Source organism: Mesorhizobium sp. P2_E6 (genome assembly GCF_056403835.1).
Map to the genome: position 1 here is coordinate 1 of NZ_JBFUEQ010000014.1, position 57,671 is coordinate 57,671.

Below are 57,671 nucleotides of genomic sequence, written 5' to 3' on the forward strand. Positions count from 1 at the left end.
TTGGACCGAAAGCGCCATGGTCAAGCACAAGCATGCCGATGTCGGCGTTGCGGTGTCGATCCCCGGTGGCCTGATCACGCCGATCATCCGCAAGGCGGACGAAAAGACGCTGTCCACCATCTCCAACGAGATGAAGGACCTGGCCAGCCGGGCGCGCAGCCGTAAGCTGAAGCCGGAAGAGTATCAGGGTGGCACCACGGCGGTGTCGAACCTCGGCATGTTCGGCATCAAGGACTTTGCCGCGGTGATCAACCCGCCGCATGCGACGATCCTGGCGGTCGGCGCCGGCGAGGAGCGGGCGGTGGTCAAGAATGGCGAGATCAAGATCGCCACCGTGATGTCGGTGACGCTGTCGACCGACCATCGCGCCGTCGACGGAGCGCTGGGGGCCGAATTGCTGGTTGCCTTCAAACGCCTGATCGAGAACCCGATGGGCATGCTGGTCTAGGAAGGGAAAGGGCGGTGCGGACATTCTTCACCAGCCTTTTCGCTTTCATTCTTTCCGGTTTGGCCGGCGGGCTGGTCGCGCAGTGGTTGGCCATCGCCACTGGCGCCGAGGAAGAATACATCCTCGTTTTCATGTTCTCGGTGCTGGTGACCTTCATGGTTACCTTCGTCTTCTTCGTGGCGCAGTTCATGACGGATCCGGTCGCGGCGGTGGCCAGGACGGGTAAGTGGCTGCTGATCGTGTTTGCGGTGATGCTTGCCCTGCTGGTCGCGCTTGTCCTCTACGCCGACAGCGGTGCCGCGGTGGTGAAGAAGGACATTCCCATGGTGGTCGGCTTTGGCCTGTCGGGCCTGGTGACGATCATTCTTCACTGGCTGTTCGTGAGCTGGCGGGTGAGACGCGGTTTGATCAAGGCACAGGTGGGTGTGGGTGCATGAAGACAGTTGTGTGCTACGGCGATTCGCTGACCTGGGGACACAACCCGGAGACTTTGAGCCGACATGAACATGAAGACCAGTGGCCAACCACACTGGCGAGAGCGCTCGGACCGAGCTTCCACGTCATTGCCGAGGGACTGGGCGGCCGCACCACGGCCTACGACGACTTCTTGTCCGGCGCGGACCGAAACGGCGCCCGGATATTGCCGACGATCCTGAGCACGCATTCGCCGATCGATCTGATCGTCATCATGCTTGGCTCCAACGACATGAAGCCGTCGATTCATGGCAGCGCGGTCATAGCGTCCTATGGCATGCGACGCCTCGTCGAAATCGTGCGGGGGCACGCCTATCCATTCGGCGGTGCCGCCCCCAGGATTATCCTGGTTGCGCCGCCGCATATCGTGGAAACCCGCAAGGTGGACTACGCCGAAATGTTGGGAACGGGTGCAATCGAGTCGCCCAAGCTCGCCGGCTTTTATCAAACCGCCGCCAACGAGATGGGCTGCGGCTTTTTTGATGCCGCGAGCGTCGCTAAATGTACACCGCTCGACGGCGTCCATCTCGATGCCGAAAACACGCGCAACATCGGCGAGGCGTTAGCGCCCCTCGTGCGCGGCATGCTGGAATCGTGAATCAAGGAGAAAATCGTGGCTGAGAACTACGACGTCATCATCATCGGCTCCGGCCCGGGCGGCTATGTCACAGCGGTGCGTTCCGCCCAGCTTGGCTTCAAGACGGCGATCGTCGAGCGCGAGCATCTTGGCGGCATCTGCCTCAACTGGGGTTGCATTCCGACCAAGGCGCTGCTGCGCTCGGCCGAGATCATGCACTATTCGGATCACCTGAAGGATTACGGGCTGAAGCTCGACGGCAAGGTCAGCGTCGACACTTCTGCCGTGGTCGACCGTTCGCGAAAAGTCTCGCTGCGGCTCAATGGCGGCGTTGCCTTCCTAATGAAGAAGAACAAGGTCGACGTGATCTGGGGCGAAGCCAAGCTCTCGAAGCCGGGTGAGATCGTCGTGTCCAAGACGGCCAAGACGCCAATGGAGCCGCAGCCGCCGGTGCCGAAAGGCGTCAAGGGCGAGGGCACCTACACCGCCAAGCACATCATTCTGGCGACCGGCGCCCGGCCGCGCGCGCTGCCCGGCATCGAGCCGGATGGCAAGCTCATCTGGACCTACTTCGAGGCCATGGTGCCGAAGGAGATGCCGAAATCGCTGCTGGTCATGGGTTCAGGCGCCATCGGCATCGAATTCGCCTCCTTCTACCGCACCATGGGCGCCGAAGTGACGGTTGTCGAACTCCTGCCTGCGGTGATGCCGGTCGAGGACGCCGAAGTCTCGAAATTCGCGCAAAAGCAGTTCGAGAAGCAAGGCATGAAGATCATCCTCGAGGCCAAGGTAACCAAGGTCGAGAAGGGCGCGAACTCGGTCACCGCGCATGTCGAGATGAAGGATGGCAAAGTCGAGAAGATCACCGCCGACCGCATGATCTCGGCCGTCGGCGTGCAGGGCAACATCGAAAACCTCGGGCTTGAGGCGCTGGGCGTGAAGACTGACCGGGGCTGTATTGTCATCGACGGCTACGGCAAGACCAATGTGCCCGGCATTTATGCCATCGGCGATGTCGCCGGCCCGCCGATGCTTGCCCACAAGGCAGAGCACGAGGGCGTGGTGTGCGTCGAAAAGATTGCCAACTTTCCCGGCGTGCATGCCACCGACAAGCTCAAGATTCCGGGCTGCACCTACTGCAATCCGCAGGTCGCCTCCGTCGGCCTGACGGAGGCCAAGGCCAAGGCCGAAGGCTGGGATATCCGAGTCGGAAGGTTCCAGTTCGCCGCCAACGGCAAGGCCATTGCGCTTGGCGAGGACCAGGGCTTCGTGAAGACCATCTTCGACAAGAAGACAGGTCAGCTGCTCGGCGCGCATTTGGTCGGCGCCGAGGTGACCGAACTGATCCAGGGCTTTGTCGTGGCGATGAACCTGGAGACGACCGAGGAAGAACTGATGCACACCATCTTCCCACATCCGACGCTCTCGGAAATGATGAAGGAAAGCGTGCTCGACGCCTATGGCCGGGCGCTGAACGCGTGATAAATCGGGCCCGCGGGTAATCGATGGAACCCGGCGGCAAGGATGTTCGTTTGCGGATGCATTTTCACCCATCACACAAGGAGAGGGCATATGCACTTGAATGGCGTCGGCTGGATAGCAGCAATCATTATCGGCGGCCTGGCAGGCTGGCTCGCCGAAATGGTCATGAAGAGCAACACCGGCATCTTCATGAACATTGTTCTGGGCATCGTCGGCGCGATCGTGCTGAACGCCATCCTGCAGGCGCTCAACATCGGTGTCTTCGGCATCGGCTGGACCGCCTATCTGATCACCGGCTTTATCGGCGCCTGCCTGCTGATCTGGGTCGGACGCCTGGTGCGCCGTTAATATCGTTGAACAGCTGCTATGCGAAAAGGGCTGCCGCGGCATGCACTGCGGCGGCCTTTTTCTTTGAGTTGAAAAGTCTTAGATGACGTTATGACAGCGAAAGCCGGACTGGCTGTCGCGAACAAACCAGGTTTCCAGATGGTCACTGTCCTCGATACGATTGCCAACGCACCGCGCTTGCGGCATCCGGAAAAGGCGCACAAGCCCGATCAGGACGTGCTGCGCAAGCCCGACTGGATCCGCGTCAAGGCGCCGGTCTCGAAGGGCTATGCCGAGACCCGCGAGATCGTGAAGTCGCACAAGCTGGTGACCGTCTGCGAAGAGGCCGGCTGCCCCAACATCGGCGAATGCTGGGAGAAGAAGCACGCCACCTTCATGATCATGGGCGAGATCTGCACACGCGCCTGCGCGTTCTGCAATGTCGCCACCGGCATCCCGACCGCACTCGATCCCGATGAACCGGCCCGCGTCGCGCACGCGGTCAAGCAGATGGGCCTGACCCATGTCGTCATCACCTCGGTCGACCGCGATGATCTCGCCGATGGCGGTGCGCAGCATTTTGCCGAGGTCATCCGCGCCATCAGGGCGGCCACGCCGTTGACCACGATCGAAATCCTGACGCCCGATTTCCTGCGTAAGGAAGGCGCACTGGAGATCGTCGTGGCGGCCAAGCCCGACGTCTTCAACCACAATCTCGAGACCGTGCCGTCGAACTATCTGACGGTTCGTCCAGGCGCCCGCTATTTTCATTCGATCCGACTGTTGCAGCGGGTCAAGGAACTCGACCCGTCGATCTTCACCAAGTCCGGCATCATGGTGGGCCTGGGCGAAGAGCGGAACGAAATCCTGCAATTGATGGACGATCTGCGCTCGGCCAATGTCGACTTCATGACCATCGGCCAGTATCTGCAGCCGTCCAAGAAGCACCATCCGGTGATCCGCTTCGTCACCCCGGAGGAGTTCAAATCCTTCGAGACGATCGGCCGGACCAAGGGTTTTCTGCTGGTGGCGTCGAGCCCGCTGACGCGTTCGTCGCATCACGCCGGCGACGATTTCGCTAGGTTGCGTGCGGCGCGGGAAGCGCTTCTCAAGAAATCGCTCTAATGCATGTCACCCAAAAGTGACCTCGGTTTTGGGAGAACGACATGCATAAAAACAAGGAATCCAAAGCGCGTCGCATGAATCCGTTTCAACGCAACGCGCTTTAGGGCCGGTTCATGCCGAAATTCGAAGCCACCCGCCGGGTTGCCCATACGCCGCAACAGATGTTCGCACTGGTTGCCGATATCGAGGCCTATCCGCAGTTCCTGCCGCTTTGCGAAGCGCTGACGGTGCGCTCGCGCAAGGAGCGTGACGGACGCACCGTTCTCGTCGCCGACATGAGCATCGGCTACAAGGCGATCCGCGAAACCTTCACCACGCAGGTGCTGCTGAAACCCGACGAGAACACCATCGACGTGAAATACATCGATGGCCCGTTCAAATATCTAAGCAATGTCTGGCGCTTCGAACCCGATGGCGGCGGCTGTATTGTCCGCTTCTTCATCGATTATGAATTCAAGAGCCGCATTCTGGGCGCGGTGATGGGCACCATGTTCGATCGAGCCTTCCGCATGTTCGCCGAGGCTTTCGAGAAGCGCGCCGACGTCATCTACGGTGTTGCATCGTCGGCCTGATGCATGTCGCCCAAAAGTGCGCAGCGGAACTACGACAGGCATAAATACAAAGACTTAAAGCGCATCGCGCCTTAAGTCTGGCCGAGCGCACGCAGTCCCAGTTCCAGCGCATGCCCAACTGTTTCACGGCGGATAAAATCGCGCCCCTTGTCGGCAAACAGCCTGTGCTCGGCAGCCACCGTCTCGCCGTCCAGCCCGACCCCGAACCAGACCAGGCCGACAGGCTTTTCCACCGATCCGCCGCCGGGCCCGGCGATGCCGGTGACCGCGAGCGTCAGCTTGGCGCGCGAATGGGCCAGCGCGCCCTTTGCCATTTCAATCGCCGTCTCGCGTGAAACAGCGCCATGATCTTCAAGCGTGGCGGGGGAAACACCGAGCATGTCCATCTTGGCTTCGTTCGAATAGGTGATGAAGCCGCGATCGACGACGGCGGACGAGCCGGCGATGTCGGTGAGCGCTGCGATGATCATGCCGCCGGTGCAGCTTTCCGCCGTTGCCAGCATGATGCCGCGCTGCTGGCAGGCCTGAAGTAGCGCGTTTGCCAGCTCGTCGTTGGTCATTCCGGCACCTCGCCGGGAAACACCACGCTGGCGGTGGCGATGGCCGCTATGCCTTCCTCGCGGCCGACAAAGCCGAGCTTTTCGTTGGTTGTCGCCTTGATCGAGATGCGATCAGGGGAAATTGCCAGCATCTGTGACAGGGCTGCCGTCATCGCCTCGCGATGCGGGCCGACGCGCGGCGCCTCGCAGATCAGCGTGATGTCGGCGTTGGCGATGCGGCCGCCGCGCTCGCGCACCAACTTTGCCGCATGTTCGACGAAGATACGAGATGCAGCGCCTTTCCACTGCGGATCGGACGGCGGGAAATGCGTGCCGATGTCGCCGGCGCCACAGGTCGCCAGCAGCGCATCGGTCAAGGCATGCAGGCCGACATCGGCGTCGGAGTGGCCCGAAAGTTTCTTGTCATGCGGGATGGCGACGCCGCACAGGGTGACATGGTCGCCAGGTTCGAAGGCGTGGACGTCGTAGCCATTGCCGGTTCTGATGTCGGGGAAGCGCGCACGTTCGCCGGAAAGCCGTTGGTCCGCCATTGCAATATCCCGTGCCCAGGTGAGTTTGACATTGTCCGGTGAACCCGGAACGATCTTTACCGGAATATGCGCCCATTCAGCGATCGCGGCGTCGTCGGTGAAGTCCATTTTTCCCAGGTGATGGGCTTTCTCGTGCGCGGCAAGAATGGGCCAGAACGGAAAGCCCTGTGGCGTCTGCGCGGCGTGAAGTCCGTTGCGGGAAACGGTTTCTCCCACGACGCCAGCGGCCGACTCGCGCTTCAGCGTATCGGCGACGGGCAGGGCGGGCAGCGCGCCCTCGCGCTCGCCGATGGCGTCGATGGTCCGGTCGATCAACTCCGCATCGACGAACGGGCGGACGGCGTCGTGGATCAGAACCCGGCCCGGCGCGTGGCCTCTCAGTGCGAGCAGACCGAGCCGCACCGACGCCTGCCTGGTCGCCCCGCCCATGATGGCGATGACCCGCTCGGCGTTGGCGCCTGCCGCCTGCTGGAACAACTCGTGGTCGTCGGCATGAATGGCGACAACAACTTCGCTGGTCCGCGGGTGGGCCAGGAAAATCTCAATCGTGTGGGCGATGACGGCGTGGCCGCCAATACTTTGATACTGCTTGGGTCCGTTGGCCTGCCCGGCGCGAGCGCCGCGGCCGGCGGCGACGATCACCACGGCGACCTTGCCATCGTCACTCGAATTTTCACTTGCGTCAGTCATGCAGATTGGCTTAGCGCACGATCCCGAAAAGTGTAATCGGTTTTCGGAAAAGATCGTGCGCCAAATATGAACTTCGAAGGCGTCCTTTGCGCCTTCCAAGGGGCGTCTGGCGCCAATTCAGAAGGCCAGCATTTTTCCCAATTGCGCCTTAATGTGACGTCATTCCGCGTTGCACATTGCGCCGGTTCTGGCTAGAGAATGTGCAGCGAACTAATATGCTTGGTTTTTGTGCATGCCTGATGTGACCAAATTGGCCGCGCCACTCGACGTCGGCGGCGTGCAAATTCGCAATCGCGTGTTCCTGGCGCCGATGTCGGGCATCACCGATGAGCCGTTCCGGCAGCGCGCCCATGCCCATGGCGCCGGTCTTGTCGTATCCGAAATGGTGGCCAGCGGCGAGCTTGCCAAGGGCAGGGCCGGTTGCGACCTGCGCATTCGTCATTCCGGCCTGCCGGTTCACATGGTGCAGCTTGCCGGCCGCGAGGCGGCGCACATGGCGGAAGGCGCGCGGATCGCCGCTGGCGAGGGCGCCGACATCATCGACATCAACATGGGCTGCCCGGCCAAGAAGGTCACCGGTGGTTATGCCGGCTCGGCATTGATGCTGGATCTCGACCACGCGCTGTCGCTGATCGACGCCGTGGTCGGCGCGGTCAAGGTGCCGGTCACGGTCAAGATGCGGTTGGGCTGGGACGAAGGCGCACTCAACGCCCCGATGCTGGCGCGCCGCGCCGAACAGGCCGGTGTCAGGATGGTGACGGTGCACGGCCGCACGCGCTGCCAGTTCTACCAGGGCAAGGCCGACTGGCGCGCCATCGCCCGGGTCAAGGAAGCCGTGTCGATCCCGGTCGTCGCCAATGGAGATGTTTCTTCGCCGGCGGAAGCGGCTGCCATTCTCGACCAGTCAGGTGCCAATGCCGTGATGATCGGCCGCGCGCATTACGGTGCGCCTTGGATCGCTGGCAGCATCGCGGCGGCCGCGACGGGCGAGGCAGCGGCCAAGGTGCCGCAGAACCGGATGGCGCTGGCCGACTATGTCGTGGCCCACTACGAGGACATGCTGGCGCTCTATGGCGTCGAAAGTGGCCTGCGCCAGGCGCGCAAGCATCTTGGCTGGTATCTCGACCGTCATGCCGGCGATGTCGCTGACGACAGTCGAAAGGCCATATTGACGGCATTCGAGCCTGCCCGCGTCATCGCCTTGCTGCGCGATGTGTTTTCGCGCGATCCGCAACCGCTGAACCTGCGGAGCGCCGCATGATCGCCGCCGTTGGCCAGGGTGTTGAAATGGCGGATGCCGCCCAGATCGTGCTCAACACCATCCGGCGCCCGGTGATCATGATCAGCGAGCAAGGGTTCATCACCTACGCCAATGCCGATGCCGAGGACTTTTTCCGCTCAAGCGCGACCATGCTCGCCCGCAACACGCTGTCGAAACTCATTCCCTTCGGCAGCCCGCTGCTGTCGCTGGTCGATCAGGTGCGCGACCGCCTCGCTCCAGTCAACGAATACCGGGTCGACGTGTCGTCGCCGCGCCTGGGCATCGAGAAGGTCGTCGATCTCTATGTCGCGCCGGTGCCGGAATTTCCAGGCTCCGTCGTGGTGATGTTCCAAGAAAGGTCAATGGCCGACAAGATCGACCGGCAGATGACGCACCGCGGCGCTGCGCGCTCGGTGACCGGCCTGGCGGCGATGCTTGCCCACGAGATCAAGAACCCGCTCTCCGGCATCCGCGGTGCTGCCCAGCTGCTCGAACTGTCGGCTTCCGACGAGGACCGCGCGCTGACGCGGCTGATTACCGACGAGACCGACCGCATCGTGTCGCTGGTCGACCGCATGGAGGTGTTTTCCGACGAGCGGCCGATCGATCGCTACCCCGTCAACATCCACGTCGTTCTCGACCATGTGAAGGCGATTGCCAAGAACGGTTTTGCCAAGAGAATCAAGATAATGGAGGATTATGATCCTTCGTTGCCTCCGGTGTTTGCCAACCGCGACCAGCTCATCCAGGTGTTCCTCAACCTGGTCAAGAACGCCGCCGAGGCAATCGGCAGTGACCCGCAGGGCGAGATCGTGCTGTCGACCGCCTTCCGGCCGGGCATCCGTGTTTCCGTTCCGGGCACGCAGGATCGCGTATCGCTGCCGCTGGAATTCTGCGTGCGCGACAATGGCTCCGGCGTCTCGGAAGATATCCTGCCGATCCTGTTCGATCCCTTTATCACCACCAAGCCGAACGGCTCGGGGCTGGGGCTGGCGCTGGTCGCCAAGATCGTCGGCGAGCATGGCGGCATCATCGAATGCGAATCGACGCCGCGCGGGACCACATTCCGCATTCTGATGCCGGCCTGGAAAGAGGTGCCATACGGCGCCGATGAAGACGGTGAAGGAGACCGCAAATGACCGTTCGCGGCAATATTCTCGTCGCCGACGACGATGCGGCGATCCGCACCGTCCTCAACCAGGCGCTTTCGCGCGTCGGTCACGAGGTGCGCGTCACTTCCAACGCTTCGACATTGTGGCGCTGGGTGGCGGCGGGCGAGGGCGATCTGGTCATCACCGATGTGGTGATGCCGGACGAGAACGCCTTCGACATGCTGCCGCGCATCAAGAAGGCGCGGCCGGAGCTGCCCGTTATCGTCATGAGCGCCCAGAACACCTTCATGACGGCGATCCGTGCATCCGAAACCGGCGCTTATGAATATCTGCCGAAGCCATTCGACTTGACCGAACTGCTCAACATCGTCAACCGGGCGCTTTCCGAGCCGCGGCGGCCGAAGATCGATGCGCGGCCGGAAGAGCAACCTGACGCGATGCCGCTGGTCGGCCGCTCGGCGGCCATGCAGGACATCTACCGCATGCTGGCGCGCATGATGCAGACCGACCTGACGGTGATGATTTCTGGCGAATCCGGCACCGGCAAGGAGTTGGTGGCGCGTGCGCTGCATGAGTATGGCCGCCGCCGCGGCGGCCCGTTCGTCGCCATCAACATGGCGGCGATCCCGCGTGACCTGATCGAGTCGGAACTGTTCGGCCACGAGAAGGGCGCCTTCACCGGCGCCCAGAACCGCTCCACCGGTCGCTTCGAACAGGCCGAAGGCGGCACGCTGTTCCTCGACGAGATCGGCGACATGCCGATGGAAGCGCAGACGCGCCTGCTGCGCGTCCTGCAGCAGGGTGAGTACACGACCGTTGGCGGACGCACGCCGATCAAGACCGACGTGCGCATCGTCGCCGCCACCAACAAGGATCTGCGCACGCTGATCAACCAGGGGCTTTTCCGCGAGGATCTTTTCTATCGCCTCAACGTCGTGCCGCTCAGGCTGCCGGCGCTGCGCGAGCGCTCCGAGGACGTGCCCGACCTCGTGCGGCACTTTTTCAAGCTCGGCGAGATGGAAGGCCTGCAGACCAAGCGCATTTCGTCGGGCGGCATCGAACTGATGAAGCGCTACCCCTGGCCGGGCAATGTGCGCGAACTGGAAAACCTCGTCCGCAGGCTCGCCGCGCTCTATTCGCAGGATGAGATTTCGGCCGAGATCATCGAAGCCGAGCTCAAGACCGGCGAGCGCCCGGTGGTGCCGGGCGGCGGCAACCTCATTCCCGACGACCTGTCCATCGGCCAGGCGGTCGAGCATTTCCTGCAGCGTTATTTCGCCTCGTTTGCCGGCGATTTGCCGCCTGCCGGTCTCTACCAGCGCATTCTGTCCGAGGTCGAGTATCCGCTGGTCCTGGCCTCGATGACGGCAACCCGCGGCAACCAGATCAAGGCCGCCGAACTGCTGGGCTTGAACCGCAACACGCTGCGCAAGAAGATTCGCGACCTCGGCGTCAACGTCTACAAATCATCGCGACAGCCCTGAGCCCTGATCCGAGCCCGGGCTCTTTTCAGGGGACCATCTCGCGAAAGATTTCCGTCTCGGTCACACTTGTTGCATAATCGCCACAATGCGTTGCATACATCCGACGCAATGATGGCTCTAGACGGCGACATGGCTCCGCAGGCACCGACACTCAACCAACCGCTTTTCAGCGAACCCGGCGCACGCGACGGGCGCAGGCTGCTTGCGCTGCCCGGTGTGGTCGCGGTCGGCGGCGCGCTGGTGACGGCGGCGATCTCGTTCACCATCCTCGTCGGCGCCACGCCGATTACGCCCAACGAGTCGACGACGCTCGCATTGATCGCCCTCAATGCCATATTCGTCCTGTTCCTCATCGCGCTGGTCGGACGCGAAGTACACCGCATCCTGATGGCTCGCCGGCACGGCAAGGCGGCCTCGCGGCTGCATGTGCGCATCGTCGCAATGTTTGCCCTGGTCGCCGCAATTCCCGCCATCATGGTGGCGATCATCGCCTCGATCACGCTCGACATCGGCCTCGACCGCTGGTTCGAAATCCGCACCAAGACGATCGTCAATTCGTCATTGTCGATCGCCGATGCCTATGTCCAGGAAAACGCCCGCAACCTCCAGGGCACGACGCTGTCGATGGCCTATGATCTCGACGCGTCAAGGACGCTCTATGGCCTTGATCGGACTGGCTTTCTCGACCTGATGAACAAGGAAGCCGTGGGCCGGTCGCTGGCCCATGCAGCGCTGATCAAACCCGACGGCTCGTTCGTCATGAGCGCCAAGACCGACACCGATTTCGCCATGCCCGAGCCGCCGGAAGGCGCCGTGGCCAGCGCCTCCGACGGCAAGCCGGTGCTGATAGAGCCGAAAACGCGCAACATCATGGGCGCCATCGTCAAGCTGCGCGAGATCGATGGGCTCTATCTCTACACCATTCGCCTCGTCGATCCCGAAGTGATCAAGGCGCGGCAGATCGTCAGATCCAACACCGACGAATATCGCGGGCTGGAAGATAACAGGCGCACGTCGCAGGTGGCCTTCGCGCTGCCCTATCTGTCGCTGACGCTGATCATCATCCTGTCCGCGATCTGGACCGGCATTGCCGTTGCCGATCGCCTAGTGCGGCCGATTCGCCAGCTTATCGGCGCCGCCGACGAGGTGGCGACCGGCAATCTCGACGTCGCGGTTCCCGTCAGGCCATCGGACGGCGATGTCGCCTCGCTCGGCGACACGTTCAACAAGATGCTTCTCGAACTGAAATCACAGCGCAACGAGATCCTGTCCGCCAAGGACCTGATCGACGAACGGCGCCGTTTCTCCGAAGCGGTGCTTGCCGGTGTCACCGCCGGCGTCATTGGTGTCGACCCCTATGGCATCGTCACCATCGTCAACCGCTCGGCCGAGGCGATGCTGGCGATATCCGCCAACGCTGCACTTGGACAGAACCTCTCCGCCGTGCTGCCGCATGTCGGCCGCGTCTTCGAGATCGGTCGCAAGTCCGGCAAACCCGTCTATCGCGAGCAGGTGACCTTCTACCGTGCCGGTGCCGAGCGAACCTTCAACGTGCAGATCACCATCGAGGCCGGCGACGACGGCGCGGAGGAAAAATCCTATGTCGTGACGGTCGACGACATCACCGATCTGGTTCAGGCGCAACGCTCCTCCGCCTGGGCCGACGTGGCGCGGCGCATCGCGCATGAGATCAAGAACCCGCTGACGCCGATCCAGCTGTCGGCCGAGCGCATCAAGCGCCGCTACGGCAAGGTCATCACCGAGGACCGCGAGGTTTTCGACCAGTGCACCGACACCATCATCCGGCAGGTCGAGGACATCGGCCGCATGGTCGACGAGTTCTCGGCGTTCGCCCGCATGCCGAAGCCCGAAATGAAGGCCATCGACCTGCGCGAATCGCTGCGCGAGGCCTCGTTCCTGGTCGAGGTCAGCCGCGCCGACATCACCTTCGAACGGGTATTCGGCAGCGAGCCGCTCAAGGGCACGTTCGACAGCCGGCTGATGGCGCAGGCTTTCGGCAATGTGATCAAGAACGCCGCCGAAGCAATCGATGGGCTGGAACAGAAGGATGGTTCGCACGGCATAATCCGGATTCAAGCCGGCCGCCAGAATGGCGCGATTCGCATCGACGTCATCGACAATGGCAAGGGGCTGCCGCGCGAGAATCGCCAACGGCTGCTCGAGCCCTATATGACCACACGCGAGAAGGGCACCGGGCTCGGTCTCGCTATCGTCAAGAAGATCGTGGAGGACCATGGCGGCAGGCTGGAACTTCATGATGCGCCCGCGGATTTCCACGGCGGGCGCGGCGCGATGATCAGCATCATCCTGCCGCCTGTGGCGGTCGCGCTTCCGCGTGGCGAAAGCAGGTCGGAAAACGAACGAGAAACTGAAAAGGTCGGTAATGGCGTCTGATATTCTCATCGTCGATGACGAGGAAGACATCCGTGAACTCGTCGCAGGCATCCTGAGCGACGAAGGTCACGAAACCCGCACGGCATTCGATGCCGACAGCGCATTGGCGGCGATCGCCGACCGGGCGCCGCGGCTGATTTTCCTCGACATCTGGCTGCAGGGCTCGCGTCTGGACGGCCTGGCGCTGCTCGACGAGATCAAAACGATGCACCCGACCTTGCCGGTGGTGATGATCTCCGGTCACGGCAACATCGAAACGGCAGTCTCCGCCATTCGTCGCGGGGCCTATGACTTCATCGAAAAGCCGTTCAAGGCCGACAGGCTGATCCTCATTGCCGAGCGTGCGCTCGAAACCTCGAAATTGCGGCGCGAGGTTTCCGACCTCAAGCTGCGCAGCGGCGAAACCTTCGATCTGATCGGCATGTCGTCGGCGATGAGCCAGCTGCGCCAAACCATCGAGCGCGTCGCGCCGACCAACAGCCGTGTCATGATCATCGGCCCCTCAGGCTCGGGCAAGGAACTGGCCGCGCGCGCCATCCACACGCTGTCGGCACGCAAGGGCGCGCCATTCGTCACGCTGAGCGCCGCTAACATCACGCCCGAGCGCATGGAGATCGAGCTGTTCGGCACCGAATCGAACGGTGTCGAGCGCAAGGTCGGCGCGCTCGAGGAGGCGCATCGCGGCATCCTCTACATCGACGAAGTGGCCGACATGCCGCGCGAGACGCAGAACAAGATCCTGCGCGTGCTGGTCGAGCAGCAGTTCGAGCGCGTAGGCGGCACCAAGCGGGTCAAGGTCGACGTCCGCATCATTTCCTCGACCTCGCAGAACCTCGAAGCGATGATTGCCGACGGCCGTTTCCGCGAGGATCTTTACCATCGCCTGGCGGTGGTTCCGGTCATGGTGCCGGGACTGGCCGAGCGGCGCGAGGACATTCCCTACCTCGTCGACAATTTCATGAAGCAGATCGCCCGCCAGGCCGGCATCAAGCCGCGCCGCATCGGCGATGACGCGCTGGCCGTGCTGCAGGCGCACAACTGGCCGGGCAACGTCCGCCAGCTGCGCAACAATGTCGAGCGTCTGATGATCCTGGCGCGCGGCGATGACGTCGATGCGCCGATCACCGCCGACCTGTTGCCGTCCGAAATCGGCGATGTCATGCCGCGCACGCCGAATCAATCCGACCAGCACATCATGGCGCTGCCGCTGCGCGAGGCGCGCGAACAGTTCGAGAAGGACTATCTGATCGCCCAGATCAACCGCTTTGGCGGCAACATCTCGAAAACCGCCGAGTTCATCGGCATGGAGCGCTCCGCTTTGCACCGCAAGCTGAAGTCGCTGGGCGTCTGACAGGCGCGACGTCCGATCGGCCGCGCTTGGGCCAACCATTTGCCGGTTACGGCAGCGGCGGAATCGCATAAGAAAGCCCGAGAATTATCCAGGGGTCGCCAATGCCGCGCATTGCCTATGTCAACGGGCGCTACGTCGCTCATGCGGACGCTTCCGTGCATATCGAGGACCGCGGCTATCAGTTCGCCGATGGCGTGTACGAGGTCTGCGAGGTGGCGCGTGGCTTCATCGTCGATATGCCGCGCCATCTGGCCCGTTTGAACCGCTCGCTGACCGAACTGTCGATTGCCTGGCCGGTGACGCGCGGTGTCCTGCCGCTCATCCTGCGCGAGGTGGTCAACCGCAATCATGTCGCCAATGGCCTGGTCTATGTCCAGGTCACGCGTGGCGTCGCCAGCCGCGACTTTGTCTTCCCGTCGGCGGACACCAGGCCGTCCCTGGTGGTCACAGCCAGGAAAGCCGATCCTGCCGCCGGAGCAAAGCGGGCTGAAACCGGCATTGCGGTCATCACCGTGCCGGAGAATCGCTGGGACCGGGTCGATATCAAGAGCGTCGGACTGCTGCCTAACGTGCTGGCCAAGCAGAAGGCCAAGGAAGCCGGTGCGCAGGAGGCATGGTTCGTCGACAGCGACGGCATGGTCAAGGAAGGCGGCTCGTCGAACGCCTGGATCGTCACCACGGATGGCGTTCTGGTCACCAGGCCGGCCGAGCATGGCATCCTGCGCGGCATCACCCGCACGACCATGTTCGAGGTGGCGGCCAGCCTTGGCTTGAAGATCGAGGAACGTGGTTTTTCCGTCGCCGAGGCCAAGGCAGCGCGTGAGGCGTTCATCAGTTCCGCGACCACAATTGCCATGCCGGTGGTGGCCATCGACGGCGATCCGGTTGCCAATGGACACCCCGGCTCAGTAACACTTTCCTTGCGTAAGGCCTTTTTTGACATTGCGGAAAAAAGTCCAGCCTGATAACCGCACAGGTGGAATGAACATCAATTTATCTCGTTCTGCTTGTCGTTACTGACGACAAGAGGGTGTTTGCGCGCTTGACATGTGCCCGTTAATTTGGCGCATTGGCTTGCAAACCGAAGGGGATCGGCGAAAGACAAGAACAATGGCGGAACGATCGCAAAACCTTCAGGACCTGTTCCTGAATTCAGTTCGCAAGAGCAAGAACCCGCTCACCATCTTCCTTATCAACGGCGTGAAGCTGACCGGCGTGGTCACTTCGTTCGACAATTTCTGTGTCCTGCTGCGCCGCGACGGTCATTCCCAGCTCGTCTACAAGCACGCCATTTCCACGATCATGCCGAGCCAGCCGGTTCAGATGTTCGATGGCGAGGAAAGCCAGGGCGCCTGATTGGCACGTGAGAAAGACGCGGACGCACCAGTTCGCGGAAAACCAGCACATCATCCCGGGACGGAAGCCAAGGGCCCGACCCGGGCCGTTGTCATCGTGCCGGTGCTTACGCGCCAGCCGCGCGGTGACGACGATACCAACCGTCCGCGGCTGACGCGTTCGGCTGACGCTCGTCACGACGAGGCCGTCGGCCTTGCCCGCGCCATCAGCCTTGACCTGATCCACACGGCGGTGGTGACCGTCAACGATCCGCGCCCGGCGACGTTGCTCGGCAGCGGCAAAGTCGCCGAGTTCGCCGAAATCGTCAAAGAGGGTCATGCGGAAGTGGTCATCGTCGACCATCCGCTGACGCCGGTGCAGCAGCGCAATCTCGAAAAGGAACTGAATGCCAAGGTGCTGGACCGCACCGGCCTGATCCTTGAGATTTTTGGCGAGCGTGCGCGCACCAAGGAAGGCACGCTGCAGGTCGAGCTTGCCCATCTCAATTACCAGAAGGGCCGTCTTGTGCGCAGCTGGACCCACCTCGAGCGCCAGCGCGGCGGTGCCGGCTTCCTCGGTGGTCCCGGTGAAACGCAGATCGAATCGGATCGGCGCGTGCTTCAGGACAAGATCATCAAGCTGAAGCACGAACTGGAAACCGTGCGCCGCACCCGTGACCTGCACCGCGCCAAGCGCAAGAAGGTGCCGTTTCCGGTGGTGGCGATCGTCGGCTACACCAATGCCGGCAAGTCGACCTTGTTCAACCGGCTGACCGGAGCCGGCGTGCTGGCTCAGGACATGCTGTTCGCCACCCTCGACCCAACGCTGCGCCGCGTGCGCCTGCCGCATGGCACGCCGATCATCCTTTCGGACACGGTCGGTTTCATCTCGGACCTGCCGACGCATCTCATCGCCGCTTTCCGCGCCACCCTGGAAGAGGTGGTCGAGGCCGACCTCGTCATCCACCTGCGCGACATTTCCGATCCCGATACAGCCGCGCAGGCCGAGGATGTCGAACGCATCCTCGCCGATCTCGGTGTCGATGCCGGCGACGCCAAGCGGGTCATCGAAGTGTGGAACAAGATCGACAGGCTCGACGAAGGCAACAGGAACCGGCTGCTTGCCGACGGCACCGACGCCAGCAAGGCGCCGCCGGTCGCGGTGTCGGCGGTGACCGGCGAGGGCATCGATGCGCTGAAGGCGATCATCGAAACGCGCATGGCGGGCGAACTCGAAGACCTGACGGTGACGATCGAGCCAGCACAGTTCGGTCTTGTCGACTGGCTTTACCGCAATGGCGACGTCGTTTCGCGAACCGACAATGACAACGGCAGCGCCACCATCTCGCTCAAGGCGACGCAAAGCGCCCGCGAAGAAATAGAAAGCAGATTGCGCGCCAAAACCAAAGGGTAACGTCGCTTACTTCACGGTTTTTGCATCCTGCCAGAGCGCTTCCATCTCGGCCAGGCTCGCCTTGTCCAGCGTGTTACCCGACTTTTCCAGGGCCTGCTCGACATAGTGGAAGCGTGAGCGGAACTTCTCATTGGTGCCGCTCAGCGCGGCTTCTGAATCGAGCTTGAGGTGCCTGCCGAGATTGACGACGGCAAACAGCATGTCGCCGAACTCGTCCTTGATCGACGCGGTGTCACCATTGGCCAGCGCCTCGCGCAACTCGCCAATCTCTTCCTCGATCTTGTCGAGGATAGGAGCTGCCTCGCTCCAATCGAAGCCGACGCGGGCGGCCTTCTCTTGCAGTTTCAGCGCTCGCGTCAGCGCGGGCAGGGCGACCGGAACACTGTCCAGAAACCCCTTGCCATTGTCCTCGGGGTCGAGACCGCGGGCGAGGCGGGCGCCTCGTTTTTCCGCCTTTTCCTCGGCCTTGATCTTTTCCCACATGCCCTTGGCCATGCCGGCGCTGCGGGCCTCCTCGTCGCCGAAGACATGCGGATGGCGACGGATCATCTTCGTCGTGATGGCCCGGACCACATCGCCGAAGGCGAATTCACCGGCCTCCTCGGCCATTTGCGCGTGGTAGACGACCTGCAGCAGAAGGTCGCCGAGTTCGTCGCGCAGATCGTCGAGGTCACCGCGCGCGATGGCATCCGCCACCTCGTAGGCCTCCTCGATCGTATAGGGCGCGATGGTCGAGAAATCCTGCTCGATGTCCCATGGACAACCAGTTTTCGGCGCTCGCAGCGCCGCCATGATCTCGATCAGGCGCGAAATGTCATTCGATGGCGTCATGCGACCGATGCTACCGCGCGGCCACTCGCGCGGCCAACGTTGTCAGCCGGCGAGGGGGCCTTGTCCACAGGTGCTGGGTACCCGGCCTGTCAATCAAGAACGGAAACGATCGCCTTGGCGAGTTCGTCCATCCCGTCCTCGGGCAGACCCGCGACGTTGATGCGGCTGTCACCGACCATGTAGATGCCGTGCTCGGCACGCAGCCGCTCGACCTGCGCTTCCGTGAGGCCAAGGCGGGAGAACATGCCCCGGTGGCTGGCAACGAAATCGAAACGGTCGGAATTGGACTGCCGGCGCAGCGCCTCGGCGAACTGGACCCGAAGCCTGAGCATGCGCAGCCGCATCTCCTCGAGTTCGGCCTCCCAGTCCGCGCGCAACGCGGCGTCTTCCAGCACGATACGCACAGCGGCAGCGCCATGATCCGGCGGCATCGAATACATGGCGCGCGCCGCCGATAGCATTTGACCCATCGCCAGATCGGCCTGGGCGCCGTCCTTGGCCAGGATCATCGCGGCGCCGACGCGGTCGCGGTAGACGGCGAAGTTCTTCGAGCAACTCGACGCGACGACCATTTCCGGAACCTTCGCGGCCAGCAGGCGCAAGCCGAGAGCATCGGCCTCAAGGCCATCGCCAAAGCCCTGATAGGCGATGTCGACAAACGGCAGCAGGCCGCGCTCGACCACCAGATCGACAACGGCGGCCCATTGGGCGCTGTCCAGATTAGCGCCGGTCGGATTGTGGCAGCAGCCATGCAGCAGCACCACGTCACCGCTGTTTGCCGTCCGCAGCGCTGCCAGCATGTCGTCGAAGCGAACGGCACCCGAAGCCGCATCGAAATAGGGGTATTCGCGGATCTGCAGGCCAGCGGCGCGCATCACCGGCATGTGGTTCGGCCAGGTCGGGTCCGAAAGCCAGACCGTCGCGTTCGAACGCGTCCGCTTCAGCAATTCCGCCACCAGCCGCAGCGCACCGGACCCGCCGGGCGCCTGTGCGGCGCGGATGCGCGTCATGTCGGCGCCTGGGCCGAAGGCAAGCTTGGCCATCACCGCGTTGAAGCCGACATCGCCGGCCAGGCCGAGATAGGTCTTGGTGTCCTGGCCCTGCAGCAGGCGCTTTTCGGCCTCGCGCACGGCGCGCATGACCGGCGTCTTGCCATCGCGATCCTTGTAGACGCCGACACCGAGATCGACTTTGTCGGGACGCGGATCGGCGCGATAGAGGCCGATCAGGGCAAGGATCTTGTCGGCGGGGGCGGGCTGCAGATCTTCGAACATTGGCAAAGGTTCCGTTGACGCGGCGGAGTGATACGCAAATCGAACGTATTTCGCCAGAGCTTTTCCTGCCGCCTCGGCGTGGCTGTGCATGGACGTTGTCCGAGACGACAAGGCCATCAGGACCTACACGCTACTGTCACATCGGCGTAGTCTGAATAGCCTTTCCAGCACGAAGCCTGAGAATGATGGTGTGAGATAACGATGAGCCGGCAAGAAAAATTCGACCTCGCCATCGTTGGCGCCGGCATTGTCGGTCTCGCCCATGCGCTCGCCGCCGTCCGTCGTGGTCTCAGCGTCGTCGTCATAGACCGTGACGCTCAGGCCAACGGCGCTTCAGTGCGTAATTTCGGCTTTGTTACGGTCAGTGGTCAGGAACGCGGCCAGGTATGGCGCCGTGCGATGCGATCTCGCGACATCTGGCTGGAACTGGCCGCGCCCGCCGGCATCAAGGTCATCCAGCGCGGCTTGGTCGTCGTCGCGCGCCGTCCGGAAGCGCTCTCGGTGATCGAGGCGTTTCTTCAAACCGAGATGGGCGAGGGTTGCCTGCTGCTCGAACCCGATGTGCTTCGCCGCGACCATCCAGAACTGGCGGGCCGGAATTTTGCCGGCGGCCTGTGGAGCCCGCACGATGTGCGCGTCGAGTCGCGCCAGGCCATCCCGCAGCTGGCAACCTTCCTCGCCGAAAAGCATGGCGTCGAATTCCGGCGCGAGACGGTGGTGCGCTCGATCGAGCCGCCCGATATCGAGACAAGCCGGGGTCCGGTTTTCGCCGACAAGGTGATCGTCTGCCCGGGCGACGACCTGGTCACGCTTTACCCCGATCGCATCGCGCGATACGGCGTCACGCGCTGCAAATTGCAGATGATGCGCCTTGCCGATCCCGGCTTCCGGTTGCCGGCAGCGGTGATGTCGGATCTTGGGCTGGCGCGTTACAGCGGTTACGCCGCTTTGCCAGAAGCCGCCGCTTTGCGAAGCCGGCTGGAAGTCGAGCAAGGCGACGCGCTCGACAACGGCGTGCATCTAATCGTCGTCCAGAGTGCCGATGGCACGCTCGTGGTGGGCGATTCACACCACTATGCGACAACGCCAGATCCGTTCGCCTCGGGGCGTGTCGACGACCTCATCCTTGAGGAGTTCAGCGCCGTCTTCGGTGGCCCGCCGCCGCCCGCGCTGGAACGCTGGACCGGCATCTATGCCTCAGCAACCGGCCAGACAATGTTCGCCGACGCGCCGCGGGAGGGCGTGCGGCTGGTCATGATCACCAGCGGTACCGGCGCCAGCACCTCGTTCGCGATCGCCGAAGAGGTGGTCGACGAGCTTTTCGGTTCAACCAAGGCCGACGCCAGGAAGATCGCATGATGCCCACTCAAGGTTTGCTTCGCGCCGTCGTCCTCGACTGGGCCGGCACCGTTGTCGATCACGGTTCGCTGGCGCCGATGGGTGTCTTTGTCGAGGCCTTCGCCGAATTCGGCGTGGCGATCAGCGTCGACGAGGCGAGGGGGCCAATGGGAATGGCCAAGCGCCCGCACATCGCAGCACTGCTGGCACAGCCCAGGATCGCCGCCGCCTGGACGGAGCAGCACGGTCATGCGCCGACGAATGCCGACATCGACGCCATCTATGACGTATTTGTGCCGAGGAACCGGGCTGTGGCGGCGCGGTTCTCGGATGTCATTCCCGGTGTTGTCGACGTGGTCAAGGCGCTGCGGAAGCGCGGCCTCAAGATCGGCACGACAACTGGCTATACGCGCGACATCATGGCGGAGATACTGCCGGTTGCCGCCGCGCAGGGCTTTTCGCCGGATTGCCTGGTCTGCACCGGCGATACACCCGACGGCAGGCCGACGCCGTTCATGCTCTGGAAGGCGCTGACCGAACTCGGCGTCTATCCGCCGTGGCTGTGTGTCAAGGTCGATGACACCGAGGTCGGCATCGGCGAGGGGATCAATGCGGGCGCCTGGACCGTCGGAGTGGCGGTGACCGGCAATGTCTTTGGTCACACGCTGGCGGAGACGCAGGCTATGGCTGCGGATGTGTTCAGGATGAAACGGGCCGAGGCATCGGCCAAGCTCACGGCCGCCGGCGCGCATTTCGTCGTCAAGGGCGTCGCCGATCTGCTGCCCGTGATTGCCGCGATTGAAGGCAAGCTGCGGCGCGGCGAAAGGCCCTGATCGTTCACTCGGCCGAGTGCCACCTGCATTGCAGCACCCTGCGCCGGTATCGCGAGATTGCCCGGTTTGCCGGCGAGGCGAGGGCGGTTGCGAACGATGTCCTCCAGCGATCCGCGAAAAAGATGGCGCGGCTGGGATTAAAATCCCCACATGCTCCGTAAACAGGACATGAAACGGTCGATGCCGCGCTTTGACATCATAGGACAGCTCGGTTCGCTGCGCCGCTACGCGCGCTCGCTGACGCATGACAGCACGGACGCCGAGGATCTCGTGCATGACGCGCTGGTGCGGGCCTATGAACGGCGCGCCACTTTCCGCTCTAGCGGCAATTTGCGCGCATGGCTGTTGTCGATCGTGCACAACACATTCATCGACAAAATGCGCTCCCGCAAATCCGAAGCCGCTCGCCTCGAACAGGCCGGATATCTTGCCGAAGCCAGCACACCGGCGCCGCAGGAACACTCCGTGCGCCTGGCCCAGGTTCGCGAAGCCTTCTTCAGCCTGCCGCAAGAACAGCGTTCGGCCCTGCATCTCGTCGCCATCGAAGGGCTTTCCTATCAACAGGCGGCCGATGCCAGCGGCGTGCCGCTGGGAACGCTGATGTCGCGCATCGGCAGGGCGCGCGCCGCACTGCGCAAGATGGAGGACGCGGCGCCCTCGAAGACGAAAAACCACCTTAGGATCGTTGGAGGACCGTCATGACTGGAACTGTCGATCCCGTGGCCGATACCGAGCTCGACGCTTATGTCGACGACCAGCTCGATGTCACCCGTCGCATCGAGGTCGAGGCGTTTTTGTCCACCCGTCCGGAGGCGGCGGCGCGCGTGATGTCGGATCTGCGGACGCGCGACGAACTGCGTGTGGCTCTTGCCGGGTCCGGGGGCATGGCGCGGCCGGCGACCGCCGACGCCGCGCGGCGGCTGGAGAGGGGGCTTTTCCGCGGCCGCATCTTCGGTGTGCTGCAGCGTGCGGCGGCAGTGGCCGCCTTCGTCGCTGCCGGCTGGCTGGCAAACGGCATTATCGGGCCGATGTCGGTGACCAAGGTCGTCGCCTCGCCGCAGCCGCCCGCCTATGTCGACGAAGCGGTGCGCGCCCATAGGACGACGCTGGTGCGCGAGACCATGCCGTCGCAGCCCGAGGCACCCAACTACAATGCCGGCGAGATCCGCGCCGCAACCGCGATCGTCATGCCGTCGCTGCCCAAGGACTGGAAGGTGCGCGACGTGCAGATCTATCCGTCGCGCTTCGGTCCGAGCGTCGAGATGGCTGTCGAGACGAAGGAGATGGGCCTGGTCTCGCTGTTTGCGATCCGGCCGGGCAATTTCGACGTCGTCAAGCCGACCGTCGCGCCTACGGGTGACATTTCTTCGGCCTATTTCCAGATCGGCGAGGTCGCCTATGCGGTGGTCGGACGAAGCGAGGTCCGCGATCTCGACCGCGCCGCCGAGACGCTCGCCAAAACGCTTTACTGACCGACCCACGCTTTGCTGACCGATACACAAAGGAGAATTCATATGAACACCCCCAATCTGGGATACCGCGTGGGCGCCGGCGCCCAAACCGGCGCGGTCTACGACGAGGGCCTGCGCCAGCACATGCTGCGCGTCTACAACTACATGGGCGTTGGCCTGGTGGTCACCGGCCTGGTCGCCTTCATGATCTCATCGACGCCCGCGCTCTACGTGCCGATCTTCTCCAGCCCGCTGAAATGGGTGGTGATGCTGGCGCCGCTCGCCTTCGTCATGCTGTTCTCGTTCAAGATGCAGACCATGTCGGCGGCCAGCGCCCAGGCGATGTTCTGGGCCTTCTGCGCGGTCATGGGCCTGTCGCTGGCCTCGGTGTTCCTGGTCTTCACCGGAACCAGCATCGCGCGCACCTTCTTCATCGCCGCCACCATGTTCGGCGCCACCAGCCTCTACGGCTACACGACCAGGCGTGACCTGACCCAGTTCTCGTCGTTCCTGATCATGGGCCTGATCGGCGTGGTGATCGCCAGCATCGTCAACATCTTCCTCGGCTCGACCGCGCTGCAGTTCGCCATCTCGGTGATCGGCATCGCCGTGTTCATCGGCCTGACTGCCTGGGACACGCAGACGATCAAGGAGCAGTATGCCGAGAATGTCGACGCGGAATCGCGCCAGAAGCTGGCCGTCTTCGGCGCCTTCTCGCTTTATCTGAATTTCATCAACATCTTCCAGCTGTTGCTGAACTTCACCGGCGAACGCGAGTAACGACTGTCCGCTGTGGGCAGGGGCGAGGACTATCGCCCCTGATGCGGGGAGGTGGCCGGAGGGAGATCCTCCGGCCACAATTCGTTCTGGCAGGACCGGCTACACCTTGAGTCCTCAAGAGCTTTTGCTAGTCTGCCACCGCACCGCCCTTCAATACCGACCGCGCGAGGATATGTGGCACAAGACAGCCAGACGCTTCAGGGCGACGGCATCTCGGCGACCATCGTCGCCCAGGGCGCCGAACTGGTTTCGTTGCAAGATGCCGAAGGATTTGAGTTCCTGTGGCAGGCCGGGCCGGCCTGGCGGCGCCATTCGCCGGTGCTGTTTCCGATCGTCGGCCGGCTGAACGGAGATCGGCTGCGCCATCGCGGCCGGACCTACCCGATGACGCAGCACGGGTTCGCGCGCGACAAGCCGTTTGCCTGGGCGCAGAGCGGGCCACGATCCTGCACGCTGGTTCTCACCGACGATGCCGAGACCCGCACGCACTATCCATTCGCCTTCCGTCTCGCCGTGACCTACACGCTGGACCGCCGGCAGCTTGGCGTCACCTTCGACATCACGAACACCGGCGAAGAGCCGATGCCGGCGTCCATCGGGGCGCATCCGGCATTCAATTGGCCATTGCTGCCCGACCTGGCCAAGACGGACTACCAGCTGACTTTCGCTGCTGCCGAACCTGCTCCGGTCCGTCGCCTGAAAGACGGCCTGCTGTTGAAGACGCCGCAGCCGACGCCCGTCGAAGGCAACATCCTCGCGCTCTCCGAGCAGCTGTTCGACCAGGACGCGGTCATTCTCGACCACCCCGCCAGCACCAGCGTGCGCTATGCCGGCGAGCGTGGTCCGGCGATCGAGATGGCCTGGCAGGGATTTCAGGAATTGGGCGTCTGGTCAAAGCCGGGCGGCGCGCCGTTCCTGTGTATCGAGCCCTGGCACGGCATCGCAAGTCCGGTGGGCTTCGACGGCGATCTTGTCGACAAGCCGGGCCTGATGCTGATCGCGCCGGCCGCCAAGCGGGTGCTGAGCTATCAAATCCGGCTTTTGTGACGCCCGTCATTGACAGCTGAGGCAATAGCGTTGGCCAGCCACACCGGAGGTGTCCAATGAAGCTATACTTCAGCCGCAATCCCAATCCTCGGCTCGCCGTCGCGGTGGCACGCTATCTCGACGCGAATGTCGAATTTGAATTCGCCTCGCCATTCGCTCCGGGGCAGGCCGAGAAATATCGCCTGCTAAACCCCAATCTCTCATTGCCCATACTTGTGGACGACGGCGGAAAAAGCCTCTGGGAGGCAGACGCCATAGCCTGCCGGCTGTCGCGCGACGTGCGTTCGGATTTCTGGCGCACCGGCGATGACGAGCCCGAGATGATCCGGTGGTTGAGTTGGGGCAAGGAGCACTTCGCATTCGCCTGCGACACGGTGCATTTCGAACGTGGCACCAAACAGCGGTACGGCATAGGCCCGATTGATCAACAACGCGTGGAGGAGGGGCTGACGCATTTCCGCACGGCCGCCGCGATACTCGATACGGAGCTTTTCGCACGGGAATGGCTGGTCGGAAATTCGATTTCCTACGCCGACTTCCGCATGGCGACCTTTCTGCCGTTCAACGAGGCCGCCAGACTGCCGCTGGATGACTATCCCTCTGTCGGCCGCTGGTATCGTCGGCTTGAAGAGATCGAGGCCTGGCGCGATCCCTTCAAGGGATTGGACGCGCCCGCATTGCCGCCGGTCCCAGGGTGAGGCCGAGTCTGGGTATCCTCTCGGCAGCGGAGGGAAACTTGTCGGGCCGTCATGCTACGAGAGGAAGCCGGCGTTCAAACCTGCCGGGTGATGGTTTCGATCACATTGACGAGAAGGCGCGGGGCGGTCAGGGAGCGGGCTCACGCCGCCCGGCTCAATCGGGCAGGCCGGCTAGCCGCAGTGCCTCGACATATCTGACGAAATAGGCTGGCCTGATCTGCCCCACCCGGTGCCTGAGGTTGGAGAGGGTCAATTCGGGATCGAGCTGCAGTGACAGCGCGATGTGCTTGCTCGCGGCATCCAGCCTGCCGGCCATGGCGTTGCTGGCTGCGGCCACGCGTAGACCGGTGAGATAATAGGGCTGCGCGCGGGATGCCGCCTCCGCGATCGGCCAGGCGGCATCATAGCGGCCGGCCACGAAATGGGCGAAGGCCGTGAAGCACTGCATGAAGAAAGTCAGCGGATCGAGCGGGCTCAGCCGCCTTGCCCGCGACAGATGCTCGATCGCGATGTCCGGGTCGTCATGGCAGGCTTTTAGGCAGCCGCTGGCGCTCCATGCGGCGGCGCAGTTGGGGTTAAGCACGAGCGCCCGGTCGGTCAGTGCCGAACCGGCCTCGTAGTCGCCGATGACATAGCCCAGTGCGAGGCCGCTGAAAGCCAGCGCTACCGCGTCGTCCTGGCCTGCTATGGTGACGTTGCCGACCAGCCGGGAAACTTCGGCGGCCTCCTTCTGCCGGTCCGTCATCCAGCCGTTCGCCATTCGCCAGAAGTAGCACCAAGCGGCAGCGCCCTGTGCCGCGGCAAAGTCAGGGTCGAGCTCAATTGCCTTGTAGAAATGCGGCAGCGCCTCCTCCAATCCCGCTCTCGTCCAGCGGTAAAGGCTCGCCACGCCGCGTAGGTAATTGTCGTAGGCGTCGAGACTCTCGGTCGGCTTGCGCTTGGCCCGCGCTATCTCGGCCTGTTCGAGCCTGGGCGAAATCGCACCTATGACGCTGGAGGCGACGAGGTCCTGCAGTTCGAACACGTCGGCGACGTCGCCCTCGAAACGGTCGGCCCACAGGCTCACGCCCGTTGCTGCCTCGATCAGCTGGCCCGCAACGCGGAGCCGGCTACCCGCCTTGCGCACGCTGCCCTCAACCACGTAGCGCACTCCCAGCTCGCGCGCCGCGCGCTTTATATCCACAGCCTGGCCCTTATAGGCGAAAGCGGAATTCCGCGCGATCACGAACAGCCAGCTCACATGAGACAGCGCCGTGGTGATCTCCTCGACCACGCCGTCGGTGAAATAGTCCTGCTCGGCGTCGCCGCTCATGTTCTGGAACGGTAGCACCGCGATCGACGGCTTTTCCGGTATGGAAACGACGGGGCGCGCCGGTTCGGCCACCGTTTCCCGCCGCGGCGCCCCGGCTTCGGGCGGGCCGGAGCTGCTGGACGCCTGCTCGTGCCGATGCTTTGCCTCAGGCGCCTCGATACGCTCGACCAGCGCCTGCGTCGCCTCTTCAGGGGCGACGCCGAGCTCGCGCTTCAGCGCCTCCTCGCAGGCCAGGAACTGGCGGAAGGCGTCGTTGGTCTTGCCGCGACGGCGGAAGATGCGGATAAGCGCCCGGTGGGCCTGCTCGGCGCATGGATCGAGCGCCACCAGCCGCTCCGCCAGCCTTTCGCAAGCCATTTCCTCGCTGGCGTCCGTCTCCGGCAGAAGGCTCAGCCGCTCGGCGAGGTCCAGCGCCTTGCGGGCATAGTTCGCCCGAAGCGGCGCAAGCCATTCGTCGATCTCGCCGGGAAACGACAGACCGTCGAGCAAGTCTCCCCGGTAGAGGCTCGCCGCTGTCGCTAGGCTGGCGCCGTCACTGGCTAGGATATTCCGGTCGAACATCCAGATGTCGGCCTCATCGGCATTTGCCGCCAGCCATATGGTGTGGGCATTGCCTTCGACACGTATGGCCTCGTCGCCGGTGGGCGGAAACAGCCGCCTGATGTCCACCAACGCTTGGCGCAGGCTGTTCCGCGCCTGCTGCTCGCCGCTGTCTGCCCATAGCATCGCCGCCACCCTCTCGCGGCGAAGGCCCTTGGGCCCGGCCAGAACGAGCGCGGCAAACAGCAACGACGTCTTGCGCGTCGCGAAGTGCAGCGATTGGCCGCCTGAAGAAACAACCTCGATACCGCCAAGCAATCCGATGTGCACCCCGACCCCCCTGTAGCAGCCTCGGGTAGAATATCACTTCCCCGCGCCGACTTAACGACGATTTAGCGGCTTCGGCAGTGGTTTCTCCTCCGGTTTAACGCCTAGATGAACATCGACAAAGCGCGCCGGTGGGACACTGCCCTCATGAATTCGAACGAGGGAGAATGAAATGACCTCCACCAGCCTCAGGACCTTCCAGCCGACCTCCCGTTTTTCCGTTTTGCTCGCCGGGCATATCGCGCGTGTCTTCGCAAGGTTTCGACGCCGATATCAGGATTTCAGGCAGCGCAGGGCACTTGCCGGCCTGTCTCTGCCGGAACAAAAGGATCTCGGCTATCTGGCGGATGAGGCGCCGGCGGATGTAGCCGCACGCGGCCGGAACCTATAGCAACTCTAGGGAAGTCCGGGCAGATCTGGTCGAAGGGAGGACTTCCCTCTGGGAAGCCCAACGGATGCGCCTGAATTGCTGCCGGTCCGAGGGTGAGGCCCGAGTCTGGGTATCCTCTCGGCAGCGGAGGGAACCTTGTCGGGCCGTCATGCTACGAGAGGAAGCCGGCTTTCAAACCTGCCGGACGATGGTGCCGATCACATTGACGAGAAGGCGCGCCGCGGTCAGGGCCGACAGGCTGTCGATATCGGCGGGAGGATAGAATTCGACAAGATCGAATCCTGCGATCCTGGCCCGCCTGCCGAGGCCCGCGATCAGGTCGATCACCTGCGTGTAGGTGAGGCCGCCGGGCGTACGCGCCGCCACACCCGGCATGATGCTGGGATCGAGGGCGTCGCAGTCGAGCGTGACAACAACCTGCGATCCTTCCGGAATATGCCGCAGCGCGGCTTCGACGCCCTGGGCGTGAATCTCGCGGGCGGTCACGAAGCGACTGCCATAGCGCCGCGCCGCTTCGATCTCGGTTATGCCTGCGCTGCCAACGCTGCGAAGGCCGACCTGCACCATGCCGGCGACATGCGGCATCTCGCTCGCGCGACGCATCGGGCTCGAATAGCCGTGTCGCTCGCCAGACACCTCGTCGCGCCAATCGATATGGGCGTCGATCTGCAGGATCCAGACCGGTCCGTGATCCGCAAAGCCGGCGAGGAAGGGAAAGGTCACGGAACAGTCGCCACCCAGCAGGATCGGTACGGCCGGCAATGCCAGGACCTCGCGCGTCTTCGCCTCGATCCGGGTCCGGTTGCCGGCATTGTTATGCAAAATGGTCGGGATATCGCCTGTGTCGATGCAGTTGTCCGGCTTGCCGTCGAACAGCGGGCCGCCGAGATCGAAATCCCAGTGCTCGACGAGCGCGGCATCGCCCTGGCTCGCGGCGCGGATGGCATCGGCGGCCAAGGCATGGCCGCTGCTGTCCTTGCCGGGATAGGTGCTGCCGTGACCGGCTCCGAAGATCACCGCACTGGGGATGCGGCCACCGGCGAGGCGATCGGGAAAGCCGAGAAAGAGAGATGCTGTCATTTGGTCTTCATGATGGTCTGGCTGAAATTTTGTCGAATGCGGATGTATCAGTTTGGCGAAGCTCTGTGGAGCGAAACGCGCCACCCCAGCTGAAACGCGAAATTGCCTTACCTGAGCGGGGACTGGCGATTGATGGCCGAGCTCCCTTGGCGCTCCGCCTCGACGGACAATTCCGGCCCTGTTCGGGCGTATTGCATCGCTACATTATTTTGTTCGTGAGGCAGTATGTTGTGGGCATAGTGAAAGTGAGTCCATCGGGGGTCAGCAGATGAGTGTGATGGTTTTCCGGGCTGGCAGAACCGGCGTGTTGTTTGCAATGCTGATGGCGTCCCTGATCGCATTCACTGCGATCGCCCGGGCGCAGACGACTGCGGCGCCGCCCCCTCCACCTGAAAAAGTCGAGCAGTTGCTGAAATTGCTGAACGATCCCGAAGTCAAGGCGTGGATCGCCGAGAAGGGCGCGGCACCCGCGGCCGATTCGGCAATGCCAATGGGCGCTTCCGCCACTGACTTCATGGTCTGGTCCAATGCCATTCGCGAGCATTTGCAGGGCATTGGCAATGCGATTCCTGAGGTCCCTGACGAGATTTCCGGCGCAAGCTCGACGATTATGACCGAGATTCACGGGCGAGGGCCGGGAGCGATCCTCGTCCTGTTCGCGGCCTTTGTGGCGCTTGGGTTAGGTGCCGAGTTCATCTTCCGCCGTATCGTCGGCAGGGCTCACCGCCGCAACCCAGCTCAAAGCCCGGAATCGGGCGCACCCGCCCGACATCATGTGATCGCCCGAACGTTGTTCGTCGCCATCGCGCCGCTCGTCGTGTTCGCAATGGCCAGTGTCGGCGCCTTCCTGGCGTTTACCTGGCCACCACTGCTTTCTGCGCTGGTGCTGCCTTTGCTGATCGCTGTCATCGCCTGGCGCGTGATCATGCGGATCACGTCAGTTATTCTCGGCACGGCGGACGGCAATTTGAACCTTGGAGACCAGCCGAAGGTCCGGCTTATTCCGATGGACGATGTCACCGCTGCTTTCTGGCGCCGCCGCGTCGCGTTGTTTGCTGGCATATTCTTCCTTGGATGGGCGCTCGCAGGCGAGATGAACATCCTCCACTTCACGCCGAACGTCAGGAATCTCATCGTCTACATACTCGGTCTCGGTCTCCTCGCGGTGTCGATCGAATCCGTATGGCGGCGGCCGGCGGCGATCGAGCCTTCCAAGGTTTATCGGCTCAAGGAATGGCTGCTGACATTTTTCCTTTGCGTGCTCTGGCTCTTGTGGGTCGTGGGGATGAGCACGCTTTTGTGGATTGGCATCTATGGCTTGATCCTCCCACCAATCCTGAGATCCACCAGCTCAATCACCAAGTCGTTTTTCGCCAGCTCCGACGAGACGACGAAGTCGAACAATGCCATCTTCGAAGTGCTCGTTGAGCGTGGGGCGAGGGCGATCGTCATCGGGCTCGCTGTCGCCTGGCTTGCGACCGTCGTGCGTTTGCGCGCCAGCGGAATGATGGGCGACGAAAGTGTAGACCGCATCGTCCGAGGTGTATTGAGCGGCATCGTGGTGCTGCTCGCCGCCGATCTCATCTGGCAACTTGTGAAGGGTCTTATTGGCGGTCGCATCGATCGTGCCCGCACCGAGGGCGGCGACGAGGCAGCGCTTGCCCGCAGCGGGCGGCTTTTGACGCTGCTGCCGATCCTGAAGAATTTTCTCGCCGCACTCATTGCCGCCATTGCGATCATGATGGTTCTCTCCGGCCTTGACGTCGAGATTGGTCCATTGATCGCGGGCGCGGGCATCTTCGGCGTTGCCATCGGCTTCGGATCGCAGTCGCTGGTGAAGGACGTCATCAGTGGTGTGTTCTACATGACCGACGATGCGTTTCGCGTCGGAGAGTATATCCAGAGCGGCACCTACAAGGGCACGGTCGAGTCCTTCAGCATTCGCTCGGTCAAGCTGCGCCATCACCGCGGCCCGATCTTCACAGTTCCATTCGGCTCGTTGGGCGCCGTCCAGAACATGAGCCGCGACTGGGTGATCGATAAGTTCTTCATTTCGGTCAACTACGACACGGACATTGCCAAGGTCAAAAAACTGGTCAAGGGCGTCGGCGCCGAACTGCTGGCAGATGAGGAATTCGGTCCGCAGATCATCGAGACCTTGAAGATGAAGGGCGTCGAGGCTTTCGGCGATTATGGCATCAACCTCAGTTTCGCGATGACGACCAAGCCGGGACACCAATTCACGATCCGTCGCCGGGCCTATGTCATGATCCGCGAAGCGTTCGCGGCAAACGGGATCGAGTTTGCTTCGCCCACAGTGCAGGTCGCAGCCGGCAATGAGGACCATGGGGCAAGTGCGGCTGCCGCCAGGGATGCGGTGGTACGCAAACAGATTGCGGAAGCTAAGGCCAAGGAAGGCGAGGAATAAAAGTCGGCCGGCGGAACTTTATCGTGGAGCGAGGCCATCAAGCAGGAAGTCGAGGCCTTTCCTGAAAGCGCCGAGCCAATCGTCATCCAACAGCAGACGAGAGCGTTCGATTGTCGGGTAGCGTCCGCTGAGATGCGCAAGGCGCTGCTGCGCGGCGGCCCTGTTGTCGTCCGAGAGGTCAAAGCTCGCCCGGGTGATGGTGGCGCCCATCACATAGTTCCAGAGTGACCATATCGCGACGTTCAGATTTGCGTCCGCCACGCCGGCGCTGGACAAGGTCTTGCTCAGCAGCTCCAGGCGGCTGAGGATGCCCGGGCCGAGCGCCCTGCGCGGCAACAACGATGCCGACCAGGGATGGCGCAGCATGCCGGTGCGCCAGTCTTCGAGCATATGGACGACTTCTCCGCGCCAGTCTTGAGACTCAGCCATTTGCGGCGGTTCGCGATATTCGAGCACCGAGTCGAGCGCCAGATCAAAGACATCCTCTTTGTTGTCGACGTGCCAATATAGGCTCATCACGCCCGAGCCGAGGCGATCGGCCAGCCGACGCATCGTCAATCCGTCGACGCCTTGGGCGTCCAGCAGTTCTACCGCCGTCGCCACGATACGTTCCCGCGTGAGAGGCGGTTCACTGCTCGCCTCCTGCACGGGCTGGTGCGAGACACCGACCTGTTGAGGTCGTTTGCTCCGGGCGCCGCTACGCTTGGCTGCCATCCAACTTTCCTCGCTGTTCAGGACATCGATTTTGACCGGCAACGCGACGAATGTCGATCTTGAACGATTGACTCGTACGACGTACCATACGACTACTCGTACATCGCACGAGTCATCGTAAGGACGATGTGGTTAAAGTTCAATCATGCCGGCTGCGAGGGTAGGTCGCTCGCAGTCCGCGGAGCCGAGAGAAAATCATGTCACGCGCAATCAAGCGTCTGCTTATTGGAGGGCTAATCATCATGACCATCGCAGTTCCCACGGCGGCTACAGCCAATGAGAACGATCGCAAGCTGACCATCGTCAATCCCCAAAACCTCTACGACCCGTCGCCGAATGGCTACAGCACAGCGGTGATCACACCCCGTGAAGGCCGGGTCGCCTATATCTCCGGGCAGGGCGGCCAGGACAGCGCGGGAGCGCTGTCGCCCGACTTCGCCATCCAGGTTAAGCAGGCCTACGCAAATTTGCGTACCGCGTTGGACGGGATCGGCGCGAAACCGGGTCAGGTCGCCAAGCTGACGGTCTTCGTGGTCGATCACGATATGTCAAAGCTTGAGGTGCTGACCGAGAACGTCAAGGCAATGTTCGGCGAGGCGCTGCCGGCGCAGACTCTGGTTCCCGTTCCCAAGCTTGCAATTGACCCCATGCTGTTCGAGGTGGAGGCCGTGGTCGTGCTTGATTAGCGCGGGCGGTGTGCATCGCCAGTCGGTGACTGGTCAATTGGCTTGCGGCGTTCTCGTTGCGCTGCGGCCAATTGCTCTAGCTGGGTGGCATTACCGCACATCAGAAAGTCGCATAAGATAGATTATGGAACTGAAGCGTATGACGGCAGACGGTGATTTTCCCGCATTATCAGCCGTTTGGCGCCCATCCGGCTGCAGCAAATAGATGATGCCCACAACGCTATGGCGGTCACGCCAACCCGCAACCTCAAGATCTCTTCGATTGCGTCGTGTCTATCGCGGCAAGTCGATCCGGCATGCACGGCAGCTGAAATCCGCGTTGACCAGACGATTTGGCCGGGCGTCATTCATTGTCGAAATTCCAGTGCGGCCAGCGATGAAGGATTGGCTTCATCACCATGAATCATATGGGATATCTATCGCCATGCCGTCATAGGCTGGCTCGACGTTGGCTGGCGTCTCGGCCATCACCGTGGCGTAGTCGAGCGGCACATGCATATGCGTCAGCACGGAGTGCCGTGGCGCCAGCCGCTCGATCCATTCCAGTGCTTCGCCAAGCGACAGATGGCTGGGGTGCGTCCGGTACTGCAGCGCGTCGATGATCAGCACGTCGAGGTCGCGCAGCCGTTCGACGGTGGCCTCCGGAAAGTCACTGATATCAGGGCAATAGGCGAGCGTGCCGATGCGGAAACCGAGCGATATGATGTCGCCATGCACCTGCGGCAGCGGCTCAAGGGTGAGGGCACCCCCCTCTCCTTCGATGACGACCGGCTTGGCGTGATGGATGATATGAGCGTCGACGATCGGCGGATAGGAACTGCCCGCCGGCGTCTCGAAACAATAGCCGAAGGCCTGCCGCAGGCGCAGCATCGTCGGCTCGTCGGCATGGATATCGATCAGCTGGCGCTGATCGAGGACGAAACCACGCAGATCATCGATGCCGTGGATGTGGTCGGCATGCGGGTGCGTGTAGACGACCGCATCGATGCGCCTGACGGAGGCCATAAGCATCTGCTGGCGGAAATCCGGTCCAGTGTCGATGACGACGCTGGTGCGACCGCCATCCGCAGCAATCCGTTCGACGAGTGCGGCGGCGCGGGTGCGCCGGTTCTTCGGGTTATCTGGGTCGCAATTGCCCCAGTCGCCGGTGATGCGCGGCGTACCTGGCGACGAGCCGCAGCCGAGAATGGTGAGGCGCAGCCGGTCGGTCATCGTTCAGGCACTTTGCTTGGGCCAAGCAGTTTGCTCGGGAGGTCGCGGCATCTTGCCGAACAGGCGGAAGAAATTGTTCGTCGTCAGATCAGCGATGTCAGCCTCGCTGACGCCGATTGTTTCGGCCAGCACTTTGGCCGTGTGCGCGACATAGGCCGGCTCGTTGCGCTTGCCGCGAAACGGTACGGGCGCCAGATAAGGTGCGTCGGTTTCGACCAGCAAGCGGTCGTGCGGCACATCGGCTGCGATGGCGCGCAACTCGGCCGAATTCTTGAAGGTCAGGATACCCGAGAACGATACATAGCCACCGAGCGCAACGCCGATTTCCGCCAGCCGGCGCCCGGACGAAAAACAGTGCAGGATGAAGGGGAAGGCGCCCTTCCCTGTTTCGTCCTCGAGGATGGCCGCCATGTCGTCATCGGCATCGCGCGAATGGATGACCAGCGGCAGACCGGTTTCCCGAGCGGCGGCGATGTGGGCGCGAAACCCCTGCGCCTGGGCATCGCGCGGCGCTTTGTCGTAGAAGTAGTCGAGCCCCGCCTCGCCGATCGCCACCACCTTCGGATGAGCTGACAGGCGCACAAGGTCCGCGGCGGTGACGTCGAGTTCCTCGGCGGCATTGTGCGGATGGGTGCCGACCGAACAGTACACTTCGTCGAAGGTTTCAGCGATTTCAATGATTTGCTGAAACCGCTTCACGCGCGTCGAGATCGTCACCATGCGGCCGATACCGGCCGCCCTGGCGCGGGCGACTATGGCCGCCCGCTCCTCGGCGAAGTCTGGAAAATCCAGATGGCAATGGCTGTCGACGAGCATCAGGCGTTCGCATCCGGCTGTTCGACGTAACGCGGAAACACCCCTTCCGGCGCGGGCAAGGCAACCCCGGAGACAAGCGCGTGGTCTGCCGCGACATGCACGAAATCGCGGCTGTCCGCCGACACCGCCAGCAGGTCGAGCAGTTTGTTGGCCGATCCCGGAATGAAGGGTTGGCACAACAGCGCCACGCGCCGGACGAGTTCGGCAGTCGTCCACAGCACGGTTTCCATGCGCGCCGGATCGCTCTTCTTCAACGCCCATGGCGCCTGGCCCGCGAAATAACGATCGGCTTCCGCCACCACGCCGAAGATCGCCGCCAGCGCCAGATGGATGCCTTGCTCGGCCATGGTCTTGCGCGCCACGGCGAGCACGGCAGTTGCCTGATCGAGGATCGCCTTGTCCTCATCCGCCAGGGTGCCGCGTTGCGGCACCACGCCGCCGCAGTTCTTGGCGATCATCGACAGCGAGCGCTGCGCCAGATTGCCAAGGCCATTGGCAAGATCGGCGTTGGTGCGGTTGACGATTGCTTCATGGCTGTAGCTGCCGTCCTGGCCGAACGGCACCTCGCGCAGGAAGAAGTAGCGCACCTGGTCCAGACCGTAGTGCTCGATCATGGTGAACGGGTCTATGACGTTGCCGACCGATTTCGACATCTTCTCGCCGCGGTTGAACAGGAAGCCGTGGCCGAAGACACGTTTCGGCAGCGGGATGCCGGCAGACATCAAGAAGGCCGGCCAATACACCGCATGAAATCGGACGATGTCCTTGCCGATGATGTGCGCATCCGCAGGCCAGAAATGCCAATCGTCAGCATTTTCATTGGGATAGCCGACACCTGTGATGTAATTGGTCAAGGCGTCGACCCACACATACATCACGTGCTTCTCGTCGCCCGGCACCGGCACGCCCCAGTCGAAGGTGGTGCGCGAGATCGACAGGTCCTTCAGTCCCGATTTGACGAAGCTCATCACCTCGTTGCGGCGCTCAGCCGGGCCGATGAAGTCGGGCTGGTTTTCATAGAGCGCGACGAGCTTGTCCTGATAGGCCGAGAGGCGGAAGAAATAGCTCTCTTCCTCGACCCATTCGACGGGCGTTCCCTGTGGCCCGTAGCGGACATTGTCCGGGCGGACCTCCGTCTCCTCCTCGCCGTAGTAGGCTTCGTCGCGCACCGAGTACCAGCCGGCATAGCCGCCCTTGTAGATGTCGCCATTGGCGGCCATTGCCTTCCAGATCGCCTGCGACGACGCGTAATGCCGCTCTTCCGTGGTGCGGATGAAATCGTCATTGGAGGCGTTGAGCGCCTCCGCCATGCGCTTGAACTCAGCCGAGTTGCGATCGGCCAGTTCGCGCGGCGAAATGCCTTCGCGCTTGGCGGTCTGCAGCATCTTGATGCCGTGTTCGTCGGTTCCGGTGAGGAAAAAGACTTGCTTGCCGTCGAGCCGCTGGAAGCGGGCAAGCGCATCGGTTGCGATCAGTTCGTAGGCATGGCCGATATGCGGTTTGCCGTTCGGATAGGAAATCGCCGTCGTGATGTAGAACTTGTCGCGTGACATGAATGAACCGTCATGAATGTCTGAATGGAAAGGCGTGGCGGTGGATATCGCATCGGGGCGGCGATTGCCATCCCGGGGCCAATGCATGCCGCCCAAAAGTGGCCCCGGATTTGGGGCACGGCATGCATGGAGAAACCGTCACATTCGCATTGCAGAATTCAGGCGGTCGATCATGGTCAAGGCGTGCTGCTTCTTGTCGAGATTGTAGGTGTCCGTCTCAGATATAGCGTCGAGCGCCTCATGCCAAGTGTCCGACAGTGTTTTGGCCCGTGTGAGGTCACCCGCCAGCGCTGCCTGGCTTGCCGCATCCGACAACAGCTCCAGCGCCCGGCGGTTGAAGATGTCGAACTGGATTGCCTGGTCGCGGCCGGCGACAGCCTCGGCAAGGCGAAACGCGCCGCCGACATCGTTCTTTCTTGCCGCCACCAGGGCGTCGAGCGTTGAGGCGATCTCCAGCCCGCCATACTGCGTCAACAGGATCGCGCTGCGCGCGCTGCCCCCTGCCCGCTCGGCCAGCGCCGCGCGCGCGGCAGGATCGTCCGGCGGTGGCGGTTCGGTCGTTTCCAGCACCGCCATCAGGTCGTCGGCATCGAGCGGCGTCAATCGCACCACCTGGCAGCGCGACCGGATCGTCGGCAGCAGGCTGCCCGGCGCATGGACGATCAGGATGAACAGCGTTCGTGCCGGCGGCTCTTCGAGATTCTTCAACAAGGCATTGGCGGCATTGGTGTTCATGTCGTCGGCTGGGTCCACGATCACAACCCGGTAGCTGCCGTCATGCGAGGTCAGCGACAGGAAGCGGCTGACCTTGCGGATCTCGTCGACGGTGACGACGGTCTTGAAGCTCTTGGTCTTGTCGTTGGGCGGACGGGTCAGGTGCAGCACGCAAGGATGCGCGCCGGTGGCGATCTGGCGAAACAGCGACGAGGCCGGATCGGGAATGGCAAGGCTTTCCGGCGCCTGCGCGAAGTCCGGGTGCTTCAACAGATGATGCGCAAGATGGAAGGCAAGCGTCGCCTTGCCGATGCCGACCGGCCCGGAGAAGATCAGCGCATGCGGCAGCTTTCCCGCACGATAGGCGGCGGTCAGCATCCCCGCGGCCTGCCGGTGTCCAACCAGGCGCGGTGTTTCGGATGGCTCGGGCACGCCGTCCAGCGTGTCGTGCTGCTCGGGTGCGATGCGTTCGAAGATCATGCCGGCGTCGCCTGCCTGTTGCGCGAAGGCGTTCTTGCCTCCAGCGCCGCGAACACGGCGGCGGTGACGACATTCTCGACCGTATCGGGATCGGCGGCGGCGTTAACGACGATGCAGCGTTCCGGCTCGGCCGCCGCGATTGCCAGAAACGCCTCGCGGCGGGCCTGATGGATCGCCAGCCTCTCCTTTTCGAAGCGGTCGGCGATTGCTTCGGTGCCGCGCCGCAACGTCGCGCGCCTGAGGCCCTCCGCCGGATCGATGTCGAAGATCAGCGTCATGTCCGGCATCATGCCGTTGATGGCAACCTGCTCCAGCGCATCCATGAACGCCGGGTCGATACCGCCGGTGACTCCCTGGTAGACGCGTGATGAATCCAAGAAGCGGTCGCAAAGCACGATGGAGCCACGCTCGACCGCCGGACGGATGACCTGCTCGACATGATCGGAGCGCGCGGCGGCGAACAGCAGCGCCTCCATTTTCGGCCCGAATGGTTCGGCCGCGCCCGAAAGCAGCACATGCCTGACAGCTTCGGCGCCAGGCGAGCCGCCAGGTTCACGGGTGGGGAGGACATCATATCCCTTGGCGCGCATCTTCCTGGCCAGCCGCTCGATCTGCGTCGACTTGCCTGCTCCTTCGCCGCCTTCGAAGGTGATGAAAAATCCGCGCGCCAATCGAAAAGCCTTTGCCATGCTTGCGGGTGGTTATAGCGCTCTAGATAGTCCGCGTCGGGGCAAACGTCTATGCCGTCGGCGCTAGCGCAATTCCAGGAAAAGTGTGAAACGGTTTTCCTGGGAAAAGCGCAGCACTTTCCCTAGGGAATTGCGTCAAAGCCAAGAGATAGAGCGGTTCTGCGTTTCCGTGAAGCGATGAATCGCTCTAGCGCAGCCAGCCGATCGCCAGTTCCTTGACGGCATCGAGCGCGCGCTGCGGCAACGTGCCGACGCCGATCGACTCGGCGGCGAAAAGCGGCGTTTCCTGGCTGAGTGTGTCGCCGATCCAGACGCGCAGCGCGCCCACCGGTTGCCCTTCCTCCACCGGGGCGGCAACCGGGCCTGTGTAGACGATCTTGGCCGTCAGCTTGTCGCGGTTGGTGATCGGCAGGAAGATGGCGATCGGACCCTTGGCCTTCAGCGTCACGCCGGATTTCGCGCCGCCAAAAACCTGGGCTTCGCCGACCACCTCGTCCTTGGCGAAGATTTCGGTCTTCTCGAAAGAGCGAACACCCCAGTCGAGCAGTTTTCGCGCCTCTTCGGCTCGCTCCTTGTCGCTGGCCAGTCCGCTCATCGCCGCGATCACCCGCGTGCCGTTGTGGTTGACCGAACCGACCATGCCGAAGCCTGACGTCTCGCTCGCGCCGACCGCCAGGCCGTCGGCGCCAATGTCCATTGCCAGAAGCGGATTGCGGTTCCGCTGCGAGATCTTGTTCCAGGTAAAATCCTTCTGGCCGTAGTAGTGATAGAAATCCGGATAATCGCGCCACAGATGCACGGCCAGCAGCGCCAACTCCCGCACCGTCGTCTGCTGGCCGTCCGCCGGCAGGCCGGTCGAATTGACGAACGTCGATGTCTTGAGCCCGATCTGGCGGGCGCGCTCGGTCATCTGCGCAGCAAAATTGTCCTCCGAGCCGGCCATGCCTTCGGCAATGACAATACAGCCGTCATTGGCCGCCTGAACCGTTACGCCCTGAATGAGATCCTCTAGCCGGATCGACGATTTGAGCTTGGCAAACATCGTCGAAGTTCCCGAAGGCGCACCACCCTTGCGCCAGGCGTTTTCGCTGACCACGAACGTATCGTCGAGCTTCAGGCGTCCGGACTTTATGGCGTTGAAAACCACTTCCATGGTCATCAGCTTGGCCATCGAAGCCGGCGGTATCGGCTTGTCGGCATCTTTCGAAAACAGCACCGTCCCGGTCTCGGCGTCGATCATGAAGACCTGCGCGGCCTTGGTCTCGAAAAGCTGCGCACTGGCTGGAGCCAGGGAAAGCAATAGCAGGCAAAAAAACAGAAGCCCGGCGAAAGGCTGGAGCAAGCGAAATTGCATGAAATTCGACCCGTTGGCCGGCACGTCCGGCAAGCCCGCGAAAAGTATCAGGCTTTTTCCGTGGCGGATCAACCGCGCAGTGGAGATCCGACCTTGCTTGCGCTCAGTTGCGCACAGCCAGTGCATCCGGCGCGCCATGCGACCAGGCCGCCTGCAGCAAATCATCCAGATTGCGGTGGCCATCGGGATAGAGATTGACCGAATACCAATCCTCGCCGTCGAGTTCTGAACGCTGGATCTCGATCTTGCCGAATGCGGCAAGCTGGGCGGCAACGCGCTTGGCCTCCGCCGCATCCTCGAACGAACCTGCCGCAACATAGTCGGTGGGCGAACCGGCCGACGGCGACTGACGCTTCCACGATTGAAGCAGGTCGGCCGGTGACATGCCCTCGCCGCCCAGCGCTGCGAAGGCGTTGGAGGCGCGCTCTACGCGCTCGTCCGCATAGGAGAGCGAGGCCACGGCAAACGGCGATTGCGGCGGCAGGTTGATCTCCGGGCGCTCCGGCACGATCGGGCCGAAATCCGGCAATGCCAGGTCGCCATAGGCCGGCGACTGCGCCGGCATGACCGCCTGGGCCGGCCCCGAATCGGTCAACTGGCCAGGAAACGGTACGGCGGCGGCACCAACGGGAAGACTCGGCGACGGTCCGTTCATGGCGACCATGACGCCGGTCGGCAGTCCATCCGACGGATCCGGCGCCCTGTTGCCGGGATGGTAGGAGGCCATCAGATACTGGTCGTCATCGCCGTCCAGCGGTGCGCGGCCGACATACTCGACCTTCACCTGAGCGGTGCCGATATTGGCATAATCAAGCATTTGGGCGGCGCGCTCCGACACATCGATGATGCGGCCTTCATGATAGGGGCCGCGATCGTTGACGCGAACGATGACCGAGCTGCCGGTCTTGAGATTGGTGACACGGGCATAGCTTGGCAACGGCATGGTCGGATGCGCCGCCGTCAGGTGTGTCATGTCGTAGACTTCGCCATTGGCGGTAAGCCGGCCGTGGAAGGCATCGCCATACCAGGAGGCCAGACCGACCTTGGCGTAGTGCTTGTCTTCCTTCGGGTAATACCACCTGCCCCGGACCTGATAGGGCTTGCCGAGCTGGTCCCGGCCGCCGCCGCGCTGCAGCCGCCCGCCCCGGAAGGCCACACGCGGGCTTGCCTTCACGCCGTATTCGGATTCGGAGAAATATTCCTTGGAGCGGGTCTTTTTGTAGACCATCGCTTTGGGTTCAGGCGATGCACAAGCCGCCAGTAAGGCAGCCGATACCGCCAACAACGCGACTGTAGCAGCGCGACGAAGACGCGGGTGCGTCACAGCCTGCATTTTTTCAGATGTCCCCTACAGTCTCAATGAAAGACGCCGCCATCTAACCGCCAGAGGAGCAAAGCACTCACTCGACAATACCAATGACACCGTGAACCCCGATCCTTTGTGCGCAGGAATTGTTTATCACGGTATTAATCGATTATGGCCGGAACCGGGCAATATTGTGGCGCCGGTGCCTTGGCGGCCGGCCGGCAGCGTGGACGGATTAGGCCTGCGTCCAGGCGACATGGACGCGAACATGGTAGGGACGCTTTGCACAAAGTCAGGATGGCAATACGCTTTTAGCTTGTGGCGGTGGCACCGCGATGAGGATCAGTGCTTGCCCGAGTCCTCCCCGCTCATCAGCAGGTGAATCTCGCTCCCCGGAATAAACTCCCCGACGGTCGATTTCAGAAGCCGTAGGGCGCCGGGCAAATCTTGGGCGTCGATCCTGCGTTTCATTTCGTCGAAGATGCGCACGATCAGCGCTCCCTCGATCGACCGTGGAGATGCGGCCAGGATCCCCGACGCACCGGTCCCGCTCAAGGTTTCCTTGTTGTCGAAGAGTTCCTCGCAAAGCTTTTCCCCAGGCCGAAGCCCGGTGTAGACTATCTGAATGTCGGTGTCCGGGCGGTGCCCCGAGAGACGGATGAGATTTCGAGCAAGATCCACGATCTTCACCGGCGAGCCCATGTCGAGAACGTAAATTCGGCCGCGCTCCTGCTGCCGCTCGCGGCTATGCGCCGCCGCCTGCAGGACGAGGAGGCAGGCTTCCGAAATTGTCATGAAAAAGCGTTCCATTTCCGGATGGGTAACTGTCACGGGGCCGCCGGCCCTGATCTGCTTCTCGAACAGTGGGACCACGGATCCGGCCGAGCCCAGGACGTTGCCGAACCGAACGGTGACGAAACGTGTGCCGTTGACCGCCGAGTCCAGATCCATCGCCTGGCAGAACATCTCCGCCATCCGCTTGGTCGCGCCCATAACGCTAGAGGGATTCACAGCCTTGTCGGTCGACACCATAATCATCGTGGAGACGTTGGCACGAAGCGCGGCCTCAGCGACATTACGCGTCCCGATCGCGTTGGTGAAAAGGCCTTCAAGCGGCTGAGCCTCAACGATCGGCACATGCTTGAGTGCTGCTGCGTGGAAGAGCACGTCGGGCCTATGGCCGGCAACGATTCTGTCGACGGCGTCCTTTTCGCGCACGTTGCAGAGGGCAGCATGCAACTTGAGGCTCGGGCGGGTGCCAGCGAGTTCAGTCTTGATAGAGTAGAGAAGGTGCTCGCTGGCGTCCACGAGAATGAGGCCACGTGGGTTCAGGGCCGCGACCTGCCGTGCCAGCTCGGATCCAATCGAACCGCCCGCGCCGGTGATCATTACGGTCCTGCCCTCGATCATTGAGGCGATCTTGAGCGCATCAAGTCTAACGGGCGGCCGATGCAAGAGATCTTCCAACTTGATCGGACGCGGCTCAATTTCAGCATCGATGCTTTGCATGTCGAGAAGGTTCGGAAGCTTCAGGATTTCGACTTTCTGCTGTGTCGCAATCTCAACCAACGCCTCGATGCTGGCGTGCTGTTGATAGTCCTCGCGCGAACGCGTCAGGATGAGCGCTTCGGGTCGGCGCCCCTGGGCCTCAAATCGATTGAGGATCTGCGGCAGTCTTTCCAGCGGACCCAACACTGGAACCCCGCGAATAGAACGTCCGGTCCTGCGCCCCCGTTCGTCGATTATCGCGAGGATATTGAATGACGCATTATCTCTCTCCTTGGTGGTCCTCAGGAAGGCGTCGGCGTTGTCGGTGGCTCCAACCAGCAGCACGAACTTGCAGGTGCCGCGATCGAACAAGCGACCGGTGTCGTGGCGATTGCGATAGAGCCGATACGCGGCACGCGGCCCGGCTAGCAGGACGATCAGGAAGGCCCAGGCGATCAAGATCGAAGAACGGGGAATCGAGCCCAGTCGATCCAGCAGGAATTGGGCCACTGTGAAACTAGCGACGGACGCGCTAGCAGCATAGGTGATTGCTAGAAGATCCGTCAGCGACGCATAGCGCCAAATACCACGGTTCAGTCCAAACAAGAAACCGACGCCGCTGACAATGACCCCGAATAGAGCCGCTGCACCAAGGAAATACGTCAGGTTTTGAACGACAATATCGAAATCAAGCCTCAACACGAGCGAAAGCAACATCGCGGCAGCACCCATTATGCCGTCGTGAACCAGCGCCAAGCCTCGCAATACTATCGGCCGAGAAACCCTCCAAAACCAAGTCGCATTGTCCCCAGTATAAACACGCTCTCGCCGTTTGCGTTCTGCTGGAGACACTAGTTTAGACCTTTAACAAAGGCGGCGATCATTCGCGGACGTCTAATTTCCAAACAGCCAAGGCTCGGTCGCTCGGAGTCGCAGTATAGGGCTCTGGCGCTAACATGTGCCACCAACTTCTGAAAATGGGAATCCTTCACGCGCTGATAGATCTTCGAGCGGTAGCCGTCGAACTTGACCTCGAGAATCCAGTTGTCACCTCGGGAGGAGCGTTTGGCCGGAAATTAACTTCGGCCAGCGCAGCCACGCCACCTTGCGGGCAGATGATGGGCTTCTCTAGAGAGGCCGGAGAGGGGCACAAGCTGGCCGGTATACAAACGTGACGCCATAATATTAGTTTCGTCTAAAATGCAAAAAAACCCGCCACGTTGCGGCGGCTGCGTTGGTCGCTCCGAGCGCCAGTGGGTGTGAGAAGTGGGTGGGCAGACGTTTGGCTCGGCAACGGATGTGGCCTGGACTATCAAAGCTGCCCTTCAAACCAAAGACTCGGAAAATCCCGATCGGGATTTCGATAAAGCGCGGGAAGATCCACCTCCGCGAAACATTCATTGGCATCAGGCACCATAGGCGTCTGCATCTCAATTATATTAGCTTGTGCTTGAGGACCTTTTCCGACTGGGCCGGCGTCCACCATCCCAACACCCTGCCCAACGAGTGCGCCGGCGGGAAGTGAGGAAGCATGAGCAGCTTATGAGTATGGGTCGTACTCGCTACGGGTTCCATCGCGATCATTTACCTGTTGTCGTATGTCTCGATCAGGATGCAGGGGCAGCGGCGCCAGGCGCGATGAGGGCTTACCGGGAGCGGTGCTTGGTTTGACGGCAGGCGAGCTTTTCTCTCTTGCCCTCTCAAGTTCCAACAATCTGATGTAATAGGTATCAAAGGCCTCACTGTTCTTCCGCTCCTTTCTCCGGAGGTGAAGATACGGCAGCGCAAACGCCAAAATCGTGATTAGGCCGATCGGACCCGCGATGTGATTGCCGCCTGCAAGCCAATAGAAAACCGCAAAGACGCTGCCGGCTATCACCGCCCCTGCCACACTTCCCTTGATAGGATCAAATCTTGGCGGCGGCGCAACCGTGTCTGCCCGTCGCCTGGCCTTGAAGCTAACGCGTGCAGCATCCAATCTGACAATTCCCGATTATCGACGCGAATGGCCGGCGCAGGGGATGCTTGGGGAAGCGAAGCCGCACCGGCCACCTTGGCGGGAAAAGCCCCCCGCGCCGTTAAGTTTATCGTATATTAGATATCGCGCAATTAAGACTGAAGTCCCACTGGCCTAAAGGCGCTTCGCGGCACCGTCAGACAATGGGTGTTGTGATCCCTTCCAGCGCAATGATCCTGGTGTTGGCGCAACGTTTTCGAATCTCGATCAGGCGGGCGTACTCCGGCGAATTGTACCAGCTCATCAATGACGCCATATCGGGGAATTCGATAATAACCAAACGGTGTGGCTCCCAGTCACCTTCCAGAACCTTGGTCGCACCGCCACGACCTAAGTATCGCCCGCCGTAGCGCGCCTCGGTGGCCGGAACATCCCGCCGGTATTCCTCGAACGCGGCAGCGTCTTTTATGTCTACATCCGCGATAAGATAGGCGGCCATTTGTGCTCCCTCCCTTTGTCGTCGAACCCCTTCGCCATCGCTTTGGCCTACCGATTAGATCTTTTCCGGCTTGTGCTCCACCTTTTGCTGCTTCCATCGTTCTTACGGATAGGTCCCGAACATATTAGCGAAAGCGTATATTTTCACCAGCCGGCTCGCTCCCCAACCCGCGCCGGTCAGGCCCGACAGTCTGCTGGCCCCCCGCCGTGCGGAGATGCCGGGCCGCTTAGTCTGAGCGTCGCTGCCCTGGTGTCTTCGGGTGGCTGGTGAACGCGATGTTTCGGTCAGGGCGCCCTGCGTCACGGCAGGGCTGGCAGAATAGGACCCGGATCAAATCCCAGTGTAGGCAGCCGTAATCTTCGCCGAGACGGTCAACCAGCGCTTGGATATCGAGGTCGGCATGCCGGCGGCACGTCATGCAGTGACGGAAAGCCCCGACCCGATCTGTACTTCTTGCCGAGCGTGTCCTCGACGAACAGATATTTCATGGTCATGGGATGGCGCTACCCAGCCTTGGGAGGCCGCACAGGCCCTGTTCCGAACCATTGAATGAACGGCGAATCCTTGCCGGTGACGTCCTTCACCGTCTTCAGCAGCGCTTCGTGGGTGCGCTGGAGCGCCCGGTAATGCTCGCTGCTAGGTGATAGCAACGGCTGGACTATGCTTTTATGAAGTCGTTCCGCCTCCGCTGCGTAGTCACCACCAATGCCCCCTTGGGCGAAAAGCCCGCCGCCAGCAGACTGAGAGCGGGCAGCGGGCCTTTGATTTTCGGCAGGTGGAGGCCGCCGGGCAGCAAAGTGCCGTTCGCTGCCGACGGTGATGGTTATCTGGCTTTGCGCGGACCGACGACTTACTGATTCGTAAGGCTATGGAACAGGATGCCGACGATCACTGAAATGCGTCGGGTCCGCTGCCGGGGAGACAGCGGACTCAAACTAGGGCCAAGAGGGGCAAGGCCCTTTATGATCCCTATGCGGGGATCAGGGTGATAACACCGGGCGAGCACAAACGTTCCGTCGGCTGAAAGATATTTCCCAAGCTCCGCTCCACGCCCGATTTGACTCGCTAATCCCTGACTAAAGCGTACTGAAGGACGTCGCTGGCCAATTTGAACGGGCGCCTGGCGCTTGGAAGAGTCGATCACGCTTTCGCCCCCACGAGGGATAAAGCGATGTCATCCGACGATCATCTCGATTCTGAGCAACTTGCAATGCTGACAAAGGTTCTCAACGACTATTGCACAGAGGCAGGAATTCCAGAAGGCCATCCGGCATGGGAACACTTCGGCCGGCGCCTCAAGAGCCTATCCCAGTCCGGGATACATGATCCCGATGAACTGGTGTCCAAAATGAACACTGGCTACGAGGATTGGCTAGGCGAGATCGGCGCTACGGGTCCTTTCATACCGCCCAAACTGTCGTCCGAAGACCGTCTCGTAGGCGACAATCGCTTGCCAGGGTCAGACCTAAGAGGCAGGCCAGCCGTAGCGAATAGAGTTCGGCTTTAAGAAAGCCCGGATTTTTTGGTGACGGGCATCCGGCCGGCATTTTCAACCGCGGGGCATCGTCCAAAAGGCTGTATTCCAAAAAACTCCAGCGAGCGCGCTATGATGAATATTAGGCGCCGTTCCCCTCAAAACGCCGCCGGGTAATGGCTCGGCGCCCCGCTGGTTTGTTGAGTGTCAAAAGGGCGCCGGGATGGATTGCCTGGCGGAAAAGCGACCGGCTTCACTGGCATTTCTGGGTCAACATGGTAGTGCCCGGCCGGGGGGGGAAGGCTCAGGGCTAACCGTCGCATTTAAAGCCCTTAACCTTTATTCAATACGCCTAATTTAGCATCGTTTAATGCGCTTCTCCATTCTGCTTTTTGGCTGGGCGGCATTCTTCGGTTGGGACTTTGCTGCCAACGATGGCGAATTCACAGTGGGCCTCGGTATGCGAGTTGCCCACCTACTCCATCTTTCTGGTCTTATGTGAAGCACCAGCGCGCGTTTCCGTTGGCCTCTTTAGGCACGGGACGGACCATCCTTCCTCCGCCTGACCCGCATTCGCACACGGTGGTCCTCGTCATTAGTCGTGCTCATCAGGGGCGACCTCGTCGGCTTGGGGTGGTGTCCCCCTTCTGAAAAGAGAAGGGCGAAACGATAGATCCTCGAGGGAACAGGTCGGTAGATCGCGCGCAAGAATGCGTCCGCTGTGCGTTGGCCAAGTTCAAGCATGACGTTGTCGTATGTCTCGGAAATCCGGCAATTGGGGCAAGATAGGAGGTCGGACCCTTGAGGCTCACTGACGCTGCTGAGGGGCACTCTGCATGAATTGCAGACAATCCTAGGGGCGCTGTCGATCATCTAGAGAGATATCTCGCTGTTTTAATCTACAGAGCAATTTCGGTGCCAAGCACAATTGATCCGTGGCGGGACATCTAGCGCCGCTCGCTTGGCGCTATTAGAACGTCGGTTTCCAGTCGCGGTTGCGCCGCACCTGGATACCCTCGTAATCAGGAACCATAGTGAAGAACACCGGCCGGCGGTCGCGCCTTGCAGCCTTACAATCCGAGCAGCCGAAGAGCCCGAACAGATCCCAATGCATGGAGCCGCGATCCGGGCCGAGCCGGTCGATAAGCGCTTGGACGTCGTTGAGATGGTTCCGGCAAGCGCCCGGTAAGGCCCCTGAAAGGATGATGGCCACCCGCACTTAGCCTTAATTGAGCGACTTCAGATTTGGTTGTAGAGTCACTTGAGCGGGAGATCTGACCTCCCCCGCAATGGCCGGTGCAGCTTTAAGGCCGGCACCCGCCGTCGACTGCGGATGTACCAGCGACGGCGGGAGCAGCGGCAAGCACCGGCTTCAGGGCAAGTAGCGCCCCGCCAGCGCCCGTTCACTCATGCCGCTAAGCAGGAGTTGCGCGTCGACAAAATCATCAGAGAAATTAATTCGTGGACGACCGTCAGCGAATCTTTTGGCGGAACCTGGAGTGGCAACTGGTGCAATCCTGCAAAATCATGTGCACCAAGTGTTCTGCGGGCAGCGTCGCCGGATCGGGTTCAGCCGCGTTAGTGCGCTTCCCCAGCAGACTTCCGCCGTCCATCATCGTTCCAGGCCCCATCCGCATTTCGGCGTTGATTTGCGGGGGCGCATTCGCAGCCTCCTTAGCAAGTGCAGTTGTGAGCGTGGCGATGTGGTGAGCCAGCGCCTCAAAACTTCGTCGGTCTTGGTCGATTTCCGGTTTGGCACCGGACAGTGGACCGAGCGATCCGGATGGAAACTCGCCAACGAGGCTCCCGGTTCGATCTCGTAGGGTTTCAGCAGCGTCTCGAAATGCAGCAGCATTGTAAGGGACTTGGCCGTTAAACATCCCAGCAAGCGTTTTTGCAGCCGCTGCCATTTGTTTCATGGACGCTTGGCGGGCCACGATGAGTGCTTCACTGCCAACCTTGGCAGCGGCCAGGGTTGAAACACAAGCCAGTGCAAGCCCCACCGCAAGGACGATGCGTTTCACCGAGTTGTGCGCTCCCCAGTGCGGGCAGGCCGCAACTCCAATGTTCATGCGCCTACCTCCAAGTCACGCTTGGGCCATACACCTTCCAGTACATGGAAGGTCAAGCCGCGTGATCTCGCCGGCAAGCGGCGAATGGTCACTCCGGCACGCCAGCATCTGTCGACCTCTTCGCCGATCTCGATCCCCCGAATTCCGATCACCGCCGCGTCAGCAATCAGTTTGTGGGTGAGCTCGTCAACCGAGATGACATCGGGCCTTTGCCGTCTCGGGGACGTTGTTGGCAATCCATTGATCTAGGAAATCGATTCCGCGCGTGCTCATTGAGCCATAAGCTCGGCAGCTCAGGTTCCAGCGGACGGTTTCAGATAGAGTGGCGAACGATCTGGCCTGACATCGCGCCGATCACCGCATCGAGTAATTCAATGTCCTTCAAAGCTGCGATTTCTAAAGGGTCGGTGCTTTGGGCTAGAGTCCTGATTTCAGGCACGCCATCAGCGTCACGGGGCGCAAAGCTCTCGACCAGGACATCTCGATACTGCTTCAGCAAGCCGAGCGCATGATGATCTAAAGTCTCTTGATCCACAGGCCGATCGTATCAGAGCGCCAACGGCCTCGCCAGCAAGCGTTTCCCCTGGTCGCCGTCCTACAGCGCCGAAGCGTCCCGCGCGGCCTGGCACTCGTCGACCCTTTCAGATCCGTCGAACCAGACCGACACGTTGAGCTTGGGGAAGTGCAAGACCTTGGCCTGCCACCATGTCCGCTCAATCTCGTATCCGCCTACGCCCTCGGCCCATCGCGTCCAGCCTCGGCCAAGGCGTTCGGTAAGTTCGCTGTCGCGCATGGCTCGCGTTGGCCTGTCTCATTTCGGGACAAAAAATGCTGGCACCGGTTTTGCACTGCATAGATTGCCGGTACCCTCCTCCTACCGGTCCTGATCGGGGATCAGGAAGTAAACTTTCGCCGGGCTTGAGGGATTGGGGTTCCTTCGCCCGGCGAGTTTTCTTTCAATGCAGCACATGGCGCCAATGAGGGCCAGCGAGGAGCATCGCTTGAAGTTTGGCATGGGCAAGGATGAGAAGGATCGGGAAGCCGAAACTGCTGGTGATCCGCAAACCACTTTCCATGGTTTCCTCATACCTATATCACGCACCTGTTGCGCAGCGGCGTTCCTGTGCATGTCGTGTCGGCCTGCGCCGGTCACGCCAATCCGTCAGTCACCCTGAACATTCATGCGCACCTGCTCCCGGGCAGCAGGAAGGTGCCGCAGCGGTGGTTGACGCGGCACTCACTGCCGCACTACAGGAATGAAGCGCGAACCAGTCGGGAACGCCTTCGGTGCCAATCCGGTGCCAACAGGCCGAAGCCAGCCGGCAGCGCACTACCTAAGTGATTGAAAAATCACAACGGAGGAATGGCCGAGCGGTTTAAGGCACCGGTCTTGAAAACCGGCGTGGGTGCAAGCTCACCGTGGGTTCGAATCCCACTTCCTCCGCCAGATTTTCTGTCATCCTGTTGATATTGCGACGTTATTGGCCGTAGCCTTATTCTCTTCCTAACTCCGTTCCTAACGTCGTTCGACGATGCTTGGGCCATCCTGTTTCATACCGTAGCGTTTAGTTGCAAAAATCGTAGCAGCCCGTTCACTGGCTGTTCTGACTGCCTTCCCCGCCTTTTTGCACGCCGACATATGCCGCAAGCGATTCAGTCAATGCGGCAGATCGGGACGCGATCAAATTGCTCTTTGCTGCGGCTGCTTGATTTTGATATCGCACCGCAGCCCCGTCGGAAACCGATCGAAAAATCGTTCCTCCACCTCTTCCTGCCCATACCAGAGAGACCTCAGAGGAGATGGGGAACCACATCTCGACAGTCGGATCCGAAAGCGCGGCTTTGCCGGGAAAATTGAGCTTATAGACGGGAAAGCTCGATATGATGAACGCCTCCTTCGGATTCGAGATTTTCACGATATTGAGGTTCATTGCCTCGATGGTCGCAACAATGGACAAGTTCCCTTTTGCAATAACGTCGCTACGCACGTTTTGGAGCATTCGGCGCCAAGTCTCATCCTTGCCGAAGTACTCCCTTTCGTGGTCATCCAAGGGACGGTAGCGATCCTCATACTCACGAAGCGCCTTCTCGCCATCTTCGCGGAACGACGCGAGGCTGGAGAACTGCCTGAAATTATCAGGCACGCGCTTCCACTGATAATAGGTGTAGATCGCCAGCAACTGACGTTCGTTTGAATGAAAGGCGACCGCTCGCTTCTGGTTCGCCATCTCCAAGATGCGCGCTACCAGCGGCGCCACTATGCCCTCCAGATGGGCAAACGCGAGCTCAAGGTCGACGTTTTTGGACAGGTCTCTTTCAATCGTGGTGTAGAGCTGTCGCTCAAAAAACACCTTACTAGGTGGATTGTTGAATACGCCCCTTTCAGGCGTCCGCCGATCAAAGGCGTGCAAAGTGCCTGCATCGTCAACGAAGTTTCGGAGAAGAAACTGCGGCACGAAATGATGGTCGGCTGGCGGCTTGTTTTTGGCCATGTCACGGTAAGTAGCAGGCCAACAAAAAGCCCGCCACCGTGAGGCAGCGACATCACGAGTTCGCGATCCTCCGGATGAGTGGTGGTCCCAAAAGCGTTTAGTTAGTTCGCCGGGTGCTCCCAAGATCCGAGCGCCCTGTCGAAACGCTTTGGGAGAACAACCATGAAACATTGCCTCATTCCGATAGCGGTGGGCTTGCTTGTAGCCTCCGCCGGCACGGCTTCAGCTGCCAACGTCCACACCGTAACAGGCAAGACAGGTCAGCCCAGCCAAACGATTGGAACCACTGAAACAGGAAGCGTTACCCCTGGTCACGCCAGTTCTGCCCCGGGCTCAGCCTTCAACCCCGAGGGGAATGCGGGGACACACTACGCGGGCGAGCAACCGCAGAACTCAAACAATCCGAAGAGCGTATCTCAATACGACGTTGCCGGATTCCAGCAGTCCCATAACCATTGAGTGACGGCCCGGTCGCGCCAATATAGGCCCGCTGCCGTGAGCAGCGGGCATCAAGTGTCCGAAGGGCATTTGTTCAGATCGTCTTGCGAGCCAACCGAGCAATGTCATCCATGATGTAATTGAAGTCCTGTCCGTTAAATTCCCACGTGCGATGCACTCGCTCCTTCGCCGCGAGATCGGCCAGCGTCTTTGCAGGGTAGCGAAGCAGCGCGTTAGCTGCGTTCCCCGTGCGGTGGGTCTGTTTGGAGTATTCTCGATCGAGCTTGCCATAGCCTGTCTTGCGCCGGATGCCAGCATCAGCCTTGTCATAGGCGCGCAAGGCCTCGGCATGTTCGACGCCAGCGCGGCTTGGCTTGCGAGATCAGCGACAGTCGTCCGCCGGACCCTTTCGACCTCCTCCGCTGTCATTTCGGCCATGACAGGTCGCCGTCCCTTGATGTCCATATAGCGCTGCTCTGCTGCGTTCAGCGCCGGCTCTATGGCGCGAAGCTTTTTCCACTCGGCATGAAAGGCAGCTTCGAGGGTTGCCACCTGCGACGGAGCTGGGGTAGCCGCCTTCCTGACGAATGGATCGTGTTTCCTCTCCAGGTAGACGGAGTTCCCGGCTGGTAACTGCGAAGCCCCGCGCAGTTAGGCATATTCCGCCGCTGCTTTCAAAATAGCGTGCTTGAGCAGCGTGGTCTTGTTCGGCGTTCCCTTGGGCCGACCTAGACCAGGGTCTTTTAGGCTTTTGTTATTTTTTTAACTAATGCGGGCATTCTCGCTCCTCGACGGCATCAGTGGCCGATTGGGCTGGCTGTCCGTGTTGGTTTGCAGGTCGGCTAGTCGCGGCGGGGAACAAGCCGGCTCCTGGAGGTCAAGATTATTAGCGGAGGCTCACATGCTCGCGACTGTATGTGCGGTGTTGGCTGCCAGGAATAGCGAAGCCGAAATCATTGGTGTAATCGACCTCGCGAGCAAAACGGAAGTCAAGCTCGGCACCACTCGCCTTGGGGACGCCATCCAGTTCGTCACCAATGCAGAGGTGCTTGGATATGACGTCCGGGCAGCGATGGTATTCTATGGCAAACCGGGTACGCCAAGCCTGAGGGCAAACGACTGCGAGCAGCTGTGGGCGCAACATGGGGCTACCCTGCTGGATCATCGGCGTAAGAATGAACCCTACATAAATGCCGGCGGTGTAGAGGTTCTAGTCTGGGACCAAGACGGTGGCACGTTCACCTTGACCGTTTCGCAGGAAGCCTTGGAGGACTACGCTGCTCGTAACGGCCTTGCCGGCGACACCATGACGACCTTCAATGCAGCTTTCTCTGCGGTTATTGAGGTCGCGGATAAGCTACACGCGCTTTACGGGAAGCCAAGGAAGGTCCTTGTGAAAACCAAGGACCTAAACGGCGAAAGACAGCCTATTAGACGCGTGGGGGCAACTTCCCCTTCGTCGATACGCTAGGCCTCCAGCCAACGGAGGAAAGTCATGGACGATGATCTGCGCCTGAAATTGAAGGAACTCAGCACCAGCATGCAAACCAGGGCGGCGGAACTCGCACTGGCCGGCGGCAACACCGATATTTCCGCGCCTGCGATCTTGTCGCCTGGGTGCACCTAAAGCAGTCCAGCCCGATGCCAGGAGAGATGCACCCATGCCAACAAAGCAACGCGGTACATACGGAATTCAAGCAGGAATTTTAGCTGGTCCTCAAGAACAGCGTTGAATACAGTCGTGACCGTGACATAGAGTATCAATCTAGGGGCGTGGGCATAGGATTTCGGAAACAAATGTTCCGCGATTGACTTGTCGGCGCGAAGCCGCGGAAAGCGATTGTATCTTTTGGAAGGTGGTTGTGGCCGATCATGATGGCGACAGGCATGGGTGGCTGTCACCAAGCCGGGAATTGGACGGCCGCCTGGTCAAAGATAGACCGGTCACGGAAAAGGCTCATGACTCGGAACCTCCTATGCGTAGGAGCTATCGTGGTGGCATCCACTATCGGACCTCAGCCAGTCCAATCCTATCCTCGAAATCCGCAGCGCCCGATGAATGCCAAAACCTGCGAGCAGGCGCTGGCGCGTTTGCACGAAGCACGCCTTGGAAGCCCGATCATTTCGGCGGCGGAAAATCGGGAAGTCCTTCGCAGGGCACTCGAAGTGGCAGAACGTCTATGCGGCAAGGGCAAAGTGAACGACGGCAAATAGGCCAGTCGGACATGCGGTTTGTGAGCCTCGTGCTCCACTATCGATAATAAGCGGCGCGGCCGCAGGAAACGCAGAGGGGGAAGCAATGCCGAACGTCACCGAAACAACGGATGCGGCGTCATCCATCGCCACGAGCTACACCCTGGCAGTCGGCCAGACAGCGACTGGCCATTTGTCTTCGGCCGGCGACCATGATTGGTACCGGGTGCACCTGGTGGCGGGCCAGACCTACACATTCGCGGAAGTCGGTGAAGGTGCGCGTGTCAGTCCGACCGTCGGCGACAATGTCGAGGATACGTTCATGGCCCTCATGAACGCATCCGGAACATTGGTTGCGTCCAACGATGACGTCATCCCGGGCCAGTACCGCTATTCGACGATCACCTACACGGCCTTGACCACCGGCGATTACTTCATCAATGCCGGCGCATATAACGATGATTACTTGGGGCAATATGGTGTTTCCGTAGTCAGCGGAACCCGGGCCAGCTATGACGAATTGATGGGGGCCGGCGCGATCCTGAGGCCCGGAAGCAGCTGGAGCACAGCGCCCGGGCAGCCGGTGAACGTGACATGGGCTGTGCGAATGACGGACGTCAATTGCACGGACTCGCAAGGGTTTGCTGCCCCCTTTAGCCCGTTGAGTTCCGCGGAAATCGCTGCCGTCAAGTCCGTGCTTGCTATGTATTCGTCAGTCTGCGGCCTGACTTTCACGCAAGTCAACCCCGCTGGTACCAGCGACAACGCGACGATGCTGTTTGGAAACTACACATCGAAGCCGGACCCTGCCGGAGCCTACGCCATTTACCCGGGAACGACGGCGCCAGGCGACATTTCCGGAGACGTGCATTTGAACACCGACGCCGTTAACACGGGAAATCTGCCGATCGGCTCTTACGACTACCAGACCATTCTGCACGAAACAGGCCACGCGCTCGGCCTTTCACATCCGGGCGAATACAATGCCGATACCAATCCGACCTACGGCAACGATGCCCAGTTCATCCAGGACAGCAACCAATACACAGTGATGAGCTATTTCGACGAGACCAACACCGGCGCATCCGACTACAACGACTATCCCGACACGCTGATGTTGTATGACATTCTGGCTGTTCAGCAGCTCTACGGCGCCAATATGACGACGCGTACGGGCAATACGGTCTACGGTTTTGGTTCCAATGCGGGCAACGTGTACAACTTCGCCCTGAACCCCTCGCCGGCAATCTGCATTTGGGACGCTGGTGGTGTTGATACGCTGAATGCGTCCGGGTTCGGCCAAGCCCAAACCATCAATCTGGCCGCAGGCAGTTTCTCAGACATCGGCGGCGGCCACCGCAATGTTTCAATTGCCTTCGGCGCGACAATCGAGAACGCCGTTGGCGGTTCCGGCATCGACACGCTGATCGGCAATTCCGGCAACAACTTACTGGACGGCAAGGGCGGCGCCGACACGATGCGCGGCGGCGTCGGCAACGACACCTACTATGTCGACAATGCCGGCGACCATGTCATCGAGGCCAATGGCCAGGGCACCGACAATGTCCAGGCCTATGTCAGCTTCAACCTCTCCGGCCAGGCGCTGGAGAACCTGGCGCTGCGCAGCGCGGCTTCGATCAATGGCACCGGCAATTCCGCGGCCAACATCATCACCGGCAATTCCGGCAACAACGTCATCGATGGGCTCGCCGGCGCCGACACGATGAGCGGCAGCACCGGCAATGACACCTACTATGTCGATAATGCCGGCGATCATGTCATCGAGCTTAACGGCCAGGGCATCGACAATGTGCAGGCCTACGTCTCCTTCAATCTTTCCGGCCAGGAGCTGGAGAACCTGGCGCTGCGCGGCGCGGCCTCGATCAACGGCACCGGCAATTCGATTGCCAACATCATCACCGGCAATTCGGGCAACAACGTCATCAATGGGCTCGGCGGCGCCGACACCATGAGTGGCAGCACCGGCAACGACACCTACTACGTCGACAACGCTGGCGACCATGTCGTCGAGCTCAACGGCCAGGGAACCGATAGCGTCTTCAGCTCAGTCTCCTTCAACCTGTCGGGACAGGAACTGGAGAAGCTGACGCTGACGGGCTCAGGCAATATCAACGGCAACGGCAATTCGATCGCAAACATCATCACCGGCAACAGCGGCAATAACATTATCGACGGCCTTGGCGGTGCCGACACCATGAGTGGCGCACAAGGCAACGACACCTATTATGTCGACAACGCCGGCGACCACGTGATCGAGCTCAACGGCCAAGGCACCGACAATGTCCAGGCCTATGTCAGCTTCAACCTCTCCGGCCAGGAGTTGGAGAATCTGGCGCTGAGAAGCACCGGCAACATCAACGGCACCGGCAACTCGACCGCCAACATCATTGCCGGCAATTCGGGCAACAACGTCATCAACGGCCTCCTTGGCAACGATACGCTGAGTGGCGCACAGGGACAGGACAGTTTCGTCTTCACCACGGCGCTCAATGACGTTACCAATGTCGACCACATTATCGACTTCTCAGTGGCCGACGACACCATACAGGTCGACAATGCGATCTTCGCAGCGCTTGGCGGCAATGGCACTCTGACGGCCGACCAGTTTGCCGCCAACGCCTCGGGCTCCGCCACCACTGCGAACCAGCACATCATCTACGAGACGGGCACCGGCTGGCTCTACTATGACAGCGATGGCAATGCGGCTGGCGGCTCAACCCATTTCGCCACGCTGGCCGCTAACCTAGCGCTGACAAACGCTGATTTCGTCGTGGTGTGAAGGTAGGAGCGGTTCATCGTTTCACTGAACGCAAAACCGCTCTTTCCCTTTGTTTGACACAATTCCGGACGGGATATTGTTTCACACTTTTCCTGGAATTCTCCGAGCGTAGCCGACACCGTTATCTATGATCCATACTGTCGCCGAATATTGTCGTCCAACAACCGCGGGGGGTGCGCGATGACTTTGACAAATGTGACCGTGACACAGGCTCGGAATGGGCTTGTTGACGTGGACGGTGCGAAGTGGTCCGGCTCGACGATCACTTACTCAATTCCAGGCGCCGGTTCACTCTGGGAGACAGATTATGGATCGGGAGAGCCTTTCGACGCTCAGTCCGGACCTTTCAACAGCACCCAGGCGGCGAGCTTTCGGAGCGCCTTGTCCCTTTGGGACGCGTTGATCGCGCCTTCGATAAACGAGGTATCGGACGCAATCCCCGGGCAAATCCGCGTCGCATTCACCGACGTCACAGCGCGCCAGGGTTCAGGCACAGCCGCCTATGCCTATGGCCCGCCCCTGTCCGGCAACACGGCAATTGCCGTCAACGGCGACGTCTGGGTCGACGAAACCTATAAGTCTTCCGATTTCGCCCCGCAAACCTCTGATTTCCAGATTCTCATCCACGAATCCGGGCATGCCCTGGGACTGAAGCACCCCTTCGAGGCGCCGACCGTGCCGGCGGGGTACGACAGCACAACCTACACGGTGATGAGCTACACGTCGGAAGACAATTTCTTCACGTGGTCAGGCAGCGGCGGGGGCATCTCCTATAGCGTCGAGGGAACGTCGTCCTTTACGCCAATGGTGCTCGATATCATGGCGATTCAGTCCCACTACGGCGCAGATCCGACCACTGCCACCGGCAATACTGTCTATGCCTTTACCGACAATGGCTTGAATGGCAGGCAGGCGATCTACGATGCCGGCGGCACGGACACTCTAGACCTGTCCGCGCTTTCTCGAGGTTCTACCGTCGATTTGCGCCCCGGCGCCTATTCGGATCTCGACTACTACAATGTCGAGAATCAGATTGCTGACCTCACCGCGCAATTTGGTGGCTTTGGAGACTTTATTCGAAACACCCTGACTGATCCGACCACCCCGGCCTATGAATGGGAGCGAAATCTGGGCCTTGCGTTCTCGACAACGATCGAAAACGTCGTCGGCAGCGCACATGCCGATACCGTCATCGGGAATAATGTTGCCAATGTGATCGACGGCCGCGGTGGCGCCGACATCATGCAG

52 protein-coding genes, 1 tRNA gene and 1 pseudogene (1 of these 54 running past the window's edge) are annotated in these 57,671 nt (G+C 61.4%); 31 read left to right on the forward strand and 23 right to left on the reverse strand.

What is annotated here, in order from left to right; genetic code table 11:
* From AC1D08_RS28140 to AC1D08_RS28170, 7 genes are all read left to right on the forward strand, one after another.
* A partial coding sequence (locus tag AC1D08_RS28140; protein WP_477424543.1) for a 2-oxo acid dehydrogenase subunit E2 occupies positions 1–448 on the forward strand: 448 nt, incomplete at its 5' end.
* A gap of 14 nt (positions 449–462) precedes the next feature.
* On the forward strand, positions 463–885 hold the full coding sequence (locus tag AC1D08_RS28145; protein WP_457155043.1) for a hypothetical protein: 423 nt from the start codon (positions 463–465) through the stop codon (positions 883–885).
* Complete coding sequence (locus AC1D08_RS28150; RefSeq protein WP_477227110.1) at positions 882–1,520, forward strand: SGNH/GDSL hydrolase family protein; 639 nt, start codon at positions 882–884, stop codon at positions 1,518–1,520. Before AC1D08_RS28145 ends, AC1D08_RS28150 begins: the two co-directional genes overlap by 4 nt.
* 15 nt (positions 1,521–1,535) lie before the next feature.
* Entirely contained in the window at positions 1,536–2,981 is a 1,446-nt protein-coding gene (gene lpdA, locus AC1D08_RS28155) for a dihydrolipoyl dehydrogenase (protein WP_095091623.1), read from the forward strand.
* Between the two features lie 90 nt (positions 2,982–3,071).
* A complete protein-coding gene (locus AC1D08_RS28160) occupies positions 3,072–3,329 on the forward strand; it encodes a GlsB/YeaQ/YmgE family stress response membrane protein (RefSeq protein ID WP_379025117.1) in 258 nt (85 codons plus the stop codon).
* A 138-nt stretch (positions 3,330–3,467) separates the two neighbouring features.
* Positions 3,468–4,433: a lipoyl synthase gene (gene lipA / locus AC1D08_RS28165; RefSeq protein ID WP_379025166.1), complete on the forward strand. Its 966-nt coding sequence runs from the start codon at positions 3,468–3,470 to the stop codon at positions 4,431–4,433.
* A gap of 113 nt (positions 4,434–4,546) precedes the next feature.
* The gene (locus AC1D08_RS28170; protein ID WP_095091621.1) at positions 4,547–5,005 is read left to right on the forward strand and encodes a type II toxin-antitoxin system RatA family toxin; all 459 of its coding nucleotides are present in this window, start codon (positions 4,547–4,549) and stop codon (positions 5,003–5,005) included.
* 71 nt (positions 5,006–5,076) lie between these two features.
* Here AC1D08_RS28170 and AC1D08_RS28175 read toward each other — a convergent pair whose 3' ends face one another.
* Together AC1D08_RS28175 and AC1D08_RS28180 are read right to left on the reverse strand one after the other, a co-directional pair.
* Complete coding sequence (locus AC1D08_RS28175; protein WP_457153214.1) at positions 5,077–5,565, reverse strand: CinA family protein; 489 nt, start codon at positions 5,563–5,565, stop codon at positions 5,077–5,079.
* A complete protein-coding gene (locus AC1D08_RS28180; RefSeq protein WP_457153213.1) occupies positions 5,562–6,785 on the reverse strand; it encodes a bifunctional 2-C-methyl-D-erythritol 4-phosphate cytidylyltransferase/2-C-methyl-D-erythritol 2,4-cyclodiphosphate synthase in 1,224 nt (407 codons plus the stop codon). The genes AC1D08_RS28175 and AC1D08_RS28180 overlap by 4 nt, the downstream gene beginning before the upstream one ends.
* A 232-nt stretch (positions 6,786–7,017) precedes the next feature.
* Between AC1D08_RS28180 and dusB the strand changes: the two genes are divergently transcribed.
* From dusB to hflX, 8 genes are all read left to right on the forward strand, one after another.
* Positions 7,018–8,046 (forward strand): tRNA dihydrouridine synthase DusB, encoded by a 1,029-nt coding sequence (gene dusB / locus AC1D08_RS28185; RefSeq protein ID WP_457153212.1) that lies wholly within the window; start codon positions 7,018–7,020, stop codon positions 8,044–8,046.
* Entirely contained in the window at positions 8,043–9,185 is a 1,143-nt protein-coding gene (locus AC1D08_RS28190) for a two-component system sensor histidine kinase NtrB (protein ID WP_457153211.1), read from the forward strand. Before dusB ends, AC1D08_RS28190 begins: the two co-directional genes overlap by 4 nt.
* Complete coding sequence (gene ntrC, locus AC1D08_RS28195; RefSeq protein ID WP_095091616.1) at positions 9,182–10,642, forward strand: nitrogen regulation protein NR(I); 1,461 nt, start codon at positions 9,182–9,184, stop codon at positions 10,640–10,642. The genes AC1D08_RS28190 and ntrC overlap by 4 nt, the downstream gene beginning before the upstream one ends.
* A gap of 129 nt (positions 10,643–10,771) precedes the next feature.
* Positions 10,772–13,057 (forward strand): sensor histidine kinase NtrY-like, encoded by a 2,286-nt coding sequence (locus AC1D08_RS28200; RefSeq protein WP_477227111.1) that lies wholly within the window; start codon positions 10,772–10,774, stop codon positions 13,055–13,057.
* A complete protein-coding gene (gene ntrX, locus AC1D08_RS28205; RefSeq protein ID WP_095091615.1) occupies positions 13,047–14,408 on the forward strand; it encodes a nitrogen assimilation response regulator NtrX in 1,362 nt (453 codons plus the stop codon). Before AC1D08_RS28200 ends, ntrX begins: the two co-directional genes overlap by 11 nt.
* A gap of 101 nt (positions 14,409–14,509) precedes the next feature.
* Positions 14,510–15,373 (forward strand): D-amino-acid transaminase, encoded by an 864-nt coding sequence (locus tag AC1D08_RS28210; RefSeq protein WP_457152298.1) that lies wholly within the window; start codon positions 14,510–14,512, stop codon positions 15,371–15,373.
* A gap of 145 nt (positions 15,374–15,518) precedes the next feature.
* On the forward strand, positions 15,519–15,764 hold the full coding sequence (hfq, locus tag AC1D08_RS28215; protein WP_006202172.1) for an RNA chaperone Hfq: 246 nt from the start codon (positions 15,519–15,521) through the stop codon (positions 15,762–15,764).
* Entirely contained in the window at positions 15,765–17,156 is a 1,392-nt protein-coding gene (gene hflX / locus AC1D08_RS28220) for a GTPase HflX (protein ID WP_457152299.1), read from the forward strand. It begins immediately after the preceding gene.
* A 6-nt stretch (positions 17,157–17,162) separates the two neighbouring features.
* Here the strand turns inward: hflX and mazG are convergent, their stop codons facing one another.
* Together mazG and AC1D08_RS28230 are read right to left on the reverse strand one after the other, a co-directional pair.
* Complete coding sequence (gene mazG, locus AC1D08_RS28225) at positions 17,163–17,987, reverse strand: nucleoside triphosphate pyrophosphohydrolase (protein WP_457152300.1); 825 nt, start codon at positions 17,985–17,987, stop codon at positions 17,163–17,165.
* A gap of 89 nt (positions 17,988–18,076) precedes the next feature.
* Positions 18,077–19,261, reverse strand: a complete 1,185-nt coding sequence (locus AC1D08_RS28230) for an amino acid aminotransferase (protein ID WP_457152301.1) — start codon at positions 19,259–19,261, stop codon at positions 18,077–18,079.
* A 201-nt stretch (positions 19,262–19,462) separates the two neighbouring features.
* On the opposite strand from AC1D08_RS28230, the gene AC1D08_RS28235 reads away from it, so the two are divergent.
* The 7 genes from AC1D08_RS28235 (at position 19,463) to AC1D08_RS28265 (ending at position 25,408) form a co-directional block, all read left to right on the forward strand.
* On the forward strand, positions 19,463–20,620 hold the full coding sequence (locus tag AC1D08_RS28235; RefSeq protein ID WP_457152302.1) for a TIGR03364 family FAD-dependent oxidoreductase: 1,158 nt from the start codon (positions 19,463–19,465) through the stop codon (positions 20,618–20,620).
* Positions 20,617–21,432, forward strand: coding sequence for a phosphonoacetaldehyde hydrolase (phnX, locus tag AC1D08_RS28240; RefSeq protein ID WP_477424546.1), 816 nt, complete (start codon positions 20,617–20,619; stop codon positions 21,430–21,432). Before AC1D08_RS28235 ends, phnX begins: the two co-directional genes overlap by 4 nt.
* A gap of 168 nt (positions 21,433–21,600) precedes the next feature.
* Positions 21,601–22,134, forward strand: a complete 534-nt coding sequence (locus AC1D08_RS28245; RefSeq protein WP_457152306.1) for a sigma-70 family RNA polymerase sigma factor — start codon at positions 21,601–21,603, stop codon at positions 22,132–22,134.
* Positions 22,131–22,904: an anti-sigma factor family protein gene (locus AC1D08_RS28250; protein ID WP_457152304.1), complete on the forward strand. Its 774-nt coding sequence runs from the start codon at positions 22,131–22,133 to the stop codon at positions 22,902–22,904. The genes AC1D08_RS28245 and AC1D08_RS28250 overlap by 4 nt, the downstream gene beginning before the upstream one ends.
* A gap of 42 nt (positions 22,905–22,946) precedes the next feature.
* On the forward strand, positions 22,947–23,663 hold the full coding sequence (locus AC1D08_RS28255) for a Bax inhibitor-1/YccA family protein (protein WP_477308137.1): 717 nt from the start codon (positions 22,947–22,949) through the stop codon (positions 23,661–23,663).
* 174 nt (positions 23,664–23,837) lie between these two features.
* On the forward strand, positions 23,838–24,710 hold the full coding sequence (locus AC1D08_RS28260; RefSeq protein ID WP_457154383.1) for an aldose 1-epimerase family protein: 873 nt from the start codon (positions 23,838–23,840) through the stop codon (positions 24,708–24,710).
* A gap of 56 nt (positions 24,711–24,766) precedes the next feature.
* A complete protein-coding gene (locus AC1D08_RS28265; RefSeq protein WP_477424548.1) occupies positions 24,767–25,408 on the forward strand; it encodes a glutathione S-transferase family protein in 642 nt (213 codons plus the stop codon).
* A 154-nt stretch (positions 25,409–25,562) separates the two neighbouring features.
* Here AC1D08_RS28265 and AC1D08_RS28270 read toward each other — a convergent pair whose 3' ends face one another.
* The gene (locus AC1D08_RS28270) at positions 25,563–27,590 is read right to left on the reverse strand and encodes a BTAD domain-containing putative transcriptional regulator (RefSeq protein WP_457154381.1); all 2,028 of its coding nucleotides are present in this window, start codon (positions 27,588–27,590) and stop codon (positions 25,563–25,565) included.
* Between the two features lie 169 nt (positions 27,591–27,759).
* On the opposite strand from AC1D08_RS28270, the gene AC1D08_RS28275 reads away from it, so the two are divergent.
* A complete protein-coding gene (locus tag AC1D08_RS28275) occupies positions 27,760–27,978 on the forward strand; it encodes a hypothetical protein (RefSeq protein WP_457154605.1) in 219 nt (72 codons plus the stop codon).
* Between the two features lie 171 nt (positions 27,979–28,149).
* Here the strand turns inward: AC1D08_RS28275 and AC1D08_RS28280 are convergent, their stop codons facing one another.
* Positions 28,150–29,058 carry an agmatinase gene (locus tag AC1D08_RS28280; RefSeq protein WP_477308143.1) on the reverse strand — a complete coding sequence of 303 codons (909 nt, stop codon included), beginning with the start codon at positions 29,056–29,058 and terminating at the stop codon, positions 28,150–28,152.
* Positions 29,059–29,326: 268 nt separating this feature from the next.
* Between AC1D08_RS28280 and AC1D08_RS28285 the strand changes: the two genes are divergently transcribed.
* Entirely contained in the window at positions 29,327–31,486 is a 2,160-nt protein-coding gene (locus AC1D08_RS28285; protein WP_477424550.1) for a mechanosensitive ion channel family protein, read from the forward strand.
* 18 nt (positions 31,487–31,504) lie between these two features.
* Here AC1D08_RS28285 and AC1D08_RS28290 read toward each other — a convergent pair whose 3' ends face one another.
* Positions 31,505–32,200 (reverse strand): TetR/AcrR family transcriptional regulator, encoded by a 696-nt coding sequence (locus AC1D08_RS28290; protein ID WP_477308147.1) that lies wholly within the window; start codon positions 32,198–32,200, stop codon positions 31,505–31,507.
* A gap of 197 nt (positions 32,201–32,397) precedes the next feature.
* Here AC1D08_RS28290 and AC1D08_RS28295 point away from each other — a divergent pair, with 197 nt between their 5' ends.
* Positions 32,398–32,886, forward strand: a complete 489-nt coding sequence (locus tag AC1D08_RS28295; protein WP_457155078.1) for a RidA family protein — start codon at positions 32,398–32,400, stop codon at positions 32,884–32,886.
* A 393-nt stretch (positions 32,887–33,279) separates the two neighbouring features.
* Here AC1D08_RS28295 and AC1D08_RS28300 read toward each other — a convergent pair whose 3' ends face one another.
* From AC1D08_RS28300 to AC1D08_RS28365, 14 genes and pseudogenes are all read right to left on the reverse strand, one after another.
* On the reverse strand, positions 33,280–34,098 hold the full coding sequence (locus AC1D08_RS28300; RefSeq protein WP_477308150.1) for an MBL fold metallo-hydrolase: 819 nt from the start codon (positions 34,096–34,098) through the stop codon (positions 33,280–33,282).
* Positions 34,099–34,101: 3 nt separating this feature from the next.
* Entirely contained in the window at positions 34,102–34,914 is an 813-nt protein-coding gene (locus tag AC1D08_RS28305) for a TatD family hydrolase (protein ID WP_457153019.1), read from the reverse strand.
* Complete coding sequence (gene metG / locus AC1D08_RS28310) at positions 34,914–36,467, reverse strand: methionine--tRNA ligase (protein WP_457153018.1); 1,554 nt, start codon at positions 36,465–36,467, stop codon at positions 34,914–34,916. The genes AC1D08_RS28305 and metG overlap by 1 nt, the downstream gene beginning before the upstream one ends.
* A gap of 138 nt (positions 36,468–36,605) precedes the next feature.
* Entirely contained in the window at positions 36,606–37,661 is a 1,056-nt protein-coding gene (locus AC1D08_RS28315) for a DNA polymerase III subunit delta' (protein ID WP_477308152.1), read from the reverse strand.
* Positions 37,658–38,332: a dTMP kinase gene (gene tmk, locus AC1D08_RS28320; RefSeq protein WP_457153016.1), complete on the reverse strand. Its 675-nt coding sequence runs from the start codon at positions 38,330–38,332 to the stop codon at positions 37,658–37,660. Before tmk ends, AC1D08_RS28315 begins: the two co-directional genes overlap by 4 nt.
* A 205-nt stretch (positions 38,333–38,537) precedes the next feature.
* Positions 38,538–39,704, reverse strand: a complete 1,167-nt coding sequence (locus tag AC1D08_RS28325) for a D-alanyl-D-alanine carboxypeptidase family protein (RefSeq protein WP_457153015.1) — start codon at positions 39,702–39,704, stop codon at positions 38,538–38,540.
* Positions 39,705–39,807: 103 nt separating this feature from the next.
* Positions 39,808–41,037 (reverse strand): septal ring lytic transglycosylase RlpA family protein, encoded by a 1,230-nt coding sequence (locus AC1D08_RS28330; protein ID WP_457153014.1) that lies wholly within the window; start codon positions 41,035–41,037, stop codon positions 39,808–39,810.
* A 315-nt stretch (positions 41,038–41,352) separates the two neighbouring features.
* Positions 41,353–43,230 (reverse strand): polysaccharide biosynthesis protein, encoded by a 1,878-nt coding sequence (locus AC1D08_RS28335; RefSeq protein WP_477424552.1) that lies wholly within the window; start codon positions 43,228–43,230, stop codon positions 41,353–41,355.
* A gap of 1,421 nt (positions 43,231–44,651) precedes the next feature.
* The gene (locus AC1D08_RS28340; RefSeq protein WP_457155403.1) at positions 44,652–44,954 is read right to left on the reverse strand and encodes a DUF1330 domain-containing protein; all 303 of its coding nucleotides are present in this window, start codon (positions 44,952–44,954) and stop codon (positions 44,652–44,654) included.
* 2,444 nt (positions 44,955–47,398) lie between these two features.
* The gene (locus AC1D08_RS28345) at positions 47,399–47,641 is read right to left on the reverse strand and encodes a hypothetical protein (protein WP_457154243.1); all 243 of its coding nucleotides are present in this window, start codon (positions 47,639–47,641) and stop codon (positions 47,399–47,401) included.
* 259 nt (positions 47,642–47,900) lie between these two features.
* Positions 47,901–48,500: a c-type cytochrome gene (locus AC1D08_RS28350; protein ID WP_457154244.1), complete on the reverse strand. Its 600-nt coding sequence runs from the start codon at positions 48,498–48,500 to the stop codon at positions 47,901–47,903.
* A 98-nt stretch (positions 48,501–48,598) separates the two neighbouring features.
* Positions 48,599–48,773: pseudogene (locus AC1D08_RS28355) on the reverse strand (DUF768 domain-containing protein); the annotation flags it as partial.
* 40 nt (positions 48,774–48,813) lie between these two features.
* Positions 48,814–49,035, reverse strand: a complete 222-nt coding sequence (locus AC1D08_RS28360; protein WP_457154245.1) for a hypothetical protein — start codon at positions 49,033–49,035, stop codon at positions 48,814–48,816.
* Positions 49,036–49,095: 60 nt separating this feature from the next.
* Positions 49,096–49,293, reverse strand: coding sequence for a hypothetical protein (locus tag AC1D08_RS28365; RefSeq protein ID WP_457154246.1), 198 nt, complete (start codon positions 49,291–49,293; stop codon positions 49,096–49,098).
* 564 nt (positions 49,294–49,857) lie between these two features.
* Here AC1D08_RS28365 and AC1D08_RS28370 point away from each other — a divergent pair.
* Positions 49,858–49,947, forward strand: a tRNA-Ser gene (locus AC1D08_RS28370).
* 145 nt (positions 49,948–50,092) lie between these two features.
* Here the strand turns inward: AC1D08_RS28370 and AC1D08_RS28375 are convergent.
* Complete coding sequence (locus tag AC1D08_RS28375; RefSeq protein WP_477424554.1) at positions 50,093–50,992, reverse strand: DUF4238 domain-containing protein; 900 nt, start codon at positions 50,990–50,992, stop codon at positions 50,093–50,095.
* A gap of 532 nt (positions 50,993–51,524) precedes the next feature.
* On the reverse strand, positions 51,525–51,770 hold the full coding sequence (locus tag AC1D08_RS28380) for a hypothetical protein (RefSeq protein WP_095091586.1): 246 nt from the start codon (positions 51,768–51,770) through the stop codon (positions 51,525–51,527).
* Positions 51,771–52,331: 561 nt separating this feature from the next.
* Between AC1D08_RS28380 and AC1D08_RS28385 the strand changes: the two genes are divergently transcribed.
* The 5 genes from AC1D08_RS28385 to AC1D08_RS28405 all read left to right on the forward strand — a co-directional run.
* Positions 52,332–52,901: a hypothetical protein gene (locus tag AC1D08_RS28385; protein WP_477424556.1), complete on the forward strand. Its 570-nt coding sequence runs from the start codon at positions 52,332–52,334 to the stop codon at positions 52,899–52,901.
* A 24-nt stretch (positions 52,902–52,925) separates the two neighbouring features.
* Positions 52,926–53,057 carry a hypothetical protein gene (locus tag AC1D08_RS28390; RefSeq protein ID WP_477424558.1) on the forward strand — a complete coding sequence of 44 codons (132 nt, stop codon included), beginning with the start codon at positions 52,926–52,928 and terminating at the stop codon, positions 53,055–53,057.
* 428 nt (positions 53,058–53,485) lie between these two features.
* On the forward strand, positions 53,486–53,644 hold the full coding sequence (locus tag AC1D08_RS28395) for a hypothetical protein (RefSeq protein ID WP_477424560.1): 159 nt from the start codon (positions 53,486–53,488) through the stop codon (positions 53,642–53,644).
* An 85-nt stretch (positions 53,645–53,729) separates the two neighbouring features.
* Positions 53,730–56,423 (forward strand): M10 family metallopeptidase C-terminal domain-containing protein, encoded by a 2,694-nt coding sequence (locus AC1D08_RS28400; RefSeq protein ID WP_477424562.1) that lies wholly within the window; start codon positions 53,730–53,732, stop codon positions 56,421–56,423.
* Positions 56,424–56,804: 381 nt separating this feature from the next.
* Positions 56,805–57,671, forward strand: partial view of a hypothetical protein gene (locus AC1D08_RS28405; protein ID WP_477424564.1) — the 5' end (the start) only. 1,563 nt of this gene lie beyond the right edge of the window; only the first 867 of its 2,430 coding nucleotides appear in the window; the start codon lies at positions 56,805–56,807; its stop codon lies off the right edge, out of view.

Coding starts and splice junctions, on each gene's coding strand:
- AC1D08_RS28385 (WP_477424556.1), top strand. CDS start 52,332: ATGCTCGCGACTGTATGTGCGGTGTTGGCTGCCAGGAATAGCGAAGCC.
- AC1D08_RS28210 (WP_457152298.1), top strand. CDS start 14,510: ATGCCGCGCATTGCCTATGTCAACGGGCGCTACGTCGCTCATGCGGAC.
- AC1D08_RS28190 (WP_457153211.1), top strand. CDS start 8,043: ATGATCGCCGCCGTTGGCCAGGGTGTTGAAATGGCGGATGCCGCCCAG.
- AC1D08_RS28150 (WP_477227110.1), top strand. CDS start 882: ATGAAGACAGTTGTGTGCTACGGCGATTCGCTGACCTGGGGACACAAC.
- lipA (WP_379025166.1), top strand. CDS start 3,468: ATGGTCACTGTCCTCGATACGATTGCCAACGCACCGCGCTTGCGGCAT.
- AC1D08_RS28175 (WP_457153214.1), bottom strand. CDS start 5,565: ATGACCAACGACGAGCTGGCAAACGCGCTACTTCAGGCCTGCCAGCAG.
- AC1D08_RS28255 (WP_477308137.1), top strand. CDS start 22,947: ATGAACACCCCCAATCTGGGATACCGCGTGGGCGCCGGCGCCCAAACC.
- AC1D08_RS28235 (WP_457152302.1), top strand. CDS start 19,463: ATGAGCCGGCAAGAAAAATTCGACCTCGCCATCGTTGGCGCCGGCATT.
- AC1D08_RS28250 (WP_457152304.1), top strand. CDS start 22,131: ATGACTGGAACTGTCGATCCCGTGGCCGATACCGAGCTCGACGCTTAT.
- metG (WP_457153018.1), bottom strand. CDS start 36,467: ATGTCACGCGACAAGTTCTACATCACGACGGCGATTTCCTATCCGAAC.
- AC1D08_RS28275 (WP_457154605.1), top strand. CDS start 27,760: ATGACCTCCACCAGCCTCAGGACCTTCCAGCCGACCTCCCGTTTTTCC.
- AC1D08_RS28335 (WP_477424552.1), bottom strand. CDS start 43,230: ATGGGTGCTGCCGCGATGTTGCTTTCGCTCGTGTTGAGGCTTGATTTC.
- AC1D08_RS28285 (WP_477424550.1), top strand. CDS start 29,327: ATGAGTGTGATGGTTTTCCGGGCTGGCAGAACCGGCGTGTTGTTTGCA.
- phnX (WP_477424546.1), top strand. CDS start 20,617: ATGATGCCCACTCAAGGTTTGCTTCGCGCCGTCGTCCTCGACTGGGCC.
- AC1D08_RS28340 (WP_457155403.1), bottom strand. CDS start 44,954: ATGGCCGCCTATCTTATCGCGGATGTAGACATAAAAGACGCTGCCGCG.
- AC1D08_RS28305 (WP_457153019.1), bottom strand. CDS start 34,914: ATGCTCGTCGACAGCCATTGCCATCTGGATTTTCCAGACTTCGCCGAG.
- AC1D08_RS28300 (WP_477308150.1), bottom strand. CDS start 34,098: ATGACCGACCGGCTGCGCCTCACCATTCTCGGCTGCGGCTCGTCGCCA.
- ntrX (WP_095091615.1), top strand. CDS start 13,047: ATGGCGTCTGATATTCTCATCGTCGATGACGAGGAAGACATCCGTGAA.
- AC1D08_RS28315 (WP_477308152.1), bottom strand. CDS start 37,661: ATGATCTTCGAACGCATCGCACCCGAGCAGCACGACACGCTGGACGGC.
- AC1D08_RS28400 (WP_477424562.1), top strand. CDS start 53,730: ATGCCGAACGTCACCGAAACAACGGATGCGGCGTCATCCATCGCCACG.
- AC1D08_RS28350 (WP_457154244.1), bottom strand. CDS start 48,500: ATGAACATTGGAGTTGCGGCCTGCCCGCACTGGGGAGCGCACAACTCG.
- AC1D08_RS28200 (WP_477227111.1), top strand. CDS start 10,772: ATGGCTCCGCAGGCACCGACACTCAACCAACCGCTTTTCAGCGAACCC.
- AC1D08_RS28395 (WP_477424560.1), top strand. CDS start 53,486: ATGAATGCCAAAACCTGCGAGCAGGCGCTGGCGCGTTTGCACGAAGCA.
- AC1D08_RS28325 (WP_457153015.1), bottom strand. CDS start 39,704: ATGCAATTTCGCTTGCTCCAGCCTTTCGCCGGGCTTCTGTTTTTTTGC.
- AC1D08_RS28290 (WP_477308147.1), bottom strand. CDS start 32,200: ATGGCAGCCAAGCGTAGCGGCGCCCGGAGCAAACGACCTCAACAGGTC.
- AC1D08_RS28160 (WP_379025117.1), top strand. CDS start 3,072: ATGCACTTGAATGGCGTCGGCTGGATAGCAGCAATCATTATCGGCGGC.
- AC1D08_RS28170 (WP_095091621.1), top strand. CDS start 4,547: ATGCCGAAATTCGAAGCCACCCGCCGGGTTGCCCATACGCCGCAACAG.
- AC1D08_RS28230 (WP_457152301.1), bottom strand. CDS start 19,261: ATGTTCGAAGATCTGCAGCCCGCCCCCGCCGACAAGATCCTTGCCCTG.
- AC1D08_RS28330 (WP_457153014.1), bottom strand. CDS start 41,037: ATGCAGGCTGTGACGCACCCGCGTCTTCGTCGCGCTGCTACAGTCGCG.
- hfq (WP_006202172.1), top strand. CDS start 15,519: ATGGCGGAACGATCGCAAAACCTTCAGGACCTGTTCCTGAATTCAGTT.
- AC1D08_RS28265 (WP_477424548.1), top strand. CDS start 24,767: ATGAAGCTATACTTCAGCCGCAATCCCAATCCTCGGCTCGCCGTCGCG.
- AC1D08_RS28375 (WP_477424554.1), bottom strand. CDS start 50,992: ATGGCCAAAAACAAGCCGCCAGCCGACCATCATTTCGTGCCGCAGTTT.
- AC1D08_RS28245 (WP_457152306.1), top strand. CDS start 21,601: ATGAAACGGTCGATGCCGCGCTTTGACATCATAGGACAGCTCGGTTCG.
- ntrC (WP_095091616.1), top strand. CDS start 9,182: ATGACCGTTCGCGGCAATATTCTCGTCGCCGACGACGATGCGGCGATC.
- AC1D08_RS28365 (WP_457154246.1), bottom strand. CDS start 49,293: ATGCGCGACAGCGAACTTACCGAACGCCTTGGCCGAGGCTGGACGCGA.
- AC1D08_RS28295 (WP_457155078.1), top strand. CDS start 32,398: ATGTCACGCGCAATCAAGCGTCTGCTTATTGGAGGGCTAATCATCATG.
- dusB (WP_457153212.1), top strand. CDS start 7,018: ATGCCTGATGTGACCAAATTGGCCGCGCCACTCGACGTCGGCGGCGTG.
- AC1D08_RS28280 (WP_477308143.1), bottom strand. CDS start 29,058: ATGACAGCATCTCTCTTTCTCGGCTTTCCCGATCGCCTCGCCGGTGGC.
- mazG (WP_457152300.1), bottom strand. CDS start 17,987: ATGACGCCATCGAATGACATTTCGCGCCTGATCGAGATCATGGCGGCG.
- AC1D08_RS28180 (WP_457153213.1), bottom strand. CDS start 6,785: ATGACTGACGCAAGTGAAAATTCGAGTGACGATGGCAAGGTCGCCGTG.
- AC1D08_RS28390 (WP_477424558.1), top strand. CDS start 52,926: ATGGACGATGATCTGCGCCTGAAATTGAAGGAACTCAGCACCAGCATG.